Genomic DNA, 57,199 nt, shown 5'->3' on the forward strand with positions numbered 1-57,199 from the left:
ATTGTTTCCTTGAAACACAAAATTCACCAGGCGCAACAACAAGTTTCCTCCCATCTCCTCATACTCAGAATGAAAAACAAGGAGGTAAAAGTTAAAATTTTTGCAAAATATGTGCATCAAGACATCAATTTTGACGAGGCTGTATGCCTTACCAGCTAAAACTTAGAAGCCTAATTGCATATCATTGCCAAAGTAAAAGTTAAAAAAATATGAATTGCATTTTTAGCTGAAAAAAAATGATATGTTGGATACAGAATTGAATTTCGCACGTATCTGGAGTAGTACGACATAGCCTGCTCCAGTTTTTCCCCCAAATCCCTTGCTATTTGTTGCTTTTGGCTGGATTTGAGGGCAATCTGAGTACACATTTAAATAACCAAAATCCAGTTTCAAGTGAATTAAAATCCTTGCTGGAAGCGAGTTTTGACTGAGTACAAAGAAATCCTGAACCCCCATCTCTAAACACTAGAACCCCAACCAAAAAATACTAGAACCCCTACCCGAAAAAATTTTTTTTAATTCTTGTAACTCTCAAAGAATTAGGGTTTTTCCTATTTGAGTACAAGCTTAATAAATCCAATAAATTCTATCCTAGATAGACGCGTCGCCTGGGTCAAACAAGGCTGATATAAATCTTATATCGCCAATTACTTAACGCTCCTACACAAAAACGAAGCGAAGAGTAAGTGGAGGGATGACATAGCACCGTGCCCCAAGTGAATAGAAGTCGTGGCTCAACGCACAATTCTCCCAAGAACCGAACGTTGACACACACCAGCCCAAAATCAAAGCCCAAAATCAAATATCTACCGCCTGCCCTACTTGATAACAAGTCGCCCAAACCTGAGCGTTTGCAGGCAGCGTGGAAGCCACGACTTCAATTTCCGGGCATAGAGAGTAGCCACTGCATCTCCCACAGTGGCAGCCAAGTCCACCGATCCTTTTGCGAAATTCAATGACATTACCGTCTACACAACTCGTCACCTCCAACGCTACGGACTCGACAACCCAAGCAAAATCCGGTGGTTGCGGCTGCGATAGCAGTACCACCGTGGAAATGGACGAAAAACTCCAAGAGCGCATTGCCAAACATCCCTGCTACAGCGAAGACGCCCATCACCACTACGCGCGGATGCACGTTGCAGTTGCTCCCGCCTGTAACATTCAATGCAACTATTGTAACCGCAAATATGATTGCGCTAACGAAAGCCGTCCTGGAGTAGTTAGCGAGTTGCTGACACCAGAAGAAGCAGCACACAAAGCCTTGGTAATTGGAGGCAAGATTCCTCAAATGACAGTTGTGGGAATTGCCGGCCCTGGCGACCCATTAGCGAACCCAGACAAGACATTCCGCACATTTGAGTTGATTGCCGAGCAAGCACCAGATATTAAACTTTGTTTATCTACCAATGGTTTAATGCTGCCCGACTACATCGATCGCATTAAACAATTAAATATAGATCACGTCACGATCACCATTAATATGGTAGATCCAGAGATCGGTGCTAAGATTTATCCTTGGGTTCACTACAAGCGCAGGCGTTACAGAGGCATTGAAGGCGCAAGAATTCTCCACGAAAGACAGATGGAAGGATTGCAAGCCCTCAAAGAAGCTGACATCTTGTGCAAAGTTAACTCTGTGATGATTCCCGGAATCAATGACCATCACCTAGTTGAAGTGAATCGAGTCATTCGTGAAAAAGGTGCATTCTTGCACAACATCATGCCATTGATTTCTGCACCGGAACATGGCACACACTTTGGTTTAACCGGTCAACGCGGCCCGACACCCAAAGAACTTAAAGAACTCCAAGACAACTGCTCTGGTAACATGAAAATGATGCGTCACTGTCGCCAGTGTCGCGCCGATGCAGTCGGATTGCTAGGAGAAGACCGCAGCCAGGAATTTTCCAAAGATAAATTCTTGGAAATGACTCCAGAATATGACGTAGAACAACGCGCTAGCGTTCACGAAGGAATTGAGAAGTTTAAAGAAGAAATTAAAGTAGCCAAAGAGAAGGCGCTAGCTGGCAAGAAATTTGCCAACAAACCCAAAGTTTTAGTTGCAGTAGCAACCAAAGGCGGCGGTTTGGTTAACCAGCACTTCGGCCATGCTAAAGAATTCCAAATTTACGAAGTGGATAGTAATGAAGTTCGCTTTATCAGCCATCGCAAAATAGACCAATATTGCCAAGGTGGATACGGCGAAGAAGCTTCTTTCGAGTATATTATGAAGGCGATCGCAGATTGCAAAGCAGTTTTAGTTTCCAAAATTGGTAACTGTCCCAAAGAAAAATTGCAAGAAGCCGGTATACAGACTGTTGAAGCTTACGACGTAATTGAGAAGGTTGCTTTGGAATTTTACGAACAATACGTAAAGGAATTAGGGAATAGGGAATAGGGAATAGGGAGTAGGGGAAGATAACAGAGATGAGCGAGTCTGGGGAGATTATAAAAAAGCCTCCTACCCTTCCCACTTTTCCCACCCCTCCCCCACTCCCTACTCACCACTTCCCACTCCCCATCTTCAAAAAGGAGAATAATCATGGCTTACAAAATTACTAGCCAATGTATTTCCTGTGATTTGTGTCTGTCTATATGTCCTACCGGTGCAATCAAAATAGTTGATGGTAATCGCTGGATAGATCCCGAACTTTGCACAAACTGTACTGGTACCATTCATACAGTGCCTCAGTGTAAAGCTGGTTGTCCCACCTGTGACGGTTGCGTGAAACAGCCCGCTGATTATTGGGAAGGGTGGTTTGCCAATTACAATCGCGTACTTGCAAAATTAACTAATAAACAAGATTACTGGGAACGTTGGTTCAACTGCTATTCTCAGAAGTACTCTGAACAATTACAAAAACGTCAATCCCGAACAATGGGAGTAGAAGCCTAATAAGATAATTCGTAATTCGTAATGCAAAATTCAACTCATAAATTACGAATTGCTGAAGCTTAAAAGTAAAGGGTAACGGGCATAAGGTTAGAGGGTCAAAAGCATTGGTAATTATTCCCCATTCCCTATTCCCTATTCCCCACATTCCTAATTATTCTGATATCAAAATTACAAACAATGCAAAAGAACTGCATCTATCTCGATAATAATGCTACTACCAAAGTAGACCCGCAAGTTGTAGAGGCAATGCTGCCTTACCTGACGGACTTTTACGGCAATCCCTCTAGTATGCATACTTTTGGCGGACAACTTGCCAAAGGCGTGAAAACAGCCAGAGAACAACTTGCAGCTTTGTTAGGAGCTGATGAGTCAGAAATTGTCTACACCAGTTGCGGAACTGAGGGAGATAACGCCGCGATTCGCGCTGCATTGTTGGCGCAACCAGAAAAGCGACACATCATCACTACCCAAGTCGAACATCCGGCAGTACTGAATGTCTGCAAACAATTGGAAACCCAAGGTTACAACGTTACCTACCTTTCAGTGAACAATCAGGGGCAGTTGGATCTCAATGAGCTAGAAGCCTCCTTGACTGGTAACACTGCGTTGGTAACAATTATGTACGCCAACAACGAAACCGGTACGGTTTTCCCAATTGAGCAGATTGGGTTAAGAGTAAAAGAGCAAGGCGCTCTGTTCCACGTTGATGCGGTGCAAGCAGTGGGTAAAATTCCCATGAATATGAAGACTAGCACCATCGATATGTTAACCCTGTCTGGTCACAAGCTACACGCACCCAAAGGAATTGGTGCTTTGTATGTGCGACGTGGGGTGAGATTCCGTCCTTTACTGCTTGGCGGACACCAAGAACGCGGACGCAGGGCGGGAACGGAGAATGTTCCGGGAATTATTGGCTTGGGCAAAGCTGCGGAACTAGAACTGTTACACTTGGAAGAGGCGACAAAAAGAGAAAGAAGGCTGCGCGATCGCCTAGAACAAACTTTACTCGCCACCATTCCCGATTGTGTAGTTAATGGTGACCCTACGCAGAGATTACCCAACACCACCAATATCGGCTTCAAGTACATTGAAGGTGAAGCAATTCTACTGTTATTGAACAAATACGGTATCTGTGCCTCATCTGGTTCTGCCTGTACCTCAGGTTCGCTAGAACCTTCCCACGTCCTCCGGGCAATGGGCTTACCCTACACTACCTTGCATGGTTCCATTCGCTTCAGCCTTTCTCGCTACACCACAGAAGCTGAAATCGACCAAGTTATAGAGGTCATGCCCGGTATTGTAGAACGTCTACGCGCCCTCTCACCCTTCAAAAACGACGACGCAGGTTGGCTGCAAGGGCAAGAGCAAGCACTAGCCCATCGTTAGGGACGGGAAGATGGGGAGATGGGGAGGTGAATTAATAACCAATGCCCCATACCCTATGCCCCATGCCCAATCCTCAATCTAAAATCCAAAATCTAAAATCTAAAATCACTCATGTGGGACTACACAGATAAAGTATTAGAACTGTTTTACAATCCCCAAAACCAGGGAGAAATTGCAGAAGTTAACGAACCTGGTGTTAAGGTTGCAACGGGCGAAGTCGGTAGCATTGCTTGTGGTGATGCTCTGAGATTGCACCTGAAAGTTGAAGTAGAATCTGATAAGATTCTGGATGCGCGGTTTCAAACCTTTGGCTGCACAAGTGCGATCGCTTCTTCTAGTGCATTAACCGAAATGGTTAAAGGTTTGACTTTAGATGAAGCTTTGAAAGTGTCCAATAAAGACATTGCAGATTACTTGGGTGGTTTACCAGAAGCCAAAATGCACTGTTCTGTGATGGGACAAGAAGCACTAGAAGCGGCAATCTATAATTATCGTGGCATTCCTTTAGATAGCCACGATGACGATGATGAAGGCGCATTAGTTTGTAGCTGTTTTGGTATTAGCGAATCTAAGATTCGTCGCGTGATTTTAGAAAATAATCTCACTGATGCCGAACAAGTAACAAATTATGTAAAAGCTGGTGGCGGATGCGGTTCCTGTCTGGCGAATATTGATGATATTATTAAATCAGTAAGACAAGAAGCAATCGCACCGGATCTCAACAATTACGGCGTCAAAGTTGCCACAGAAATTGTTACTTCTAAAGAGCGATCGCTAACCAACGTCCAAAAGATTGCCCTCATTCAAAAAGTTCTCGACGAAGAAGTAAGACCCGTTTTAATTGCAGACGGAGGAGATGTAGAACTGTATGATGTAGAAGGCGATCGCGTGAAAGTAATTTTGCAAGGTGCTTGTGGTTCTTGCTCCAGTAGCACAGCAACTTTGAAAATTGCGATCGAAGCCAGATTACAAGATCGTGTCAGCAAAAACCTTGTAGTCGAAGCAGTTTAGCAATTCCTGTAGAGCTTACGTACTCTACAAATACGCCCGAATAAGCATCAGCTAAGAACAGAAAGTAGGATTTGAATTGAATAATTGTCTCCACTCAATGTTTCATACCAATTCGTCAACAGAAAGCTACAGATTGAAACCAAATCTTACTTTCTTAATTACGAATTACGAACTACGAACTTGTACTGAACGTAGCCGAAGTATTACGAATTACGAATTGGTATCAGTCCTACTAACAACACACAGCATATAGGCGAAAGTCTTAAACGCCTAATTGCAAATTCCGTCATTCAACTCGCTTCAAAGGAGACAAACATGAGTACATTGTACGAAAAAATTGGCGGAAAACCTACTATTGAGAAAGTAGTAGATGAGCTTCACAAACGCATTCTCGCAGATAACAGCCTCAAGGGTTTTTTCGCTAACACAGACATGGTTAAGCAACGTAATCATCAGATTAGTTTCTTTTCTCAAATATTTGAAGGGCCAAAGGAATACGGCGGCCGTGCAATGGACAAAACCCACGCAGGTATGGCACTACAACAGTCACACTTCGATGCGATCGCCAAACACCTGAGTGAATCAATGTCTGTAGCTGGAGTATCCGCAGATGATACAAAAGCCGCACTAGATCGCGTCTCGAATTTGAAACCCGCTATTTTGAACAAGTAATCGGACTTAGACATTGGTTGTTGACGATATTTAACTCAATTCCTACTAAATTTTGCAAGCTGAAACACATTACGACGTATTTGTAAATTGCGTAATCTCTTAGTCATTAGTCAAATGACTAATGACTAGGAAAAAAGACAAGTTACAAAATACAAAAAGAAAACAAATTTAACTGGGAAATATATGCACTTACTTATCTATGTTTTGACTGTGGAGCGATCGCCACCAGCGATGTTCTACAAATCCTCACAGCCATAGCTCCGACAGGCGTGAGATCCTCAAACAAAAAAGACCCACCAACCAACCAATTGCAGGAAAACAAGAACAATGACTGACGATAACATTAGACAAATAGCTTTCTACGGTAAAGGTGGTATCGGTAAATCTACCACCTCCCAAAACACCCTCGCAGCTATGGCAGAAATGGGTCAGCGCATCATGATTGTAGGTTGCGACCCCAAAGCTGACTCCACCCGTTTGATGCTCCACAGTAAAGCTCAAACCACAGTTCTTCACCTAGCTGCTGAACGTGGTGCAGTAGAAGATTTAGAACTCGAAGAAGTAATGCTCACCGGTTTCCGTGGTGTTAAGTGCGTGGAGTCTGGTGGTCCAGAACCCGGTGTAGGTTGCGCCGGTCGTGGTATCATCACCGCCATTAACTTCTTGGAAGAAGCTGGTGCTTACCAAGACCTAGACTTCGTATCTTACGACGTATTGGGTGACGTTGTGTGCGGTGGTTTTGCTATGCCTATCCGTGAAGGTAAAGCACAAGAAATCTACATCGTTACCTCTGGTGAAATGATGGCGATGTACGCTGCTAACAACATCGCTCGTGGTATTTTGAAATATGCTCACTCCGGCGGCGTGCGTTTGGGTGGTTTGATTTGTAACAGCCGTAAAGTTGACCGGGAAATCGAATTGATCGAAACTTTGGCTGAACGTTTGAACACTCAAATGATTCACTTCGTACCCCGCGACAACATTGTACAACACGCAGAATTACGCCGGATGACCGTTAACGAGTACGCACCTGACAGCACACAAGGTAACGAATACCGCGCCCTAGCTAAGAAGATCATCAACAACGACAAGCTCACAGTCCCCACACCAATCGAAATGGATGAGCTAGAAGCATTGTTGGTTGAATTCGGTATTCTTGATGACGATACTAAGCACGCAGACATCATCGGTAAAACTGCTGCTGAAGCACCTGTTAGCTAACTAAACTCTGATGTAGGAAAAGGGAAAGGAAACAATTGCATAATTTACCTTTTACCTTCTTTCTACCGATTACCTATATCCCCCAAGGGGACTGCAAGTCCCCAACCCCACAGGGGACGAAGTTCCCCTTCCTATCCCCGTTCCTTAGGAGCTAGAGAGGCAAAAATGACTCCTCCAGAAAATCAAAACATCATCGAAGAAAGAAAAGAACTAATTAAGGAAGTACTAAGCGCTTATCCCGAAAAAGCAGCTAAAAAACGGGAAAAGCACCTAAATGTATACGAAGAAGGTAAGAGCGATTGCGGCGTTAAATCTAACATCAAATCTCTTCCTGGTGTAATGACCGCTCGTGGTTGTGCTTACGCCGGTTCTAAAGGTGTGGTTTGGGGTCCTATTAAGGACATGATCCACATCAGCCACGGGCCTGTAGGTTGCGGTTACTGGTCTTGGTCTGGTCGTCGTAACTACTACATCGGTACCACAGGTGTTGATACCTTTGGTACTATGCACTTCACCTCTGACTTCCAAGAACGCGATATCGTTTTTGGTGGTGACAAGAAACTCACCAAGCTGATCCAAGAATTGGAAGTTCTTTTCCCTCTCAACCGTGGTGTTTCCATTCAATCTGAATGTCCCATTGGTCTAATTGGGGATGATATCGAAGCAGTAGCTCGGAACACATCCAAAGAAATTGGCAAGCCAGTTGTTCCCGTTCGTTGCGAAGGTTTCCGGGGTGTTTCTCAGTCCTTGGGTCACCACATCGCTAACGACATGGTGCGTGACTGGGTGTTCACCAGAGCCGACAAAGAGAAAAAAGAAGGCAAATTACAATTCGAGTCTACTCCTTACGACGTAGCAATCATCGGTGACTACAACATCGGTGGTGATGCTTGGGCGAGCCGGATTCTGTTAGAAGAACTGGGCTTGCGCGTAGTTGCTCAGTGGTCTGGTGATGGTACAATCAACGAAATGTTGATGACACCGAACGTAAAGATGAACTTGATTCACTGCTACCGTTCGATGAACTACATCAGCCGTCACATGGAAGAAGCTTATGGTATTCCCTGGTTGGAGTACAATTTCTTCGGCCCCACCAAGATTGCTGAATCCTTACGGGAAATCGCTTCTAAGTTTGACTCCAAGATCCAAGAAAACGCTGAGAAGATCATCGCTAAATATCAGCCCACAATGGATGCGATCGTTAACAAGTATCGCCCCCGTTTGGAAGGTAAGACCGTTGCGATGATGGTTGGTGGTTTGCGTCCTCGCCACGTTGTACCCGCTTTCCAAGATTTGGGTATGAAGATGATTGGTACAGGTTATGAGTTCGCTCACAACGACGACTACAAACGTACCACCCACTACATCGAAAACGGCACCATCGTTTACGATGACGTAACTGCTTACGAATTCGAGGAATTTGTAAAAGCACTCAAGCCAGATTTAATTGCTTCTGGTGTGAAAGAGAAGTACGTCTTCCAAAAGATGGGTCTACCCTTCCGTCAAATGCACTCCTGGGATTACTCCGAACCTGGCGATCGTACTTCAAAGTCAATTAAATCAATATTTTTTAGCTCTCGGATAAAAAAGAGCCTATTTCTAGCCTAAATGCAAGTTACAGGATTATTCACTAACAATCTGTTTTGCTCCTTTAGATAATATAACTCTTATGTAATCTGGTTTTTAGATTTGAAACGCATTTTGCTCAAAGAAAAACTGTTAAATAAAAGACTATTTTAAATGACGATTTTTTAGATTAAATGGGGCGAAGCAGCTAAATTGAGCAGCAGCAGATAAAATTTGTACCAACACAGGTTCTTTTGTCTGTTTGCTCCAGAAAGTGTTAGCCTGCTAGACTGAAGTGATTGGAGGCATATAAGACGTATGAATAACGTCTGGAGGTTCCCTTGAGCATTATACAAACTGCCGCTGAAAAAATGAGGTCACTTCCGCCAGAGAAGCAACAAGAGGTCTTAGATTTTATTGAGTTTCTGCAAAGTCAGCTAGTAAAAAAAAATACAAATATTGAACAAATTGAGCCTATTTCATTTTTGTCAGCAGCTCAACAATTTGCTGGTTGTGTGGATGGTGGCCCCGGTGATTTGGCGACGAACAAACAATATCTTGAAGGTTTGGGAAGTGAATGAAGAAGCGAGTCATCATCGATACAGGACCATTAGTAGCTTTTATTAATCGCAGAGAGCATCTTCATGCCTGGGTAATTAACACCTTAGCAACAATCGAGCAACCTTTACTCACTTGTGAGGCTGTGATTGTAGAGACTTGTTTTTTGTTGCGAAATATTTACGGTGGTCAAGAAACGGTGATGTCTTTACTAAATGAGGAAAAGATATTAATTTCGATGTGCTTGAGTGAAGAAGCGGCAGTGATTAAAGAACTGCTGCGGCAATATCAGTCAGTTCCAATTTCTTTGGCAGATGCATGTTTGGTGAGAATGGCACAACTGTATCCTGAAAGTGAGTTGCTAACATTTGATAGTGATTTTAGAATTTATCGCAAGAATCGTAATCAATTAATTTCTGTGATTATGCCAGAGGATTTTTAAGAACAGGGTTAAGAGCGATCGCTCTTACAACTCAATTAAATCAATGTTTTTTAGCTGCCGGATAAAAAAGAGCCTATTTCTAGCCTAAATGCAAGTTACAGGGTTATCAAATAACAATCTTTTTTGATGCTTCAGACAGTATAACTCTTATGGAATCTACTTTTTAGGCTTTGCTTGCATTTTGGTCTTAGAAAAACTGTTAAATAAAAGACTATTTTAAATGACGATTTTTTAGATTAAATGGGGCGATCGCTTTTGTGGGATAAAGAGGTAGGCGATGTCTGATGTGAGATGCGCTCATCAAAAGCACGAATAATCCACCTATAGTATGTCAAGCCTAAATTTACCTTTACCGTAGAGTTAAACGCTACAGATAACCTTGATACGGTCAGCTTCAATCAAGTGTTACCCAGATCGCAACTGCGATTGCTTTAACTAACTTTATTCGCTAATTATTCTAACGCTATTTCAATAGCCAACTGCAAATTATAAACTGTTAAATTGGCGCTCTAGAAAATCTATAAATAGTGTTGCTTGCTGATAAAGTTTATAAACTTCTTCTGCTGTCTTTTCAAGAGTACAATCTGCAAAGTTTTGATGTACTAACTTATTGCGCTCATACCCTAGCTGTAGAAATGCTATAATTGCAGAGTCTAAATCTGGATCTTCTTTTACCTCTTTCGCTCTTTCGTCTTTAAACGTCTTCCCAAATAAAGAAAAAAAGCTATTAGCATTTCTTCCTTTCCAATCGAAATATGTATGATATTGTCTTTCGATAGCTTTCTGTTTAACTATTGAAACAATGCATTCATCATTTTCAGTTTTATATTCAATAAATGTTTGAACTATCCTACATATTTCATGCTCAAAATAACTTGCTGCTGAAAGTAACAATGTTTTGGTGAAAACAGTATTAAATTGGCCCATAAAGGATAGCTCCTTTTTTTCTTCCAAAAATTTCAGGATATCTAGATTATCTTGATAAATTCGATCAACAATACTTTGTTTAATCATCAAAACTCACAATTTTTTATCTAGAATAATTGCTGCTTTTTGTAATCTTGTATTGACATTTTCCTTACTGGTGGTTTGAGATTGTATGGCTTTTACAAACTCTACATCACATTTTAGTTCTTCCACCTTTTTAGGATCTAGCTTTTCTTCAACAAGCTGACGATTTTCAAAAGGTTGTCCACATTTAGCAACAAATACAGCTTCAAAAATAGAAATATTAAACTTATTAGTTGTCTGTCGATAAAATGCTTTTTCTGGTAATTCCGAGCAAGCTTCTAAGAAAGAGTGGAATAGCTTTTCAAGGTAATCTATCTGGTCATGCCTCAATTGTTTACAGTTTTTAGAAAAGCTATTAAGAAACCTCACCATAGACGACTTATATTCTTTGCGTTCAACTAACATTGCAAATCCTCTCAAAAGAAATTCAATGTCTTTCATATTTAGATCCGGTTCATCAACACCTATTATTCGTCGCCAAGCAGGTAGAATATTGAGTCGATACAACATATTATAGAACTCCGAATAATATAAGCTCGTCCTAAATTCTTGAGCTTCTAAATTGACACCGCCAGAGTTTAAGCGATTAAAAATTTCATATATACAAGAATCATCTTCTGGAAAGTTCTGCTTGATTATGATATTTCTTATAGTTCGTAAATCGAATGCAGCCTTATACTCATCTAGCGTGGAGTAGTTGATTTTATTTAACTTATTGGGATGATTTGGTAAATTTGAAGGTAATTGCAAATTAAATTTAGTAAAATAGGCATCATCTCCTAAAATTTCATCTGGAATTTTGCCATTTTCTTCAAAAATACGTCTTAAAATCGTTCTTTTTTCGTCTTTTGGAAACCTTTGCTCAATGAAATAGTACAGAGACATTAAGCGTTGTTGTCCATCTATTACCAAAAATTTATTTCTTGATTCCTGATAAAGAAATATTTGTGGAATGGGCAAGCCGACTATGATTGATTCAATTAGTTTTGAAGCCCTTTTAATGTCCCAAACATAATTACGTTGAAAACCTGGAATATTTATAGCGCCAGACTTGATAAAGTCATACATCGTCTTAATATTAAAATCATTAGGCGATGTAGTAATTTCGTACTCATTGATTGAATATGGCTCATCAGGCTCAGATTCGCTATCATACCATTTGGCTGGTTTATTCTTTTCAAACTGCGATTCGGACACTTCGGTATCCTCGTTAGTTTGGGGATTGGATGAGTTAGTCATTCTAAATTACCCAAGTACAAAGCCCCAATTCCTTTAGTCCCAATATTAACAAATATACTAACCATCAACTTAGTAGTAACTAGATACTGAACAATAACACAGAACATTTAGGATTGCCCTCACCAGAAAAAAAATAAATTTGTTACTGATTATACGTAATATTTTCCCGTACAATTACCCTAACTTTAAGAAAATTGTAGTGGCATTAGGCAAGTGACAATGCACCACATCATTTCGTACATTTGCTTCAACCGCGTAGGTGTGAGCTGTCATAGACATCGCCTTTACTCTATAACCAGCTTGCGATCGCTATTCTATATTTAGTTTTTTCACAAATCAAATAGGACTACTGTATGATACTTGACACTTAGTTTTATTTATCCATGACAATTTTGACCGTAGAAACTCTATGCTCAGAAGCTGCTATATTTTCAGCGGCCGAGTCTTTACATCCAGAACCTTTGCTATATGGTGTGACTGATGGTAAAGCTGTTGGGACATACTTGGAACAAAAATTTAGACTTTATCTCAAATAGCTATATGAATTTGTAGAGGGTAATTCTGCAAGCGGTATTGACTTTCCAGGGTTACTTGTAGATGTTAAGGTAACAAGCATTCGACAACCACAATCATCATGTCCTTTCAAATCTGCACGTCAAAAGATATTTGGGCTTGGGTATTCGCTGCTGATTTTCGTCTACGATAAAACAGACAATAGCACTAACCGCACAGCAACCCTAAATATTTTGCATACTATTTATGTAAGCGCCGAAAGAACCGCAGATTTTCAGATGACTCGTGGAATTCGCAATATCATAGCAAACGAAGGTAATAAAGATGATTTAATTGCTTTCATGCTCGATCGCAATTTACCCGTTGATGAAATTGAGGCAAGCAACATTGCCGATGAAATTATGAGCAATCGACCTGTACAGGGTTTTCTGACTATTTCCAACGCTTTGCAATGGCGACTCCAGTATGGAAGAGTAATAGAACGTGCTGGTCAAGAAGATGGTATAATTCCTGTTTACAAAATCAATCCATGACTCATACTGCACATAAAACAAAGATAGAGTACGGAGATTTCCAGACACCATTAGAATTAGCTAATAAAGTATGTAAAAAGCTAGTTGAACTTGGCATAATACCAGATATTATAGTTGAGCCAACGTGTGGAGTTGGTAATTTTATTGAAGCAGCTTTAGATTCATTTGAATCAGCAAATAAAATTTTTGGAGTTGAAATCAATCTTGATTATTTAAATCAAGCTCGAACAAAAGCTAAATTTGTTAATCATAAAAAAATTGAAATTATATATGGGGATTTTTTTAAATTTGATTGGTTATCAATTATAGAAAAATCAAATGATGAAATATTAGTAATTGGTAATTTACCTTGGGTAACAAACTCGCAGCAAGGTAGCATTGATGGAAATAATTTACCAAATAAGAGTAATTTTCAAAACTATTCTGGTTTAGATGCAATTACAGGTAAGAGTAATTTTGATATATCTGAATGGATGTTAATTCAGGTTGTGCAATGGCTACAAAAGCGTGAAGGTTATCTAGCGATTTTATGTAAGAGTTCTGTTGCTAGGAAAATATTAACCTATATTAGTTCTCAAAAATTACATCTTGCTTACTGTGCAACTTACAAAATAGATACAAAAAAATATTTTGATGCTACTGTTGACGCGTGTTTACTTTTATGTAAATTTGACTCAAATTCACAAAATTATTTCTGTGATGTATTCAGCAGCCTTGAAACTTCTAATTATTATCGAATAGGTTATTGGAATAATGTACTTGTCAGAGATATTATCACATTTGAAAAGCTACAAAATCTATACGATAAAAAATCAAAAATAAAATGGCGCTCTGGCATTAAGCATGATTGCGCCAGTGTGATGGAGTTTCGCAAAATTAACAACACTCTGATTAATGGATTGGGAGAAGCTGTCGATATTGAAGAAACATATATTTTTCCTTTGCTTAAAGGTTCCTATGTTGCTCAAAATAAAACAAAGGTTACTGATAGATATGTTTTAGTAACTCAAAGATTTGTGGGTGAATCTATCGAACATATCAAAAATTCTGCTCCTAAAACTTGGAACTATCTAGAAGCATATTCACAATACCTAGACAAAAGAAAAAGTAAGATTTATCAAGATAATCCTCGATTTTCGATTTTTGGTGTAGGTTCGTATACTTTTGCACCTTGGAAAATTGCAATCTGTGGACTTTACAAGAAATTAGACTTTAGATTGATAGGTCAGATAGGAGAAAAATCTGCGGTTTTTGATGATACAGTTTACTTTATTAGCTTTGATGAGGAAAAATTAGCATATCAAACTTTTGAACTTTTGACTTCTTCAATAGCAAAAGACTTTTATTCGTCTTTAATTTTTTGGGACGAAAAGCGCCCAATTAAGTCTAGTATTTTAAATAAATTAAACTTGGCAGCTTTAGCAGAAGTATTAATTTGATTATCTGACAAAGTTAGATGAAATCATCGCGTAAGAGAGGGTGGCTTTGAGAAGTAAAGGCGATCGCAATTCAGAAATTGCCGCATTCTCACGGTGTACGATCGTCTTTAATCACTAAATCACTGCCCATTAATCCGAATCAAGTCTGTCAAAATATTATCCAAGCTGCCGTTAACTTGAATGCGATCGATCTTCTCTGCAATGCGTTCTAAAACTTCGAGTTCCTTGAGACGCAAAGCTACAGGGTTATCCTCCATTACTTTGGCAGTGTTTAACATACTGCGGGTAGCGGCGGTTTCTTCTCTGCGCCTGACTACGTTTGCTTGAGCAGCTTTTTCTGCTTCGACTACTTTGCTCAAGATAGTCTTAATCTCGCCAGGTAAAATAATATCTTTAACGCCTACAGAATCTACTTCGATTCCATAATCTGCGGTTTTCTGGCGAATGTATTCAGATATACTTCTGTCAATTGCACCTTTATCTTCTAATAAAGCGTCTAAGTTGCGTTCGCCGATCGCACCACGCAATGCAAATTGTAATTCTTTGTATAAGAAGCCAGCAATATCTGACAAGCCGCTTTTTGCTCTCAACGGATCGAGGATGCGAAAGCCAGCTGTCAAATTTAACCGCAGAGGTACTTTATCCTTAGACAGGATATCTTGGCCTGAGACTTCCATATTTTGCAGTCGCAAGTCGATGGTTTCGGTTTGAAAGGAGCGTCCAAATAACCACCAAGCGTGTATACCTGGCGATCGCTGTCCTTGAAACTCTTGATTAATGTATAGTAGTGCGGTGTGTTGTGCCGGTACTTGGCATATATGCAAACAGTTGCGGCTGAGCAATTTTACTTCTGCCGAACCCTCTACCAACTCAGCCACTAAGCGAGGCTCTAACTGAGCATGAGTGCTGATGTCGATAATTTCCACCTCAACACCTTGCCAAAACAGCTTGCGGCTTGTGGGTGGCAATATAGAAATCACCTTACCTCGATACCGCACAATCGCAACTTGCCAATTCAGTAATTGTACTGTTTGGCAGTAGGCGGCAACAAAGTCGGGATGTTTTTCAATTAGGACATCTTCTAGGGGAAAGTCTGGGTTAGGCACAATTCGGCTGAGAGTCCGTACAGATACATCCCGATCTACTGACCAAAAAGCATACTCTCCAGGTTCTAGAGGTCGGACAAAATCATTTTGCACGTATAGTAAACCAATCTCATACTCCGAAATTTGAAATTTTTTCACTCCATTCAAGCTGATTTTACGTAGTTGCTGCACAAAAGAACTAGGCAATTCTAAACTGTCTTCTAAGTTGAAGATATAAGATTCTACCTCAATAAAACCACGCCAAAAAGCTACCAATTGATTTGGTGCAACGCTTACCCAATTCTGACCGCAGCGTACTAAAGCGGCTTGGTTGTATGCGGTTCTGATAATCAATAAATGTTGTTGCAGTTCAGTCTGATGATTTCGCAACAACAGTTCTAGGTTTTCAATTTGAGCTTGTGGCTGGTTGAGGTCGTAGGTTTTTACTTGCCAATGACGACCAAAATAAGTGTGCGTACCAGGCTCTAAAATTTTCTTGAAGTCGCTACGGTGGTATAGGATACCGATTTCGTTAGGTTTAATATAAAATGTTTGCCACATAGTAATTTGCATAGATAATTTAGACGATGCCTTAGGTAATAGGATTTTGGATTTTAGATTGAGAATAACTTTGCTTGAAACTAAATACCACCTATAATTCTGGAGTTTACAAACCTATAGACAAAGGCTAAACGATTTGTTTTACTTTTGTAGTATTATACTACACTCACTCTGCCGGCGCAGGTGTTTATAGTTTGGGATGCGGGCAAAAGCTTCTCCAGAACTGGATTAAGATTGCTGTCACTTTCAATAGACGGCTCAATGGCAATCTAGAAAAAGAGAACCGCGCTCAAATATGCCGATCGCTTTGCCAATCTAGAATTCCGAAGTGAAACCAGATGTAGAAAAACGAAGGTACATACTCAAGTTAAAGAGAGATACAGTTGCGCTGGCTCCTTTACTGTTACGAACACCTGCATGACAGAGTACAAAAAACAAAAAGTTTTTTCATTGGGTTTTTTGAATGTCCCAATCATCTAGCTGTAACGTTGCCTTGTCCCTAACAAGGTGCCCGTACCCAGGGCAGGGGTTTTGTGGCTGAAAGTATAGGAATCGAACCTATAACCAATCGGCGATACACCGATCGCTCTACCAAATGAGCTAACTTTCATGGTGAAATAGTTGGAAGCACTAGCGGAATACGCTCTTACCAGAGGTTGGCGCACCAGTCGGGTATACAGAACCCGAACTACAGCTTTGTGGCTTTGTCACTATCTCGGTTCAAATTTAGCATAGGAAAAAAATATTACAAGAGAACGGCGAAATCGAGCAGATTATCAGCTATTCTTCGCATTCATATTTTTGTTTGATGCGTTCCACACGCGATCGCAGTTCTGCACCTTTGTCGGGGTTAATCATTGCTACATAATTTGCAAACCCAGTAATTGCAGCAATTATATTAGTTGAATTTCCCCAATGTTTGCCTGACAAGCCTTCTTGTTCGATTTGATATAGAGTTGCACGAAAAGCTTTTAATGTTTTTTTAGATATATTTAATTGTGTATTTACAACAACACCTGTTATCTGCTGTTGCACAGATTTAACTAAAATATTGGTTTTATGAGAATTAACAGTAAAACCTTCACTATTAATAATTAATTTAGCATTTTTAATTAAATTATATATTCTGCGTGATGCCTGACCAGAAGCAGAAAATGTTAAATCGTCAGCATACCGTGTATAGCAAAATCCCAGACTTTTAGCCATTGCCGCAATCCGATTATCGAGATGATAGCAAATTAGATTTGAAATGGCAGGACTGGCAGGTGAACCTTGAGGTAAGTGGCGGTTTACTGAAGTCGTATTATTAGCTTGTCCATCTATTGCGATTTCCGAAGTAGTACAAATCAAAGCGAAAATCTTTGCCGCAGTTTTTGAATAACCGAACCCGGAAAATAATTCTTTGACGCGTTTGTAGGAAATTGATTGAAAAAAGTTTTCTAAATCAATATTGACTATGACATCAGCACCAATATGAGGTTGAGCGTTGGTGACTATGGAACGATTTTTACAAAAACCATGTGCTGCATGATGAACTTCTAATTTTTCTAAAATATTTTCTAAAATCCATCTTTGAGCAGCCTTAAGATAGGGTTTAGGTGCAGAGATAAGCCTTTCTCCACCTGTCTTTTTTGAGATTTTGAAGTAGACGTAATGTTTAACTTGAGATCCAAGAAAGCTAGATGTTAAAAAACGTAGTTGTCCTGGGGTTATTCCCATTGCAAATGCTATTTCTGTGGCAGTATTATATTCAGCTAAACCATGCGATCGCAAAACTGCTGAGTCACTTTCCAAGCTTTCTAGATTACCCTCAATCTCTAATGGAGTAATGGTTAAATTTGTGCTGTACATAATACAAAAGATTTTTTTACTCTGCTAATGCAAGTGTTTACAGTTGAGGCGCGGGCAAAAGTTTCTCCAGAACTGGATTAAGATTGCTGTTACTTTCCCCAGCAATGTGGAGAAAAATAACTGCGCTCAAATACGCCGTTCTATTTGCCAATTCAAAATCTCCGTAGAGAAATCGATTGTGGAAAACGAAGGGACGTACTCAAGTTAAAGAGAAATACAGTTGCGCTAGCTCCTTGACTGTAGCCATCAAACACCACCTTGGGAGTGATGAGCGACAGCAAAACACTTGCACCGCAGAGTTGAGAAAATAGGGGTCTCGAACCTTTTGGGATTCGTACCATATTGGCTACCTTTACAGGGTAGTGTCTTTTAACCCGGACAGGGTTGGGTGAAAGTATAGGAATCGAACCTACAACAAATCGATTATGAGTCGATCGCTCTTCCAATTGAGCTAACTTCCTTTGGTGTTTGATACAGGAGTCGAACCTGTGACACATCGATTATGAGTCGATCGCTCTAACCAACTGAGCTAATCAAACGATGGTATAGTTTAAAGTACTCCACGATATACGCTCATACCAAAGGTTGGCGCACCAGTCAGGCAAATGGAACCTGAACCATAGCTTTGTAACTTTGTTACTATTCCGCTTCAAATTTAGCATAAAGGGATTGTTGAGTGTTGAGTTAGGAGTTTGGAGTTAAGAACTATTCTCCCTCGTCCCCTCATTTCCTCATCGTTATAACTAACCTGAGCAGCAATTTTATTGTATTCTTCTACTTTATTGGCAGATATTGAAATATGCTCGGCACTATCTCGATTTATAAATCGTTCTAAGCACTTATCTAATGCACATTGAACTTTAATGAATTTTATCTGATACTTATTGTTTAAAGACTGATATAACTTAGCAAAACCCTCTCCTGCACCCAGAGATTCTATCATTACTTTGTTATTGCTTTCAAACAAGCGATCGATTTTTTACTCAACAATATCCGATCCATTGCGATCGCTGGCTCTATTGTGCAAATGATTTACCCATATTGGCTCCACAGAAAGAAATTTGATTGCCGTATGAGCATTAACCAAGGTTCCAATATAAGTTTTACCTGCTCCTTTTGCCCCAATCAAGATAAATAAAGTTTTCATGGTAGGACTTATATTACAACCTTCAAGTAAGTTGTAAACAAAATTTACTGCCTATTGCCTATGATTTAGTCCGGAAAAGCTAAACCAGTCATAGGGTCGCGAATATATAGTCCTAGTGTGAGACTACGGATTGCTTCATCCCAAACGGGTATTAGTTGTTCTGCTTGATCTGCCCAAAAATCGAATGTAATCAAGCACTGAACATTCGACCCCAAACCAATGCAAATCCGCGAAAAAGCTTCGCGTGGTTCTTCTTGAGTATCAATAAACTTAATCTCTGTCCAGACAATTTTGGCGGTTTGGCGCTTGACGGTAATAATTTCTCCCTTTTCAATGGGGTTGCGGCTGTCGTCTTCTACAACTTTCCTCAAGGTAGATTTGAGTGGAAACTGACTCCAATCATTGGGAGGTAACTGATTAAAGGATACTTCTAGACAGCAATCATCGTTGGGGGGTTTTTTATCCATGAACTTGAAGGATTTTTCTTGTGGCTCAAAAACCCAATCCTGAGGGACATTGAAGCGAACAGCCCCGCGATTGGCGACAAATATTTTGTAGCCTGATGGAGATTCCCAGTGATGGTCAGGCTTTAGTTCTAGCGTTTCTTTAATCCACTGGAGATTGCTTTTTTTGCGCTTTGTCATAGTGTTTTGCGATCTTTGGTGAAAAGGGCACGACTAGACAGCCTGTCGTAGGGAAAACTTTTAGCAGCAATTGACGCCGTAGAGGCTTTGCGGTTACCCCAGGCATCTAAACTTTTAAAGACAGACATCGCCCTTTTTGTTAATGTTACCAAATTGCTATAGAAATCTGCTTTGATTTGGAAAATTTATTTGCGTGGTGTGCTTCGCGCAACACAAGCGCCATAGGGACGCAATAGGCGACTTGTACTGAGCGACTTGTACTGAGCGTAGTCGAAGTAAGTCGAAGTATAAGCAACAGCAAAGCAGGCTTTTTGAGTTTTAATTAGCTTCGCAAAAATCAAATATGAATTCCATAGGAATTGGAATAACTACTATATTAAAGAAAGAAATAAATAATCTTTTATTGATTTTCTATTAAGTAATCCAAGGAAATACTAAGCGTTGTGATTAAACTCTCAGCTTTCAGGATTAAAATCTTAGCAGCAGTATTCATGGTTATGGATCATGTGTGCTATTTGCTATTGCCACAGTTATTAATATTGCATGTAATTGGGCGATTGAGCTTTCCGCTTTTTGCATGGCTGCTGGCTCAAGGCGAAAAACACACCCAAAATATATACCGCTATGGAAGTAGACTATTAATTGCAGCAATTATATCTCAACCAATTTATACTGTTGTTTTCAAGAGTTTCACACTTAATATTCTTTTTACGCTTCTTCTTGGGCTTGGGATGTTGCGCTTAGTAAAGCGTTGCTCTCAATTTTGGCAGAAATTAACAATTTATGTATTGTTTGCAGTCGTCGCTGAAACTTTTAATTTTGAGTATGGAGGATATGGAATTGGAGTAATTATACTGATGTCTCTAATAGACAAACTGAAGCCGAAAGTATGGTTGCTCTACTGGTGCATCTTTCACTTAATTTTAGTAGTTATATCTAGGATTTCTTTAATTCAAAGTTTTGCAATTATTTCAGGATTGCTTGTTTTTCAATTCAATGGCAAACAAGGTTCGCGAGCTAGATGGTTTTATCTGTTTTATCCGGCTCATTTAATAATTTTAGGTATAATTAGTTATTTAATATCGTCCAGGTAGAATTGAGGATTTGATAAGCGATCGCCTAACTTCTCAAGCAACGCCGTAATCTGTGTATTGCCTTTTATACGGTGGCTTTTGCTGACACAGATAAAATTAGATATTTCTACACTCACAATCGTACTCTTTTTGCATAAAAATATTCTCGGCTGCATTTATTTCATTACTTTATGCTTCACCATCGCCTCCCTCATGAGAATCATAACTGTTCTTGAGAGCGCAAGAATATAGATAAGCTTTTAAGCACCTAATTTGCATATTTAGACAGATCTTGAGCAGAGGGGCAGAGGAACAGGGCAGAAGGATTGACGCTTTTTCTCCAGAATCAACAATATGCAAGTTAAATGCGTATTAGCTTAAAACCGAATTTAGTTAGGACTTACGCATTGACAAAAAATACCAAATATAAGTAATTAAAAAACCACATTTGTTGTAGGGGCACAGCAATGCTCATTGGTGTCAACTTAAGCCCAAAGCTTTGTTCCACAGCCGTTTACCCCACCCCTCAATCCCCTCCCCTTGCTAAGGGGAGGTTTTGCGTCAGCAAAGCCGGGGTGGGGTAACGCGGATCTTGATGGGAAGTGAGTAGAACTCGCTCATCACGTTTTCACCAGGGTTCACGTTAATTTGACACCAATGAGCAGTGCTGTGCCCTTACACCGAGGGTCTATTTACTATCAAAGAATGATTAATAAAAGCCTGAAACGACCTATGCATGTAAATTCACACCATGATTAATTTGTACAGTGCGTAAGTCCTATTAGTTAGCAAAATCAGCTTTTACTTACTCATTTTGGTGTTTTACACAAGCAAAACAAGCTTTTACTTCCTCAAAATGCCTTTTGACTTACTCATTTTGGTGTTTTCCGCAAGCAAAACAAGCTTTTACTTCCTCAAAATGCCTTTTGACTTACTCATTTTGGTGTTTTCCGCAAGCAAAACAAGCTTTTACTTCCTCAAAATGCCTTTTGACTTACTCATTTTGGTGTTTTCCGCAAGCAAAACAAGCTTTTACTTCCTCAAAATGCCTTTTGACTTTCTTATTTAAGTAGTTCGCGCATTCATGACAAACATCAGGCTGGTAGCAAAAGCTATTGCAGATTTGGTGAAATTCTCCCAGGTTAATTAATATGGAAGTTTTTTAAGGTAAAGAATATTAACCGTAGTGAATCACAAGGTGTATATTATGGCTCGTAAAAAAAGAACTTCTATAATCTTAGAAAAAGCAGCGCGTCGTGCTGCTGGCATAAACTCAATTGGTTCAAATTTAGATTTAGGCAATGGACTCACTTCACCTGCATTCTTAAGCTTAATTGAGAAGATGCGAACTAGAGAAAATGCCTACAACAGTGCGCTTTCCAACTTGGATAAATTGTACCGCGAAATGCTAGAAACAGAAAACGAGTTGGCAGACATGGCAGAACACATGCTGATGGCAGTTGGTACTCGATATGGCAAAAGTAGTGTAGAGTACGGGATGGCGGGAGGAGTTCCAAAAAACCAGCGTCGTAAGGGGCTGCGAGGCGAATCACCAACTTTCAAGGCTGACGAATCGTCATTTGTTGCTAGCGTACAGAGCAAGAATGGAAAAGAAACAGCAACAACAAGTTAGGATGTGGGGTATTAGTAGAGATGTTGCAATTGCAACGTCTCTACAAGGATTTTGATATTAGACCAAATCAACTGAACCTGTATATCCTTTGAGAATTCCCAAAGAACCACCACATGAATTAATTAGTGTGTCTTTTCCGATTTGGGTGAAGCTGGCGTCTAAGCCATTGACATTTAAGCGATCGCCACAACTAAAATTATAGATGGTAGCAAAACCACTGCTTCCCAAAATCACTGTATCTGTTCCTTCACCCAAATAGACCTTATCATTCCCCCCGCCTTTTATCTCTATAGATGAATCAAACAGGTTTGTATCCTGGCTTAAAGGTTCGGGTAAACAAACCGTCTCTCCGCGCAAATTGATTACATTATTGCCGCTTCCTAGTCGGATAGTATCATCACCCGAACCGGCAAAAATTAAATTATCGCCTGAACCAGACTGAATAATGCTGTTAGTATCGTTTGTAATAATTGTATCGTTGCCATCACCTGCATAAATTTTGGCAGAACTTAAACCAGGGATGCCAACAGCGAGAATAAAATCCTTACCTTTGCCTGTTCTAATTGTAGTTTCACCATAGGGAAGAACGGCAATTTGATTGTCACCATCTCCAGCTATGATGCTTTGGTTATAGGATGGCAAACCACTGTCAAAGATATAAGTCAATACTGAAACTTCACTGGTGATAACATCATTTCCTGAGCCTGTCCTAATATTGGCATTTCCGGCTCCTAAAAAAATTAAATTGTTGCCTTTTCCGGCATAAATAGTTCGGTTAGCAAATCCACTTAAATAGAAAATATCGTCCCCCGATCCTGCTGAAGCAACTAATTTGGGAATTGCGCCCAAGCCAATAATATTATCAGCATCGAACAGATAGTTTCCACCATAATCATCTAAAAAGTTGTTTCCACTGCCCAAACGAATTGTGCGATCGCCTCCTCCTGCACTAACGTAATCATCTCCATTGCCAGTATAAACGGTTGCCTCAAAATCATTATAATTGCAGGGCAATGGACTAGTTTGTAAAACCTCACCACTAAAAATACTACTCTCAAAATTAAGTGTGAAGTCTACTTTTCTTCCTAATAAAACAACATCATTGCCATCTAGTGTATTTATAATATTGTTGTTACCTTCTACAACAAACCAGTCGGAATCGTTAGTACCACTAACTCTTTGATTGCTTTCTTTAATGATTTCTTGAGTATAGGTAATCCCGCGAAAAATGGGGTTTGTCATACAAATTTCCTTGAAAGCTCAATCCAGTTTTATGAAGCGCAAAAGTAATGTAGATGAGCTATTATTCTCAAAAGCTGAAGAGAATCCGGTAAATTTTCGATAATTTTTCCTATAAAGGTGAGTATCTGGTCATCTTGGGAACTATATACAAGTAAATCCAAGTAATATTAACTTGCAGTTCCCAGCAATGAAGACTCGCCATTTTAACAGAAACAAGGCACTACCATTACAAATTGTTCTTGTTGTTCCCTTCGCGCTCCAAATTTTTGCAGCGGTCAGTTTAGTGGGTTATTTGTCTTTTAAAAATGGACAAAGAGCGGTTAATAACCTAGCAGAACAGTTGATAGATCGTACTAGTGACGTGGTGAATGAACACCTCAAGTCTTATCTTTCAATTCCGCAAACCTTGAATCAGATCAACGCAGATGCTATCCGCAGGGGAATATTAGATGTGAGCGATCGCCAAACCCTTGGCAAGTATTTCTGGGATCAAATCCAAGCCTATGACCTGACTTATATTGGTATTGGACTAACAACGGGTGAAGGAGTGGGTGCTGCTCGTTATGATGGCAAAACCATCACCATTGATGATTGGACTGCCAACCCTCCTAACAATGTCTCGACTTATGCCACTGACGAAGGGGGCAATCGAACTCACGTAAATACTCGCTGGGATTGGAAAAATTCTGAGCAATCTTGGTATACCCAACCAATAGCCGCCAATAAACCCATTTGGACAAAGATTCTGGTAGAAAACTTTCCCACTGGCCCCTACATTGCTGCCTCTGCCAGTCGTCCAATCTATGATTCGCAAAATCGCTTGTTAGGAATGATTGCCTGTGATATTCATCTGCTCAAACTGGGCGATTTTTTACGCAGTTTGGATATTAGTCAGTCTGGGCGGGTGTTTCTTTTAGAACGAGATGGCAGATTAATCGCTACTTCGGGCACAGAAAAGCCTTTTACCTCGATTAACCAAAAGGCTCAGAGATTGCGGGCGATGGACAGTACTGACCCAATAATACAGAACGTTGCTAAACACTTACAAAGCTTTAATGGGTTTAAGTCCATCACCAAAGACACAAATTTTAAGCTGGAGTTACAAGGAAAAAGGTATTTTGTAGATGTTGTACCTTGGCGTGACGACTATGGTTTGGATTGGTTGTTGGTGGTGAGTGTGCCAGAAAATGCGTTTATGGCACAAATCAACGCCAACACACAAACCACCATCGCCCTTTGTTTTGCCGCATTAATCGTTGCCTCGGTGATGGGCGTCTTTACCTCCCGTTGGATTGTACGCCCGATTCTGCGCCTCAATCGCGCAAGTAAGGCAATGGCATCTGGCAATTTAGATCAGACAGTAGAAACTAGCCCCATTCAAGAACTGAATACTCTGTCTAACTCTTTTAATTACATGGCAGAACAACTGCTTGAATCGTTTACAGCCTTAGAGAAAAGCAAGGAAGAACTAGAAGACAGGGTAGATGAACGTACTACTGAACTCAAAAATACATTAGAGGAATTACAACGCACTCAATCTCAAATTATTCAAACTGAAAAAATGTCTAGTCTGGGACAATTAGTTGCTGGAGTCGCACATGAAATTAATAATCCAGTTAATTTTATTCATGGCAACCTCAACCATTTACAAGAATATTCCCAGAATTTATTATCATTTGTGCAATTGTATCAGGAGTACAATGTTAACCCTGCTCCAGAAATTCAAATTGCTCTCGAAAAAATGGATTTGGAGTTTTTGCAGGAAGACTTACCAAAAATTTTGTCTTCTATGAAAGTGGGCACCGATCGCATTCGTGAAATTGTACTGTCTCTACGCAACTTCTCCCGCATGGACGAATCCGAATTTAAAAGCGTTGATATTCATGAAGGCATCGACAGTACTTTGATGATTCTGCAACATCGCCTCAAAGGTAAACCAGAACAACGTGAAATTCAGGTAATCAAAGACTACGGCAATTTACCTCCAGTAGAATGCTATGCCGGACAACTCAATCAGGTGTTTATGAATATTTTAGTGAATGCCATTGATGCCTTAGAAGAAAGTTATGCCAAGGGCAATGATCGCCAAAGCAAGGAAAATTCTAGTCAAATTACAATTCGCACATCCGTCGTTAATTCCACGTGGGTAAAAGTGGCGATCGCTGATAACGGAGTTGGTATTTCTCAAGAATTACAGCAACGAATATTCGATCCCTTTTTCACCACTAAACCCGTTGGCAAAGGAACCGGAATGGGTATGTCCATTAGCTACCAAATTATTACAGAAAAACATGGCGGCAAACTAGAGTGCTTCTCAACTTTAGGAAAAGAAACTGAGTTTATCATTCAGATTCCTGTGCGCCGAAAAGCTTAGCGAAAAGGCAATAGGCAACAGACTTATAAACCTTTTTATATCAGCGTTTTACAGCAGTTTGCAAATAAATGGCGTACACAACTGAAGAATTAAATATAGAAATTCTTCTTTTCCTTCCTACCTTCAAACCAGTAGACTTCTTGCATAAGTCGGGGAAAGGGGAAAAGGTTCTGTATTATACCCTTCCCCTTTAACCTTTACCCTTTTCCCCCAAGAGTGCAAAAACCAATGAAAGCAAGAGGTCTAGCGTGTAGCAAATTATATCGACCCAAAACTTTTGTACTTGCAAGCATCATGTTTTATATACAATCAAAATAAATTATCTCTGCTCAAGGGCTGAGTTTTGTGAATAATTTAGTAAAAGTATTATTAATAATTTATCTCTTAAGAAAGAATAAACAACAAAGGATCGTAGCCAGAATTAGGTAGTTTAATCAACGATTTGAAAATAGTTGGTACTTTATCTGCCTCCGTTTGTGATGTGCGGAGGTCTTTTGCTATGAACAAGCAGGCTGGGAAAATTTTCGATCGCCAGAAATCACAGGTATCGGCAGCAAGTTTTTTTGTTTTTACTGCTGTGTCTACTCCCTTGACAATCTCTTTGATTGCTAGTCCAGTGTTGGCTCAGTCATCGACTGTTAATACTTCTTTTCCTGTTCCGCAATCTGTTCCTAGTGGGACACAAGTGCGGATTAATGGTACAACCAGTATGGAAAAGATTAATCAGGCACTAGCGCAGCAGTTTCAAACGAAGTTTACTAATACAAGTGTGGCGACTGCATATGATGGAACAGATGCGTCTTTGAAAGCATTGTTAAATGAACAGATTGATTTGGCGGCAATTGGTCGTTCGTTAACAGAGTCGGAGAAAGCCCAAGGGCTTGCAAGTATTCCCATCACTCGGAATAAGATTGCGGTGATTGTCGGCAAAGACAATCCATATATCAACAATCTGACTTCTGAGCAATTTGCAAAAATCTTTCGGGGTGATGTTACTGACTGGTCACAGGTTGGGGGTTCTGCCCACAGAATTCGCTGGATCGATCGCCCAGAGAATAGTGACTTGCGGCAAGCACTTCAAAATTATCCCGTTTTTCAAAAAGCTCCTTTTAAAACAGGTACAAATGCAATCCAAGTTTCCACAGACAGCACAGAAGCGGTAGTCAAAGAATTGGGAACAGATGGTATTGGATATGCCATCGCCGATGGGGTAATCAATAATCCCAATGTGAAAATTGTTAGACTACACAATGTTCTGCCCACCGATCCCCGTTATCCCTTCTCTCAACCTTTGGGATATGCCTACGACAAATTTAATCCAAGTCCTGCTGCCGCAGCATTTTTAGGCTTTGCGACTGCCCCTGTTAATGGGCGAATTATTGAACAAGCCAGGGTGAAAAATGCGCCCGCAATTCCTGAAACAGCATCCACACCTACAGCCATAACCGCTCCCACTACTAGAGCTGTAACAGAACCCCAACGTGAATCTTCATGGTGGTGGTTACTGCTGATTCCCTTATTAGGTGGATTGTTATGGTGGTTGCTAAGTCGGCGCAGCGATACTTCAACCCCGACTAGAGTTGCTACACCTGCTCTAGGAAGTGCCCAAGCCTCGGAGAATCGGATCGTTCTTACGCCCCGAAATTGCAGAGATGTCTATGCTTACTGGGAAATTTCCAATGAGGTAAAACAAGACTTGCAACGGCAAGATGGACGTAGTTTGAAAGTGCGTCTTTATGATGTCACTGATATTGACATAGATCGGCAAACACCCCATAGCATGAAGGAATTTGATGTCGATCTACAAGCACAAGATATTCACCTGGCGATCGCACAAGATAACCGTGATTACCTTGTTGAGCTTGGTTGTTTGAGTAATAATAATCGCTGGTTAAATATCGCTCGTTCGGCTAAAGTGCGAGTTCCTGCTTGTGAATCCGTTGGCGCTATCCCTACAGCAGCTACTGGTGTTGCGGCTGCTTCTTCAGCCGACAATAACTTTGTAACCACAAAAGATGACGGTCGTGTAATTTTAGTACCTCGTAATTCCAGAGACATCTATGCCTATTGGGAAATTCCCGCAGCACGGAAGGCAGAACTGCAACGACAGGGGGGAAGAAAGTTGGCGCTTCGTGTTTATGACAGTACAGGCATTGATTTAGAACAACTGACTGCCCATAGTTTTCGGCAGTTTGAGTGTGATGAATCAACACAAGATTTACACATTCCTATTGTCCAAAGCGATCGCGACTATGTGGCACAATTAGGCTACATTAGTGCCAATGGGCATTGGCTGAAACTGGCTGAGTCAGCACCGATAAAAGTTTCATCGACTCTTAAGCACGATGGCAGAGTCAGATCGTCAGGTGTGGCTGCTAACTTGGTATTGGAACGAATTGATAATCCATCTAACGCAACAACCAACATTGCAAAAGATCTAGGAAATAGAGTTAGCGAAACAATTGCAGAAATCACACCTACTGTAGCAGGGCTGGGAACAACTGCTCAGTCATCCTTTGGCAGAAAACAAGACACAGCGAGTCTAAATAGCGATTGCCGCATTATCTTAGTACCTCGCAACACGAGGGATGCTTATGCTTATTGGGAAATTGCAGACGAGTACAAAACAGCTGCACGAAGGCAAGGAGGACGCAGATTTGTCCTGCGAGTTCACGATGTAACGAATCTAGACATTGACCATCAATCGCCGCATATTACTCAAGAATATCCATGCGATGAGTGCGAACAAGATAAACACGTTGCAATTCCAGCAAGCGATCGCGATTATCTTGCAGAAATAGGTTATTACACAGACGATGGCCGTTGGCTGAGTATTATCCGCTCCTTTTACGTTCACATACCATCGAATAAGGTGTTGAGTATTTAATATCATGTCCTCTGAAAAAGCGATCGTTTAGAGGGCAAGGGAGCTTTTGGAATTTTTGCATAGATGCAGTAATCATAAAGGTGCATCCATTGATTAATCAATTTTAAGTAACAGAGGAATTAATCATGGGACTTTTCTTTGAGGTTTTAAGTGCAATTAATAATCCCAATCAACGCGGAAATGTTGCTCAGCTAGAGTCGATTATTAACTCAGTTCAGCAAGTGGCGACTAGTCGAGGCATCCAACCATCTCAAATGCAAAATATTATGTCAGTTGTAGGCAATATGCTTCGTCCTGTACTGAGGCATCAGCAGTCATTACCGGATGGGAATCAGTTACAAAATCTGATTAGTCAACCTGCTAGTACTGATAGCAGTGGACTAGGAATGCAATCTTTACTGTCACCTCAGTTGCAGCAGCAAATTGTTCAAACAGTTTCCCAAACAACGGGAATCAGTCCTAATGTCATTGAGGCTATTTTGCCCACAGTAACTTCGGCTGTACAAAGCTTGCTAAGTATGGGTTCTACTAACGGTGATTCTCTAAATTCAAATTCTATTTTGAATACTTTTCTAGATAGCGATGGCGATGGCGGTACCGATCTAAGTGACGTTCTCAGATTTGGCGATCGTTTTGTTCATCCATAATACAGATATAGGGTTCCTGTGTGATTTTGTCAAAAGTTGCGTACATCTCAAGAGTAGCAACTTTGAAATTACACAGGAACTCATCCTGTTGACGGTTAACAGTCAACACGAAAAGATGTGCTGCGTTGCCCTTAAAAAATTTATCTATTTGTGAAGTTATCTTGCTGGTAATATAATAGACGAGGTTTGGACGCTAGACAGGTTATACAGTTGAACAAATAGTGCAAAACAGTAGTTCTATTTGTTAACAAACCTATGCAGATAAATCAGGCGATCGAAACCTACGATCGCGGTGCGGTGGATTATGACGCAATCATGAAGCGTTACTGGCACATTGAACGCGAACCGCTAATTGCTTCCTTGCAGCTTCAACCAGGACAAACTGTATTGGATGCTGCGGTAGGAACGGGTCTTAATCTTCCAGCCTATCCTCAAGGGGTGTATGTGGTTGGTATCGATCTTTCTCATAAAATGCTGGATGAAGCACGTAAAAAAACCGTATCCGCAGACATCACCTTCAAGGTATCCGATATCTGCAATCTTGATTTTTCCGATAATAGCTTTGATGCAGCAGCATCGGGATTTACCTTGTGTGTCGTTGACGATCCCGTTCGTGCTTTAGAAGAAATTTTAAGAGTTACCAAACCTGGCGCTTTAATTGCCATTCTTGATTATTGCAAATCGCGAGATCCAGAGATTGTAAAATGGCAAGAATTAATATTTGATGGGGCTTCACAGTTGGGCTTCCCGACTGACAAAATCAAGTGGAATTCATTGATGGATTATGACCAATTGATTTACAACAGTAAGCTGAATATTGAAGTGCTGGTAGACAATCGCATAGACAGTCCAAACCCGTTTTCATGTGGTTGTCAATTACTGCTGAAAAATTCTAAAGTTTAGAAACTTTTTATAAAGTAAATCTTAACTAGGGTGCGTTAGACGCTCAGCCGTAACGCACCGCCATACAAGATGGTGAGTTTGAAAAAGTGATGATGAGCCGCAGGGTATCGTATTTTTTTAATTAATATTTGCTTTATCCATAAACTGCTGGCAATAATACAAAAAGAATAAATACAATAAGCATGGCATCAAGCAAAACTAAGCCAATTATAAACCAGATGTTAATTGTAAAACCTATAGACTTAAAATATAATACAATAGATCTATTAATAATTACTACAATTATTGATGTATAAAATAAATAAACAGCAAAGAGGGCAAATGCATATGAAAAACCATTTCCTCGCCTATTAATTGGTGTTATTATATGGTTGTAATAAAGCAAAGCAGCTAAAGTTCAAAAAAAATAGTATAAGCTATTAGCCACTGTCTATCAGGCATAAGCTGAGCAATAATAAAGGGAATAGTTAGTACCAAAATAAAGAATAAAATCAGAGAATCAATCATTTAAAAATACCTTGTTTTGTGAAAATGTTTAGAAATATCTGTTTTCAGATAAACTTTAATAAAAGGGAACAGGGAGTGTATTTAATGCGGTGTAACGCCTCACTAATACACACCACTAAAAGCCCATTCCCTATTCCCTGGTTTACAAATGATTTTGAAACAGTTCTAGAACGTGTTGCCAAGCATCAGGAGCCGCTTCAGGATTGTAACTTGGGTGTTGTTCCATAAATGGGTACTTGTCTTTGAAAAATCCAGCAAAGAATCCGTGTCCAGCATCATATCGAAATACACGGTGATTGATTTGATTTCTCTTTAATTCTGCTTCAATTTGCTCGGTTTCCTCCTGAGAAACTAATGTATCTCTTGTGCCAAAAAAGGCATAAATAGTACCTTGAATTTGTGAAGTACGATTGATAGTTGGAGTCTCTTCACCATAACTAGAAGTGGTAATTCCAGCACCATAAAAAGCAGCCGTGGCTTTGATATCGGGGAAAGTTGCAGCGATGTAAGCAACATGACCGCCAAAACAAAAACCAATGACACCAATAGTATCTTTTTTGACATTGGGTAAAGTTTTTAAGTAGGCGATCGCCGCTTGAATATCACTCAAGATATCTTGATACTTTACTTGTTGATAGTATTCCAACCCCAGACGATAGGCTTCTGGACTAAACCCAATATCTTCGGCGCTAAAATCAGCCTCAAAACCTGGAGCAATACGTTGATACATTGCAGGGGCGATTGCTACATAGCCTTGTTTAGCGATTAGTTCGGTGATATCTCGAATGTTACTGTTAATTCCAAAAATTTCTGGAAAAACCATAACAGCACCAAAGGTTCCTTGATGTGCTGGTTGAGCTAAGTAAGCATCGATTTCTAAGCCATTGTTAGGTATTTTGACTTTTGCGGTGTTAATTTCGATGTTTGTGATTTCTACCATCTTGTTTCCGGCGAGTTGATACCAACTTGTCTATTTTGACTGTTTTTCGACACAGATGATAAGCTACCCTTGCATCTAACTTATACATCTTTTCGTGTTGGCTGTTAACAGTCAACACTATATTACTCAACACTGGATTTCTAACTTTTGGACAGACAGCATCTCGAACTTCTGGATGATACTAAGCGTTTTTCATTTGTGCGACCTTACAAAGGTAAACATAAAGACTCAATATTAAGAAGCACAAAAAAAACTATGCCAGATCAAACATTTAGAGCAAACATACCAGAAGTCGATCCAAGTGAGATTGAAGATACTCGAACTCAAAGAGCGATCGCACAGGAACATCGCTCGTTCTTAGAAAAAGTCTTGGTTCAAGGCGGATTTGCAGATTTATATGACGCCAGAGATTTTACTGAAGTTGTGTTTCGCGTTATGCGCGACTTAATGACCACTGATGCAATTAATCGTGTCGAAGCAGAACTGCATAGAGAAGCTGTGCCTACAGATGAAAAAGCACTCCAGTTTGAAGTTGCCGATTTGTGGAAAGATAGCAATCCCATTGTTGGATTTTTAAGTCGAATCCGTCAACCTTTAAGAGGCCCGGCTCCCATTGGCATCGATTCTAATTTATTTCTGACGCGAGTCGCTAATGAAGGAGCGCTCCCACCAAACGTTCCGGCAGAGCAAGCAGTTAAAGCCGTATTTTCTGCTACTAAAGACGAACTTTCCCAAGAGCGGATTCAGGAAGTCGCTGGCTGGCTTCCCGATCGTGTACGCGAACTTTGGGAGCAAGCTTAATTACAAGTGTGAAAAAGTTAAGTCTGTTTGTGCGATCGTACAAACAGACTTTTCATATAGCAATCCGATTTGCGTAGCGTAATGTATTTAAAGGGATGAATGCGATCGCTACATTCTCTCACACTACACCATAAGACTTACGCACACTTCAAGGAACTTACCCTTGGTACGCACACAAGGTTTTTTCTCAAAGAAATGTCAGTATCATTTTCACAACAATGACTGGGTTTCTCGCTGCTTTGTTCCAGTGTTTATGATGAATAAAAAAAATTAAATTATACAATTAACATCCGGAAAACAAAGGTGAAGTTACGAAAACTAGTGAAGATTTGATTGTAACTTTCTTTTCTTGAATTAATATAAAAGGCTTTCACAATGGTTAGTACCCCTGTATATTATTTGCAAATTCTAGGCAATCCGAATATTGAAATTTCTCAAGATGAGGTGCGATCGCTTTTAGGAGAAATAGAAGTACAACTGCATCGTAGCGGTGTTTATCGACGCGCTTTAGCGATGGTGCAGAAGTTAGTAGGCGAACAAACCCATCAGGCTCAAGACTTATTAAAAGCCGTAGGTAGAGAAGCGATCGGTTTAGCATTTCGACAATTTGCCCAACAATATCAAGAAGTCGAAACACTTACAGATACGACGCAAGCCACAGAAACAGTCGATTATTCACCAGAGATACAACAGGAGGATTGCACTCTCCAGGAGCAACCGTCTAAAAATGCAACAGAAAATTCCCTGTGGAAAAAACCACTACAATTACTGAATCATCAGAGAATTTCTCAAGCAGAACAAGCCGAGCAAGCAGCCCAACAACGCATAGATAGCCTACGTCAAATCGGCCAAGAACTCCAAAAAACCCGTCAGTCCAAAGAGCTTTCTGTGTACCACATCCATTTTTCCACTCATATCCGAATGGAGTTGATAGAGGCATTAGAAAACGGCAACTCGGAAGAATTACCAAATGACATTTATCTACGTGGATTTATTCGACGTTATGGAGATGCTTTAGGACTTGATGGTGTTGCTTTAGCTGCTTCTTTACCAGTACAAGCAGCTACACCGATAACTAAGTCCTTGTCTCAATCTAAAAAAGAAATGGGATTGGAAACTCATGCGCCACATTTATATGTAGGTTATACAGCTCTTCTTGCCGGTGCAATGGGAGGATTAGCTTTGATGTCCCAGCAACAAGCAAATACAAGTATCTCAATTGAGCAAGATAACTCTTCTTCTGTTGTACAATCGTTAAAACAAGAATCCCCTACTGTTAAACCAGGAATTAAATCTACTAACACTGGTGTGGTTGTCGGATCTGATATTTCCCCGCCAGAGGGATTATATTAACGAACTGCACCACAGCAGATTGCAAGTTGGTGAGGTACAGATCGCCGTAGGGTAGCACAGCTAGCTATGCTACCCGCAAACAAAAGTATAAAAGGAGTGCGATCGCGCTTATTTTCTCACCCTACGCCATATTGCGTATATTGGCGCAAGCGTGATGGCTGTAGTCCTAAAACAATATCCTGTCTCGGTACTCCCATCTCAGTCAACTCTTGGGCAATTTGGATATCAGTCATATTACGCTGAATCCATATTTTTTCATCTTTGATATCGAGATGTATCACACAATTATAAATGCGATCGTATCCATCCCAGCCAATCTCTAGAATCTGGTAATGGTTTCGCGCTGTATCAAATATGAGTTGAATTTCAACATCTTCCTCTGAAGGTTGGAAACTGCTATATTTAGTTAATAAGCTTTGAATATATTCACGATATTGGTCTAGTTTTGCCATTGCACAATCACCTCATCATTTGGATCGTAAACTATTAATTTAACTTGATACTCTTGTACTGAACTTTGGGCAAAGTCCCTGCTAAATAGCGATCTATAAGTTGACAGTGGAACAGCTAGAAACAAAACTCTCTCAGGTTCCCTGAGTCGCAGAGCTAATCTAGAAACTGCCCCAAAGCCGCATGGTAATCAAAAAGTTCTGAATCCCCTAAAAAACTTTTGATTTCAACAGCAATTTTCTCTGTTCCTCGCTCAGCTGCTAAGATTTTTTCCGCACCTAAATCTATTGACATTTTATCTTTGCCAAACTTAATCACTAGCGGATCGTGCGTGATGACCCACCCTTCTTTTTGCAGTCCCCGTTTGACGGCTTCGTGAAAAATGTCTTTTGCAGACACGGACAGAACCAGAACCCAATAAACCTATGATACCCAACTATAATTATGGGGCGTTGCACTTTGGGATAACTATGGGAGGAATGCGATCGCCTGCTGATACAATGAAAGTGCGTTGCCCTTTGCGACAACACACCCTACTAAACTTGCTAGAACGCCATGTTTAGACGAGTTTCTAAGTATCAATAGACCCCTCTTTAAATGGCACAATACGTGAATCTCCAGGACGAAACATCCACTGCGAGGTTTGTATAATTTTCTCGTAGATTTCTACAATTAACTTTTTGGGTGATTTTGTAATGTGAAGTTCTGCTAGCTCACATGGTTTACCATTATCGAGTTTAAAGGTTACCAACCAAGGCTCTACATTCATTAGGCGCAAATAACCTTCGGGACAATCATCTGTAGTCCAAGCAAAAACTTCGAGTAACAGTAGTTTACTTAGAGTAACAATGCATTGATGCAACCAAATACCAATTTGATGAGTTTGAGCTTTTGCAAAAACAGACTTAGCCTCATTTGGCATTAATTTGTCTATATGAGCCGATAATTGATCTCGAACACCTCGAATTGCACTCGTTTTGTCAAGCGGAACAACTGTTAAAAAGTCATTCAGCAGTTTAGCAATCTCTGCTCTCTCCTTCTTGTTGAATTTACTTTTCAGTTCAGCAGCAGAACTTAAGTAGTTGCAAATATCTTGTATGGCTGTACAGAGCGAGTAAAGAGGAGTAACAAGAATCTTAACGCGTCTACGTCGTTCTTCTTGAGCGATGAGAATGGTACTACCCTGTAGCAGGTTATCAATATCCTTGAGAGCCTCAAAGCATCGCCAAAGGTGTATTGTAGCTGTGTTTGATGGATGCCAATCAGTGACCTCTATTTCCTCTAATACTGAGTCAGCAAACTTACGCTTGGCTTCATCGAGGTATATTGGAATACCTTTTCTTTCGTTCACAGTATTGTTGAAGTATTGTGTAATTTTCTGCTTTATACTAGCTTAAACAACTTAGAATGGCAAAATATAGTTTTTACATAATTACATAACTTTAACTCATACACTAAAAAACATAAAAATTTTATTTTTATGAAAAAATTTAGCTCTGTTTATAAAGCATTTCAATCTTCAACTTCTCAATCTCCAATCTCAACTTTTCATTCTCGATTCTCAATTTAGCATTCTCTTCCCTAATCAACTCAACTTCATTCCTCTTACTCAAAGCCTGATTCATTGCTAACTTTCGCATATCTAGCGAGAACCAACGCTGATACGTTTGGGTGTGAACTTGTACGCTATGACCTAAATTATCTGCCGCAGCCTTAATTGGAATTCCTAAAATATGCGCTCGAATTGCCCAAGCGTGACGTAAATCATAAGGTTTAAAATCTAAGCCTATTTTACGAAACCACCAACTGACTCGCTGTGTTAAAGCCGTGATTTGTGCATAATTTATATTATCTTTTTTACTAATTGCCGTTGCCAACATTTCTAAATATTTGGGATTTCTTAAATCAAATTCTTCAATCCATTGTTTATATAACGGTAAAGCTTCCCTCTCGCCAGTCTTACAATCTTTATGAACTTTCCATGTGAAATCTATATTTTCCTGACTTAACCACCAATCGATGTCAGGATTGGTAAAAAGCTCTCGCGGTCGTAAACCAAAAACTGCTAACATTCCATAAGCCCAACGCCAAAGCTGCCAGCTATCTTGAACATTTTGGTTAACTTGATTGCCTCTGATATTTAAATATTCTTCAAACTTGGTAATTCCCTCAGCTATTTCTGAATCAGTAGGTATATTGCGGGAATTATTCTCTGGCATTTTGGAATATTTTGATAAATCGATTTCGATTTTGAAGGTCTGGCAAAATACAGCGATCGCTCTTGCTGCATTATACTTAGACCATTCCTTATCGATTTTTTCAATTGCACTTATCAAATTCTCAGAACTCGCTAAATCTGTAGAATTGGTAAATCTTTTGGTTCGTGAAAAATAATAAAAAAATGTATGTTCGCTTTTAGTCGTGCGTTTGTGAGTTTTAAAATATTCATCTTCAAACTTTTCGAGTAATTCCCCGATTGTTTTACAATCTTTTTTAATTGCCTCATTACCTAAATATTTATCATTCCATTCAAAAGTTTTTCGAGCAATTAACTTACCTAATTCATAAGCTTCTTCCTCAGCCGTCTTTAACCCATCTAAATTTGCAGGAATATTCAAGCTGAGATTGTATTGCTTTCTACCAGTGCCGCTTTTATCCTTGTCTCCCGGTTTAATCGGTAATGTAGCGCGTAATTGCAGACTTCCATTCGATTCTCTAATTGTTACCTTTGTCTTTGCAGACTTCAAACGCAGATTTACCGTCTCTAATTCCAATAGTACTTTTGATTTCATGTGTTCTCTTTACAGCTTTGCAGACTTGAAGCGAAATAATTCGTAATTCGTAATTTATGACTATCGATTGCGGACATTGCTGAATTTGAATATGAGATTTAAAGACTCTTCTCAACTCTTACTCTCTGCGACTCTGCGTGAATAAACTCATACTTTAAATCAGCAACACCTAATTACAAATTACAAATTCTTCTTTAGCCTATATTTAGTCTAAAAATAAATGCGTTCTCCACAAACAATGTTTAATTCTGACATTGCTCATTGCAAACATTAACCCCTCTAAAAAAATAAAACCACAAAAAGGATTACTCCGGCCCTTATCACGGTTATGACGGCTTTGCTATCTTCGCTCGTGATATGGATTTGGCACTCAACAGCCCAACCTGGGGATTAATTGGCGCTCCCTGGAGCAAAAAAGCTGAAGCTAAAACCGCAGCTAAAGCAACCGCCTAAAAAAATGAGAGAGACATAAGTACCTGGGGCTAATACCCCAGGAGGGAGTCGGGAATTCAAAATTCAAAATTAAAAATTCAAAATGATGTGTTTTGCATTTTGCATTTTGAGTTTTGAGTCACATTTCCACTCCCTCTCCCCTCACTGCCGATTCGTCGATTAGTAATTAACTCAGCAAGCTTGGAGATCGGAAATGCCTCAGAATCCAGATAAAATTCAAGACCACGTAGAGCTGTTTCACCAGCCGGAATACCAACAATTATTCCAAAACAAGAAAGAATTTGAAAACGGTCACGACCCCGAAGAAGTAAAGCGGGTTGCAGAATGGACTAAGAGTTGGGATTACCGCGAAAAGAATTTCGCTCGTGAAGCTCTAACCGTCAACCCTGCTAAAGGTTGCCAACCTTTAGGAGCAATCTTTGCTGCTGTTGGATTTGAAGGCACTCTGCCCTTTGTTCAAGGTTCCCAAGGTTGCGTTGCATACTTCCGCACCCACTTAACCCGTCACTACAAAGAACCATTCTCTGGTGTCTCTTCTTCTATGACTGAAGATGCAGCGGTGTTCGGTGGTCTGCAAAACATGATTGATGGCTTGGCGAACTCTTACCAACTCTACAAGCCCAAGATGATTGCTGTCTGCACCACCTGTATGGCAGAGGTAATTGGTGATGACTTACAAGCTTTCATCAACAACGCTAAGAAAGCTGGTTCAGTTCCTCAAGATTTCCCAGTTCCTTACGCTCACACCCCCAGCTTTGTTGGTTCCCACATCACTGGTTACGACAACATGATGAAGGGTATTCTTTCTAACTTGACCGCAGGTCAAAAGAAAGAAACCAGCAACGGCAAAATCAACTTCGTTCCAGGTTTTGACACCTACGTTGGCAACAACCGCGAAATCAAGCGCATTGCTTCTCTGTTTGGCTTTGACTACACAATTCTAGCTGACAACAGCGATTACCTGGATTCACCCAACACTGGTGAGTTCGATATGTATCCAGGTGGTACAAAGCTGGAAGATGCAGCAGATTCAATTAATGGTAAAGCTACAGTATTCCTGCAATCACACTCCACAGTCAAAACCCGCGAGTACATCGAAAAAGAATGGAAGCAACCAACCGTTGTTTCTCGTCCTTGGGGTATTAAAGCTACTGATGAGTTCTTGATGCAACTCAGCGAACTATCTGGTAAGCCCATTCCTGAAGAATTGGAAATCGAACGCGGTCGTGCAGTTGACGCAATGACTGACTCCCACGCATGGGTTCATGGCAAACGCTTCGCTATCTACGGCGAACCCGATTTAGTGTACAGCGTTGTGGGCTTCATGCTGGAATTGGGTGCTGAACCAGTACATATTTTGGTTCACAACAGCAACGAAGAATTTGAAAAAGAAATCAAAGAATTGCTTGCTTCTAGCCCCTTTGGTAAGAATGCAACTGTTTGGGGTGGTAAAGACCTGTGGCACATGCGTTCCTTGTTGTTCACCGAACCCGTAGACTTGTTGATTGGTAACTCCTACGGTAAGTACCTGTGGCGCGATACCAAGATTCCTTTAGTGAGAATCGGCTACCCCATTATGGATCGCCACCACTTGCACCGCTACAGCACCATCGGTTACCAAGGTGTTATCAACTTGCTCAACTGGATTGTAAATACAATCTTCGAGGAAATCGATCGCAACACCAATATTCCTTCTAAGACCGATATTTCCTACGACTTGATTCGTTAGAAATTGCACGCAAACGCAAGTTATTAGGAACTAGCGGGTAGGGACTGGGGATTAAAAATTGGGGACTGGGAATTAATTATTCCCAATCCCCAATGCCCAGTACCAATACCCATTCCCAAATTTAGCATTTACCTGAGGCATGAAATCAATGGAAACTATCAATAAAACTCACACCCACACTCATACTCATCCCCATCCTAATTACCATCCACCTAACTATCAAAAACGCGGGATATTTAACAAAATACTCAATCCTTTACGTAATGTGGTAGATGGAATTGAGGTTAAAAATAATCGCTTCGCTCATTTAATTTGCCAAACAATTCCTTGTTGTTGTCCTTTTGAACGCCAAATAAAATTATTTGGGCGGTCTTTTGATATTCCAGCATTGTGTAAACTCAATCCTTTATATGATGAGTTTGTAGGATTGCGTTTTCGTGCTTTATCTTATCTCGCCGATGTATGTGGGGAAGATGTCACGAAATATATTTGTTAGTTATTAGTCAATAGTCATTGGTCATTAGTCATTGGTTATTAGTTGTAGTACCAATTCTTACAAATAAGGCATTACTGCATCTAAATTTATTAATTACTAATTGCGAATTGGTATTAGTCATAGCTCTCCAGTTATTAGCTATTCAAAAAACTAATGATCAATGACTAATGACTAATGACCAATGACCAATGACTAATGACTAATGACCAATGACCAATGACTATTCACAAAGAGAAGAGAGATGAAAAGCACCCAAGGCAAAATTAACGAGCTGCTCAATGAGTCAGGATGCGAGCATAATCAGCATAAACAATCAGAAAAGAAAAATAAGTCTTGCACCCAACAAGCACAACCTGGTGCTGCTCAAGGGGGCTGTGCTTTTGATGGGGCGATGATTGCTTTGGTACCCATTGCGGATGCGGCTCATTTAGTCCACGGGCCGATCGCTTGTGCTGGTAATTCCTGGGGCAGTCGTGGTAGTCTCTCTTCAGGGCCGCAACTCTACAAGATGGGCTTTACGACTGACTTGACTGAAAATGATGTTATTTTTGGTGGCGAGAAAAAGCTTTACAAAGCGATTCTGGAACTTCACGAACGCTACCAACCAGCAGCAGTATTTGTTTACGCTACTTGCGTGACTGCTTTAATTGGCGATGATATCGATGCAGTCTGCAAAACCGCAGCTGAGAAGATTGGCACTCCTGTTATCCCGGTAATTGCTCCAGGATTCATTGGCAGTAAAAATCTGGGCAATCGTTTTGGCGGTGAAGCTTTATTAGATTATGTTGTCGGGACAGCAGAACCGGAATCCACAACGCCCTATGATATTAACTTAATAGGCGAGTACAACATCGCCGGGGAAATGTGGGGAGTCACGCCGCTGTTAGAAAAATTAGGCATCCGCATTTTGTCGAAAATTACGGGCGACGCTCGGTACAATGAAATTCGCTATGCCCATCGCGCCAAGCTGAATGTGATGATCTGTTCGCGGGCGCTGCTGAACATGGCGAGAAAGATGGAGGAGCGTTACGGCATTCCTTATATTGAAGAATCTTTCTACGGCATCGATGACATGAATCGCTGTCTGCGAAATATTGCCGCTAAATTAGGCGACCCCGATTTGCAAGCACGCACAGAAAAGCTGATTGCTGAAGAAACTGCGGCTTTAGATTTGGCACTGGCTCCCTATCGCGCTCGACTCAAAGGTAAGCGTGTTGTATTGTATACTGGCGGTGTTAAGAGTTGGTCGATTATCTCGGCTGCTAAAGACTTGGGCATTGATGTTGTTGCTACCAGTACTCGGAAAAGTACTGAGGAAGATAAAGCCAAAATCAAGAAGTTGCTGGGTAACGACGGCATCATGCTGGAGAAAGGCAACGCTCAGGAATTGTTAAAGCTGGTGAGAGATACTCAAGCAGATATGTTGATTGCTGGAGGTCGTAACCAATACACCGCCTTAAAAGCTCGGATTCCTTTCTTGGATATCAACCAAGAACGCCACCATCCTTATGCAGGTTATGTAGGGATGATTGAGATGGCGCGGGAATTGTATGAAGCTCTTTATAGCCCGATTTGGGAGCAAGTACGCAAGCCGGCTCCTTGGGAAGAGGCTGAGTTGCATTCAAATCTAGTCACTGAGGAGTGGAGGGGATGAGGGGATGGGGAGATGGGGGGATGAGGAAGAATAAAAATCGTTTGTTTGCTTCCTTTACTCCCTTACCTCCCCACCTCCCCATCTCCCCAAGTAGATGCTATTTCTGAACGCAACAAGGAGCTAGTTGAATGGCGATCGTTACTGTTTCTAACAAATCACTGACGGTTAATCCTCTCAAGCAAAGCCAAGCTTTAGGCGCGTCTTTAGCTTTTCTGGGATTAAAGGGGACGATGCCTTTATTCCACGGTTCTCAAGGTTGTACTGCTTTCGCTAAAGTTGTTCTGGTGCGGCATTTCCGGGAAGCAATTCCCTTGGCTACGACTGCGATGACGGAAGTCACTACGATTTTGGGTGGCGAAGAAAATGTGGAACAGGCAATTCTGACTTTGGTGGAAAAGGCGAAACCTGAAATTATCGGTTTATGTACCACTGGGTTGACGGAAACTAGAGGAGATGACATTGAGGGTTTTCTTAAGGAAATCCGCGATCGCCATCCAGAATTGCACGATTTGGCGATTATATTTGCCCCAACTCCCGATTTTAAAGGCGCGTTGCAAGATGGTTTCGCCGTCGCTGTGGAAAGCATAGTTAAGGAAATTCCCCGCGCAGGTGGAATCAAAACCGAACAAGTAACGATTCTGCCGAGTGCTGCTTTTACACCAGGGGATGTACAGGAAATCAAAGAGATGGTGACGGCTTTTGGCTTAGTGCCTATCTTTGTACCTGACATTGGCGCTTCCCTTGATGGACATTTGGAAGATAACTACAGCGCGGTTACAGTTAGCGGAACTACCTTAAAACAGTTACGAGAAGTTGGTTGTTCTGCTTTCACCTTGGCTTTGGGTGAGAGTATGCGCGGTGCTGCCAAGATTTTGGAAGAGAGATTTGGTACTCCTTACGAAGTTTTTGGGGAAGTGACTGGATTAGAACCGGTAGACGAGTTTTTGCAAGCATTGGCGGTTCTCAGCGGTAACAGCGTACCGGAAAAATACCGCCGCCAACGTCGTCAGTTGCAAGATGCGATGTTAGACACGCACTTTTACTTCGGTGCGAAGCGAGTTTCTTTAGCACTGGAACCCGATTTGTTGTGGTCAACAGTCCATTTTCTGCAATCAATGGGAGCGCAGATTCATGCTGCGGTAACGACAACGCGATCGCCTTTACTCGAAAAACTCCCAGTTAAAAGCATTACCATCGGCGATTTAGAAGACTTTGAGGGTTTAGCAGCAGGTTCGGATTTGCTAGTTGGTAACTCAAATGTTGCTGCGATCGCCAAACGCCTGAATGTTCCTCTTTATCGCCTGGGATTGCCCATTTACGACCGCTTAGGTAATGGTCAATTTACCAAAGTTGGTTACCGAGGCACAATGGAACTTCTGTATGGTATGGGCAACCTTTTATTAGAGGCAGAAGAAACAAGAGTTAAGAAGTTACAAGAATTAGGAATTGTGGGCGCGGATTTTTGAAGTTAGGAGTTAGGAGTTAGGAGTTAAGAGTTAGGAGTTAAGAGTTAGGAGTTAGGAGTTAAAAGTCAAAATTCGATCGCGCGAATTTAGGTGTAGTCTTCCTAAAGGATATGCCACTAAATGTGCATATTTAATGTGGAGTTTAGTGACTCAAATTATTCTGAATTCTGACTCCTGTTAGCGCAGCGGGGCGTACCCCATTCTGAATTCTTTCTTCAAAGCTTTAAAGAGGAGAAATACGATGAAAATTGCCTTCACTACGAGTGACCGAGTTCATATTAATGCTCATTTTGGATGGGCGAGGTTGATTGATGTTTATGAAATTTCCGATGAGGGATATCATTTTGTAGAAACCCTCAACTTTGAAGGTGACCTCAAAGAAGATGGAAATGAAGATAAAATCACACCAAAACTGGAAGCATTAGGCGATTGTACCATTGTTTATGTAACAGCAATTGGTGGCAGTGCTGCGGCTCGGTTAATCAAAAAAGGTGTTACCCCGGTGAAGGCGCGATCGGAAGAAGAAGAAATTAGCGAAGTGCTAAATAAATTAGTGCAAACCTTGAAAGGTAATCCTCCACCTTGGTTGCGTAAAGCTTTACAACAAAAGCCTGCAAACTTTACAGATGAAGTTGGAGACGAAGCAACAGTATGACTATAAATAATAGTGTTAACGGAACTGCTCCCGCCGAAGTCTTGAGTTCCCCCTTTCTTAAGGTATTAATCAAACAGATTCGGGGTCAAGACAGCTATGGAGTTTATCGTAGTTGGTCGGATGAGTTAATTCTCAAACCCTTTGTTGTTCCCAAACAAAAGAAACGGGAAATTTCTGTTGAGGGTGAAGTAGATCCAATAACTCAAGCTCGGATTATGGCGTTTTTCCGAGCTGTAGCTGCGGGGATTGAACAAGAAACAGGTTTGATTTCTCAAGTTGTAATTGATTTAAGTCATGAGGGATTTGGCTGGGCGTTGGTATTTTCTGGTCGCCTTTTGTTAGCTGTAAAAACTTTACGCGATGCTCAAAGATTTGGCTTTGATTCGCTGGAGAAATTAGCCGAAGAAGGAGAAAGCTACGTTCAAAAAGGTATTAATTTGGCGAAGCGGTTTCCGGAAGTAGGAAAGTTGTAAAAATTTTAGATTTTGGATGACGATTTGTAGAGACGCGATTCATCGCGTCTTGACTCAAGGATGTGTTGCTCACGCAGAGGCGCAGAGACGCAGAGAGATATTGAGCGATCGCAAATCATTACGCTCCAATCCAAAATCTAAAATCCAAAATTGATTGTGGGGTTGTTGATGGTGCAAGCGGAAGAAACAAAGATTGAAGAATTGAAGGGACAAATTAGACGGCTGAATAGTAAGGCAGGTCAGATGAAGATGGATCTGCATGATTTAGCGGAAGGTTTGCCAACAGATTACAAACAACTTATGGATGTTGCAGCTGCAACTTATGAAATCTTTCGTGAGTTAGATGAACTTAAGCAACAGCTGAAAGAATTGGAGAAGGCTAAATGACTGGAACTTTGGAAGAATTCAAGAAACTTGTAGATGCAGAAGAATTTTTGCAATTCTTTAATTTGCCTTATGACCAACAATTTGTAAATGTAAATCGTTTACATATTTTGAAAAAGTTTTCGCAATATATTCGGGAAGTTGATGATAATTCTCCCGATTTGAGTCCTGAAGAAAGGCTAAATCAATATTCTTTGGCTTTGCAAAAGGCTTATCAGGTATTTATCGAGTCAACACCGCACGAACAAAAGTTGTTCAAAGTGTTTAACGACAAGCCGAAAAATGTAGTCACACTGACAGAACTCACTTCTGATTAGGAGGTATAAATTGGTAAACCTAACGCCTACCGAATTAGAACGCTATCATCGCCAAATGATGCTGCCTAATTTTGGCGAAGCAGCGCAGAAGCGTCTAAAGTCAGCAACAGTTTTGGTTACGGGTGTGGGGGGATTAGGCGGTACGGCGGCGCTTTACTTAGCAGTAGCGGGCGTTGGGCGGCTAATCTTAGTCCGGGGTGGTGACTTGCGGCTGGATGATATGAATCGTCAGGTTTTGATGACGGACGATTGGGTAGGTAAGCCAAGGGTATTCAAAGCTAAGGAAACTCTGGATGCAATCAATCCTGATGTCCAGGTGGAAGCAGTTCATGATTATATCACCCCGGAAAATGTGGACGCGTTGGTGCAATCTGCTGATATGGCTCTTGATTGCGCCCATAATTTTACGGAGCGCAATTTGTTAAATGAAGCTTGCGTGCGCTGGCGTAAGCCAATGGTGGAAGCTGCAATGGACGGGATGGAAGCTTACCTGACAACGATTATTCCTGGTGTGACTCCTTGTTTGTCCTGTCTGTTTCCAGAAAAGCCTGATTGGGATCGGCGCGGCTTTTCAGTTCTCGGTGCTGTTTCTGGGACGCTGGCTTGTTTAACCGCACTGGAGGCGATTAAGTTGATTACTGGTTTTAGTCAGCCTTTATTGTCGCAATTGCTGACTATGGACTTGAATCGCCTGGAATTTGCCAAGCGCCGTTCTTACCGCGATCGCTCTTGTCCAGTATGCGGTAATAGTGCGCCCTGGAGATACGCTCAACCCAATTCAATGGAAGCCACCGGGATTGCACAGAATAGCTAATTAATCATTGGTCATTGGTCATTAGTAAAAAAGTAAAGGGCAAATGACAAAGGACTAATGATAATGGACAAACAAAAAATCAGGAGATCTAATGTCTGTAACTTTATCAGAAAAAGCAGAATTTCATCTGTGGGCATTTCTTAGAGGTTCCGCACCCGACGCTAATGGCGCAACTAAAGGTGTCCGTTTCTCTGTCAAAGATGGTGGTTGCAGTGGCTACGAATATGCAATGGATATCACTAGCAAACCCCAACCAGACGATTTGGTAATTCAGCAAGGCAAAGTGCTGGTTTACGTTGACGCCAAAAGTGCGCCGTTATTAGAAGGACTTATTGTTGACTTCGTTGAGGGTGTGATGGAAAGCGGCTTTAAGTTCATCAACCCCAATGCGACTGAGAACTGCGGTTGCGGAAAGTCTTTCAAAACAGGTGACTGTACGCCTAACGGTGTACCTTGCAGCTAACACCATTGTCAGTGTTGCTTGTGTTGGGCGATCGCATTGCACAGCGATAAGTTGACTCAAAATTTTCGGAAATAAAACCTAATTCTATAACGTTTGAGGAGAATCGGAAAATGGCTACCTACCAAGTTAGATTAATCAACAAAAAAGAAGATCTCGACACCACAATTGAAGTTGATGAAGAGACTACTATCTTAGAAGCAGCACACGAAAACGATATTGATTTACCAGCTTCTTGTCATGCCGGTTCTTGCTCTAGCTGTGTTGGTAAAGTTGTTGAAGGTGAAATTAATCAAGACGATCAAAACTTCCTAGATGACGACCAAGTTTCTAAAGGATACGCTTTACTTTGTGTAACCTACCCTCGTTCTAATTGCACAATTAAAACACATCAAGAAGCGTATTTGGTTTAAACTTCTACTTTGATTGCTATTCTTAGCAATTAAATAAAAATGAAGGATGAAGTATATTTTCATCCTTCATTTTTTATAATTCATAATTCATCATGCATTTATGTTTACACCTTTTAGTGTAACTGGCTGTTCGTTAGAATTGTTGAGAGTAGGGGAACAAGGAATTATTACTTTCTGTAAAAGTAAGAATAAAAAAATTCTCAATCAGTTACTATCAAAGGGCATAACACCAGGAAAATATATTACTGTACAACAAAGGTTTCCCTCGTTAATTATTAAAGTAGAAAATACGTCTCTATCAGTAGATACGGAAACTGCCCGTGCTATTTATGTTAGAATAATTCATGATTAAATTATTTGTAATAAAAATACAGCAAATTGTAGGGTGTGTTATGCCGTAGGCTAACGCACCATCACCACTTAAAATTCAAGGTGCGTTGCGCTCCGCGACAACACACCCTACATATAAAAATAACCTTTAATAAATTTTCGACCTCACTCCTTTGTTAACTAATTTTAGGAGTGAGGTCACTAATTTATAGATTATGAATTGAATTCGGTATTAGAAGCCAATTGGCTATTTATTAATCAACAGCAACTAATACATCTGATGATTTAATCACTGCATAAGCTGTTTTACCTTCTGCAAGTCCCAGCTTTTCTGCTGAGGATTTTGTGATGATTGACACTAGCTCTACTCCTGGTGCTAGCTCTAGGGTTACTTCAGTGTTAACTGAACCAGGCACAACCTTTTTAACAGTACCTTTGAGAGAATTACGAGCACTAATTTCCATTTTTCTTGTGTTTCTTTTATTATGGATACTCAAATAATGTAGCAAATGCTCTTTAAAAAATCAAATTCTTTGGGCTTTCTTAATAAGGTATAAGAAAAATACACAAAAGTCTCTTGGCATATCTCTGTGGTATATTGACTTTTATCTTTTTTTTATTGATATGAAGGTGGTTAATTGCTAGATGGTATTTTTTGACAATATATAGTTATATCAACATATATCTGCTAATAGTCTAATTTCTAAAATAAAACTATTAAAAATACTCAAACTTACTGTAGTATCACAATTTTTTAAGCTTTTCCCTTCAATATGTCTGGGGATCTTTATAAATGATTCATAATTCAAACTTATCATAGTGATAATATATAGATAAGCTAAATTGTTGCTAGTCAACCTAGACTTCAATAAAGGCGATTACAGGGTGATTTCAGACATCCCTGCCTTAATTCTGGTAAAGCCTAAGAATGGTAGGAAGTAAGATTTACTCAATACGAAAACAACGGAAGAAGCGTAAGTCAGTTCGCAGAAACTAGCCAGATTTATTAAGGTGTGAAATAGGTTCAATACATCTAAATAGGTATGTCTAATTTCCCTAACCGCTTTTGACGGCGGCAAATATAATTCCTCAGAATTCAACTTGAATTTGAGTTAAGCATCTTTGCGTTCCGCGCAGACTAAGCAATGCAGTTTGGGAAGAATTGCAGCAGTTTAGAACAAATTCGCTTACTTGCAACAACGAATTTAAGGAGCAGCAATTATGAGAGCCAAACAGATCATGACTCAAGATGTAGCTACTATTCGCGGTTCCGCTAGTGTAGCTGAAGCAGTTAGATTATTAAGGCTCAAGCAATTACGGGCGTTGGTTGTAGAACCCCGTCACAGTGGCGATGCTTACGGTATGGTTACTGAGATGGATATAGCCAGCAAGGTTGTTGCTTATGGAAAAGACCCCGAAAAGGTGCATGTCTACGAAATAATGAGTAAACCCTGCATTGTTGTAAATCCTGACCTCGATGTTGAATATGTTGCGCGGTTATTTGCTAATACTGGTGTGTGGCGTGCGCCTGTGATTCAAGGTGAATTACTCGGTATTATTTCTGTAACTGATATTATCACTAAAGGTGACTTTGTAGAGAAACCAAAACTAACATTCTTACGCAAAGAACTCCAAAAAGCTATTTCCAATGCTCGCTCAATTTCTGCTAATTATGGTTCATTTTCTAAACGAGCGATCGAAGCTTGGGATTTTGTAGATGAACTCGAAGCAGAAGCTGGTTTTTATGGCGCACCAAAACCAGAAAAATCAGCAAGAGAATTATTCTCTGATAAAGAAGAGTTAGTGGCTATTGCTTAGCAGAATTCAGGAGTCAGAATTCAGAATCCAGAAGTTGTTTAACTTTTGTAAAAATCTGCTGTCTAAAGCAATTAGCACAAATTCGAGCATTGATTTACTAATCAAAAAGCTCAAGTTTAGGCTATCAACATAGCTTGTGAAATGATGGTGGGCAATGCCCACCATTACGTTTTGCAAGCAAATTTTTGCTTGTTAATTAGTGAAAGTTGTGGGATTTGAAGGGTAATTATGAGTCAAGGTTTGAGTGAAGCAACAAGCCAATGGTTAATAGCAAAAGGCTATAATCCTCAGGAGTTGAATCAAGCAGGTGAAAATGGCGATACAGCTTTGATGAAAGCTACGAGAGAGGGTGTCTATGCTGTTGTTAAAGAACTGATTGATGCGGGTGCGGATATCAATGCTAGAAATAGCGATCGCAATAATGCTTTATGGTTTGCTTGTTTTGGCAACCACTACGATCTAATTCACTTACTGCTGGCTCACAACATTAACATTGATAACCAAAATGATAACGGTGCAACTGTTTTAATGTATGCAGCATCAGCCGGAAAAACAGAAGTCGTTAACTTACTCTTACAATACCATCCTAACTTAAATTTACAAAACTTAGACGACTATAAAGCAATTGATTTCGCCAGCAACGTAGAAGTTTTAAGGATACTCAAAAATGCCACAAAATAAAATATCGAGCAATGCCTTTCATGAGGCTACCAAGCATTCTTACTTATCGGTACAGATAGATCCAAATTATGTGGATGCTTCAACTCAACCATCTGCATTTAAATTCTATCCAAAATTTTATCCAAGAGTGAAATTAAATGTCAATAATCCCGTTCACTCTTTTATATCTTTAACTAGTGCGATAACACTAGAAAAAAAGTATAAAGATAATCTCGATAAATTGCGGGTGAATCCATCAGCAGGCGCTCTATATCCTACGGAAGTTTACGTACAGGTTCGCAAAATTCAGGGAATACTAGATGGAATTTATCACTTAGAAGTTGAGAATAATTGTCTAACACTTATCTATGAATTAATAGATGATGGGCTAGAGAGTTATATTATACCGAACAAAAGTATCAACGGATTCATATTTTTAATTAGTTGTGTTTATTATAGGTCTAGCTGGAAATATCAAAAGAGAAGCGCGAGATATTGCTTTTTAGATAGCGGACACCATTTAGGTGCGATCGCAGCTTCGGCTTATCTCCATGAAAAAGATATACAAGTAATTTTTGATTTTGATAAACTTGGTCTCAATTTAGCTTTGGGATTTGAGAATAAAGAGTTTATCACAGCTTGTGCGGTGTCGGGAGAATTACAAGAAAAGCAAGTCAGACCGTTAAGGATGAAAGTTCCTTTTGTTTGCGGTACTGATTACTTTGAAGCTAATCAATTCATTGAAGATACTTATCAAGCTACGGCTGTACAAAAGAGTAGTCAGCAAACACTCAAACAGCCTCACTTTAGCTTTGACAGGGATAAATTTCTTCAAACTGTATTGAATAGACGTTCTATTCGACGTTTCCGGAAAAAATCTATTTCTCAAGAAGATTATCTATATATAATGCAGCAACTTCAGCAGCCAATACCAACAGAAAATCATGAGGAAATAGATATTTACTCGGTGGTACATCGAGTAGAGGAAATGTCATGCGGATTATATAAAGGTACGCATTTGATTAAAACGGGTGATTTCAGCGAACAGACGGGTTACTTATGTATTAATCAAGCTATTGCCAAAGATAGCGCTGTAACTTTATTTTTTGTGTCTGATTATTTAAACTACCAAACCGCTATGCAAATAGCTGGTTTTCTAGGACAGAGGCTTTATTTAGCTAGTAATTATTTGGGAATTGGATGTAGTGGAATTGGTGCTTTCTACGATGATGAAACCCAAGAATTATTAGAGACAAATAAAGATGTACTTTACGCTATGGCGATTGGAATATAAGCAAGGAAGGAAAAAGAGATGGCTAGAAAGATGTATTTCTTAAATAGTGACGATTCGCATCCAGTACAACCAACATCGGCAGATATTATATTGCGGCAACAACTAGAGTATTCTATTAGTAGATATTTTTACGATGGTTGCGATCGCGCAATTCAAAATCTGTTATCTAATTGCCGGTGGTACGTAACAACCCATGCCAGCGCCATGACATTAGTAATTGAATGCCCTGACCAAGTTACCAACTGGCGCATCTTACAACAAATCGTACCAATGGGGACATTACTCAACCAAATCATCAGCAGCGCCAAAATCCGCGTCTGTCCCCCAGAAGGTCAAGGCGTACCTTTTGAAATGAGGGTAGATGAACTGTCTGTGTACCGTGATATGGCGGGATGAGGGGATGGGGAGACACGGAGACGCGGGGACGCGGAGAATAATTAAAATAACCAATGCCCGATGCCCTATGCCCCATGCCCCATACCCACATTTTTAATAAGTGCAACTACCTCTTCAAAAACCAAATCCGCAGAATGTTTAACAACAGGACTTAACTCTAGTCCCAAATCAAGATTTGCCGCTTCAATTAAATAAACTGTCACATCTTCAGGAAAATCATTTTGAAAGATTTTCCGCCCGGCGGCTAAAGCATTATCCCATCGAAAATCATGCAAATTATAACTAGGTTCTGGCAAAGCCTCTAGTTCTTTTCCTGGAACTTTAAACACAGCACCAGGCTCAGAATTAGTTGAACTGGCATCAATAATTATTAATTGTTTACTACCTCTAGCTTGAAACATTACTTCCATTCCTGCGGTGCCACAGTCATAAATTCGCACATCAGGATGAGGGTTTTGGGCTAGATATTTTTGTAGGCGTTGAGCGATGATTACGCCTACAGCATCGTCACTGCGATTGAGGTTTCCGCAACCAATAATAGTTAACATGAGATGAGGTTTTGCTGCCTTAGTTTAACCATATAACTATTACTTTTATTTCATAATTTATAACGAAAAATCTATTAATTATTTATAATAGTCATGGGTGTCGTTGATTTGATTGTATGAAAACGATCGCGCATCATAATCAAATCGTTGTAGAGACGTTGCATTGCAACGTCTCTACATTTGGATTAATACTAATTTCTTCAGTTTGCCAGAGCGATCGCATATTGTATACAAGCACGAATATCCTCTATTTGTAGCTCTGGATAGTAGTCTCGGATAATTTCTTCAAAAGAAAGCCCTTCATTGAGCAGTTCAAGAATGTTTTGTACAGTGATGCGTGTGCCTGCTATGCAAGGTTTACCGAAATGAATTTGTGAGTTAACTACAATTTTGTTCATTAACTATAAAGTAAATGTGTTTCCTCAATTTTAAGATAAAGCTAGCAAAGGAGGCAGTATGGCGACAATTACTATTCGCAATATATCTGATGAGTTAGTCGATCGCATTAAACGCTTGGCAGAACAAAAGGGGATTTCGATCGAGCAAGAAGTCCGCGATTTGTTGCAAAAACGCTATGGACAACGCGATGAAGTGCTTGCTCGTATTCGAGAACGGGCAAAGGCGTTACCGATGGAATCAGAAAGCCAAGTGCAGACTTGGAAATCAGAAGGACGACTCTGATGGTGATTGATACGATGGTATTTGCTTATATATATGACTCCAGATTCCATGCATAGAACAGTTGAAGAAATATCATTGAAAGCATGGCCAGCTTTTGAAACTATCAATCATCATGGTTGGGTGATGCGTTTTGCTGATGGCTACACCAAACGCGCAAATTCAGTGACAGTTTTGGATAAAATTGGTTTAGATATTGAAGAAAAAATTGCTTACTGCGAGTCTCAATATCGAGCGCGCAAACAAAACCCTATTTTTCGCTTGCTGTCATTTACTAAACCAGAGGTGTTAGATGAAAAGCTAGCCGCAAGGGGATATGAAATAATTGAGCCATCGCTAGTAATGGGTATGAGATTATCAGAGCGATCGCTAAATATTTTATCTGCTATTAATCAGGAAAATTTAGATGATTGGTTGGTTGCTTATCATAACTTAAAAGCTTCAGGAGAACAGCCATCAACTATTCATAAAATGATATTGGCAGCAATCAAGTCAGAAATTATATTTGCTTCATGCAAACAAAATGATGAAATTGTTGCTTGTGGGATAGGCGTTTTAGAAAGCGGTTATTTAGGTATTTTTGACATAGTTACGAGTTCGAGGCAAAGACGGCGCGGCTATGCAACAGCAATTATTCAAGGTTTGCTTCAATGGGGTATTAATAAAGGAGCTTGCTTTTCTTACATACAAGTAGTGCAGGCGAATATCCCAGCTCGTAACTTGTATGAAAAACTTGGCTATGAACCAATTTATGAATACTGGTATCGAGTAGGCTCCAATTAGAAATAGCTAAAACAGAGGCTCTGAGTAATAGTACAGACAAAGCCTCTAATAAATAATTCTTCAGCCGACAAAAATCATAGTTCTAGACCATGTTTTTTGGCAATTTCAGTAAGTTTTTCGTACTGATGTTGTGATGCTTTAGTTAATATTGCTTGTGCATCTTCTGGAGTTGTGCCTTCTTTAGGAATTAAATATTTTACATAAAGTGACACAAAATCAGCTACGACAGCCATACCAGATAAACCATGTTTGTCAGCTTCCTTACCAGCGATCGCTGCTACTAAACCTGCTTTAATTGGATCTGGTTTAACTTTCATGAACTGATCCACAAGCTTGGGAATATAATCTGCTGGTGGCAAATTAGCTAACTTACTTCTATCTGGAGTAAAGTTACATTCTGCGGCTTTTGCCTGTTCTAAAACACACCATTCTATGAATTCTTGCAATGCTGCATCGGGAACGCGAGGGAAATAGTTATGTAGTGCTAAATCAGACACAAGCTTACCATGTAAATTTATGTTTTATGCAAGTGCATTAAGGCAAGCCTAACGCACTGTTTCTATAAGTTTTAGTGTGTTACGCTACGAGTTTTGAATAATTAGTCATTAGTCATTGGTCATTAGTCATTAGTTATTCCCCGCTTGTTTGCATCTCCGTCATCTCCCCGCTTCATAATCTTCAGATGTTCTTGTCCCCAGTCGCAAAGAGCTTTTAAGACTGGTATAAGAGTTTTGCCATAATCTGTGAATGAATACCCTACTTTTAGAGGTACATCTGAGTAGACTTTTCGGTTAATAATTCCATCATTTTCTAGTTCGCGAAGTTGTTGAATGAGCATTTTCTCTGTAATTTCCGGAATCAATTTTTTCAATTGGCTGTATCGTTTTGCTTCATCTTTCAAGTGCCAGAGAATTAAAATCTTCCATTTCCCACCTAAAATTTTGAGCGTTGTTTGCACAAATAATGTGCCTTCAGTTTGCTGTTCGGGCATGTAATTTACTGAATTTAAACTTATATGTACTTACAAAAAAGTAAGTACTTTTCAAAAAGTAAGTATAAGTATACTTTTGGATTGGAGTAATTTCTGTCTCAATGCTGTAGAGGAAAATTATGGAAGTTTCAGGTGCAATTGCTTTGGTAACTGGCGCAAATGGAGGTTTAGGTAAGTACTTTGTAGAAGGGTTGAAAGCGCAAGGTGCAGCCAAAATTTATGCTGGCGCTCGCAAGGTAGAGGCGCTCAGCGAACTGGTTGCAACTGACCCGCAGCGAATTATCCCGATTCAGCTGGAAATTACTGATAAAGAATCTGTGCGCCAAGCTGCATTAAAATGTCAGGATGTCAACTTGTTGATTAATAATGCTGGTGTCGGCTTGAACAAAGGATTGATTGCTGCACCGGATTTATCCTCCGCTAGAGCAGAGATGGAAGTTAACTACTTTGGGACTTTGATTATGTGTCGTGCTTTTGCCCCAATTTTGAAACAAAATGGAGGTGGAGCGATCGCTAACATGGTGTCAATGGTGGCGCGGGTAAATCTTCCTTTTAATGGCAGCTATGGCGCTTCCAAAGCAGCAGTTTTGTCTATGACTCAGGCGATTCGCGCAGAATTGGCGGCTCAGAAAACGCTGGTAGTGGCAGTGTTACCAGGAGCGATTGATATTGGTATGGGCAAGTCTTTTCCCGATCCTAAAGTACCTCCAGAAGAAGTGGTTCGCGATACGCTGCAAGCTGTAATTGATGGTGTAGAAGAAGTTTATCCAGGCGAACAGGCTAAGCAACTCAATCAACAGCTAATGCAAGACCCCAAAGCAGTTGAAAAGATGATTGCGACATTTTTACCAGATTAGAAGACTTGGTGGGGCAGTTGGCGTAGCCCGCCCCAGGCATCGCCAAAATAGCAAATGTAGTCGTCGAAGTCGAAATTGTAGTGCCCAAAGTCGAAACTGTAGTACCGAAAGTCAAAATTGTAGTACCGAAAGTCGAAATTGTAGTACCCAAAGTCGAAACTGTAGTACCGAAAGTCGAAATTGTAGTGTCCAAAGTCAAAATTGTAGTACCGAAAGTCGAAATTGTAGTGCCCAAAGTCGAAACGGTAGTACCGAAAGTCAAAATTGTAGTACCCAAAATCGAAATTGTAGTACCCAAAATAGCAAATGCTTAGCTGTAAGCAGCTGTAGGCTTCACTGAAACAGCATAAGGCTTTTAGGCTAGTTTATTTTTCTTGATATAGTTTGGTTTTGTTCTGGTAACTTACTTAGAACAGATTGTAGTTCAGTAGACTATGAGTAATATTCCTGTTCTCAAAAATTCTGGAGCCGCAGTGAGGTCTAAACTAATGACTTTAATACTTGAAACTCAAAGGCTTTTGTTAAAACCAATTTTGCAGAATGGACTGAACACACTACACGCTATTTTCATCGACTCATACGTCAGAAGGTATCTGTGCGATGACAAAATTCTTCCATTGGAACAGGTTGAAGAAATGGTGAGAGAGAGCCAAAATAATTTTGAAGAAAAAAGATATGGTCTTTGGTTTATTGAGACTAAAAATGAGCAAGAAATTATTGGATTTGTTGGTTTGTGGACTTTTTTTGATGAACAACAGCCTCAATTAGTTTATGCTTTGCTGCCTAAAGCCACCAAACAAGGCTATGCTACCGAAGCGGCAACGAAGATATTAGAATATTCTTTTGATGAACTTAACTATAAATATCTTGTAGCAAGCTGCGATCGCCCAAACTTAGAGTCACAAAAATTAGTAGAAATAATTGGCACGATCGAGGTAGATGAAAAAATTATAAATGGCAATCCTTTAGTATTTTTCAAGATTGAAAAACCACTTATAAACTAAAAGGAGCATTAAAATTATCTGGCACTATAAAACGCCCTTTATCCTGTCCTAAACTGTTGAGCCGATTTGATGAGCAGCGAAATGAAACCAACTTAACAATGGGAACGCCTCGCTTGGAAATAATGATTTATTCTCCAAATTCTACGCGTGACAGAAGGTTTGAAAGGTTGTTTTTAGCTTGATGAATATTTACGGTTTTCATAAAATTAAACTAAGCTGGTAAACTAAGTTTAATATAATTGCTATTTGAAAATCTATCTATAAGTAAATGGTCTGGGAAAGGCATAGGCAGCACAAGCAGCAACCAGTAGAATATGCAATGATGAGGGTAAAAGTGAGTTAAGCTTATGCAAACTATTACTGACATTGGCACACTAATTGTTCGCACACCTGGAACTCTTGGTAGTCGTCCTCGAATTGCTGGAACTAGAGTATCTGTTCAACGAGTTGCAGCTTGGTATAAGACGGGAATGAATGCGGAAGAAATTGTTGAACGGATGGGTAATTTGACTCTTGCACAAGTTTATGCAGCTTTAACTTATTACCATGCAAATCAGGAAGAGATTGAAGATTATCTCATTGCTGAAAAGTCAAGCTACGAACAACTGGCTAATGAAATGGTTCAGTCAGTATGACTGTTTAAGAAACAAGGGCATGATTGAAGATTATGAAGTGAAAAATACGCGTGAGTGGCGTTTAGAGAAGCGATTTCAAGTTGAAAATGGATATCGCTTTGTCTCAGAGCTTGAACCACAGGAATTTCAAAAAGCTCGTGGAATTTTTACCTTATCACGGGTTGGATTTAGTGAATCATGCGATTATGGGCTTGTTCACATTGCTTACCCTGTGTGTGGGTACTATTTATTGTTTCACTTCAATGGAGCTATTTGGCAACGACAGGTGTATTTTATGTCTTATGTTGTGTGAATTGAGCAAGCAGACTCAAAATAGCTGCTTGGGAAACTCCAAACTACAAAAACTTCGGTGCGTTGCCCTACGACTAACGCACCTGATAATTAAATTAAGCAGTCCGAAAACGTGCCAACTCCTCACCCGTCTTCGCATCATGGGCGTGAACAGTACACACCAAACAAGAATCAAACGATCGCGCCACATGACCAACTTCCACCGGATCGCTAGAATCGT

General features: G+C 40.1%; 60 protein-coding genes, 3 tRNA genes and 5 pseudogenes (1 of these 68 running past the window's edge). 45 read left to right on the plus strand and 23 right to left on the minus strand.

Going from position 1 to position 57,199, the window contains the following annotated elements; translation table 11 throughout:
- Positions 1-955 precede the first annotated feature (955 nt).
- The 9 genes from nifB (at position 956) to NSTC745_RS12415 (ending at position 9,755) form a co-directional block, all read left to right on the plus strand.
- On the plus strand, positions 956-2,401 hold the full coding sequence (gene nifB / locus NSTC745_RS12375) for a nitrogenase cofactor biosynthesis protein NifB (protein ID WP_445637395.1): 1,446 nt from the start codon (positions 956-958) through the stop codon (positions 2,399-2,401).
- A 144-nt stretch (positions 2,402-2,545) separates the two neighbouring features.
- Complete coding sequence (locus NSTC745_RS12380; protein WP_445637396.1) at positions 2,546-2,899, plus strand: DUF362 domain-containing protein; 354 nt, start codon at positions 2,546-2,548, stop codon at positions 2,897-2,899.
- 177 nt (positions 2,900-3,076) lie between these two features.
- Positions 3,077-4,285, plus strand: a complete 1,209-nt coding sequence (gene nifS / locus NSTC745_RS12385) for a cysteine desulfurase NifS (RefSeq protein WP_445637397.1) — start codon at positions 3,077-3,079, stop codon at positions 4,283-4,285.
- 111 nt (positions 4,286-4,396) lie between these two features.
- Positions 4,397-5,296 (plus strand): Fe-S cluster assembly protein NifU, encoded by a 900-nt coding sequence (gene nifU, locus NSTC745_RS12390; RefSeq protein ID WP_445637398.1) that lies wholly within the window; start codon positions 4,397-4,399, stop codon positions 5,294-5,296.
- A gap of 315 nt (positions 5,297-5,611) precedes the next feature.
- Entirely contained in the window at positions 5,612-5,968 is a 357-nt protein-coding gene (locus NSTC745_RS12395) for a group I truncated hemoglobin (protein ID WP_445637399.1), read from the plus strand.
- A 327-nt stretch (positions 5,969-6,295) separates the two neighbouring features.
- Positions 6,296-7,189 carry a nitrogenase iron protein gene (gene nifH, locus NSTC745_RS12400; protein ID WP_445637400.1) on the plus strand — a complete coding sequence of 298 codons (894 nt, stop codon included), beginning with the start codon at positions 6,296-6,298 and terminating at the stop codon, positions 7,187-7,189.
- 165 nt (positions 7,190-7,354) lie between these two features.
- On the plus strand, positions 7,355-8,797 hold the full coding sequence (gene nifD / locus NSTC745_RS12405) for a nitrogenase molybdenum-iron protein alpha chain (RefSeq protein ID WP_445637401.1): 1,443 nt from the start codon (positions 7,355-7,357) through the stop codon (positions 8,795-8,797).
- Between the two features lie 299 nt (positions 8,798-9,096).
- Positions 9,097-9,336, plus strand: coding sequence for a DUF2281 domain-containing protein (locus NSTC745_RS12410; RefSeq protein WP_445637402.1), 240 nt, complete (start codon positions 9,097-9,099; stop codon positions 9,334-9,336).
- Entirely contained in the window at positions 9,333-9,755 is a 423-nt protein-coding gene (locus NSTC745_RS12415) for a type II toxin-antitoxin system VapC family toxin (protein ID WP_445637403.1), read from the plus strand. Before NSTC745_RS12410 ends, NSTC745_RS12415 begins: the two co-directional genes overlap by 4 nt.
- A gap of 486 nt (positions 9,756-10,241) precedes the next feature.
- Here the strand turns inward: NSTC745_RS12415 and NSTC745_RS12420 are convergent, their stop codons facing one another.
- Positions 10,242-10,769, minus strand: coding sequence for a HEPN domain-containing protein (locus NSTC745_RS12420; RefSeq protein ID WP_445637404.1), 528 nt, complete (start codon positions 10,767-10,769; stop codon positions 10,242-10,244).
- A 6-nt stretch (positions 10,770-10,775) separates the two neighbouring features.
- Positions 10,776-12,005 (minus strand): DUF262 domain-containing protein, encoded by a 1,230-nt coding sequence (locus NSTC745_RS12425; RefSeq protein ID WP_445637405.1) that lies wholly within the window; start codon positions 12,003-12,005, stop codon positions 10,776-10,778.
- A 383-nt stretch (positions 12,006-12,388) separates the two neighbouring features.
- Here NSTC745_RS12425 and NSTC745_RS12430 point away from each other — a divergent pair.
- Both NSTC745_RS12430 and NSTC745_RS12435 read left to right on the plus strand, forming a co-directional pair.
- Positions 12,389-13,051, plus strand: a pseudogene (locus NSTC745_RS12430) (restriction endonuclease).
- Positions 13,048-14,490: an SAM-dependent methyltransferase gene (locus NSTC745_RS12435; protein ID WP_445637406.1), complete on the plus strand. Its 1,443-nt coding sequence runs from the start codon at positions 13,048-13,050 to the stop codon at positions 14,488-14,490. Before NSTC745_RS12430 ends, NSTC745_RS12435 begins: the two are co-directional and overlap by 4 nt.
- Positions 14,491-14,609: 119 nt before the next feature.
- On the opposite strand, the gene NSTC745_RS12440 is transcribed toward NSTC745_RS12435, so the two are convergent.
- The 8 genes from NSTC745_RS12440 to NSTC745_RS12475 form a co-directional block, all read right to left on the minus strand.
- Positions 14,610-16,136 (minus strand): slipin family protein, encoded by a 1,527-nt coding sequence (locus tag NSTC745_RS12440; protein ID WP_445637407.1) that lies wholly within the window; start codon positions 16,134-16,136, stop codon positions 14,610-14,612.
- A 534-nt stretch (positions 16,137-16,670) separates the two neighbouring features.
- A tRNA-Ile gene (locus NSTC745_RS12445) sits at positions 16,671-16,746 on the minus strand.
- Between the two features lie 170 nt (positions 16,747-16,916).
- Positions 16,917-17,987 carry a reverse transcriptase family protein gene (locus NSTC745_RS12450; protein ID WP_445637408.1) on the minus strand — a complete coding sequence of 357 codons (1,071 nt, stop codon included), beginning with the start codon at positions 17,985-17,987 and terminating at the stop codon, positions 16,917-16,919.
- Between the two features lie 385 nt (positions 17,988-18,372).
- Positions 18,373-18,448: transfer RNA gene (locus tag NSTC745_RS12455), tRNA-Met, on the minus strand.
- A gap of 1 nt (position 18,449) precedes the next feature.
- A tRNA-Met gene (locus NSTC745_RS12460) sits at positions 18,450-18,526 on the minus strand.
- A 440-nt stretch (positions 18,527-18,966) separates the two neighbouring features.
- Positions 18,967-19,134, minus strand: coding sequence for a hypothetical protein (locus NSTC745_RS12465; protein WP_445637409.1), 168 nt, complete (start codon positions 19,132-19,134; stop codon positions 18,967-18,969).
- Between the two features lie 65 nt (positions 19,135-19,199).
- Positions 19,200-19,778, minus strand: a complete 579-nt coding sequence (locus tag NSTC745_RS12470) for a hypothetical protein (RefSeq protein WP_445637410.1) — start codon at positions 19,776-19,778, stop codon at positions 19,200-19,202.
- Positions 19,775-19,906 (minus strand): hypothetical protein, encoded by a 132-nt coding sequence (locus NSTC745_RS12475; protein WP_445637411.1) that lies wholly within the window; start codon positions 19,904-19,906, stop codon positions 19,775-19,777. The genes NSTC745_RS12470 and NSTC745_RS12475 overlap by 4 nt, the downstream gene beginning before the upstream one ends.
- A 315-nt stretch (positions 19,907-20,221) precedes the next feature.
- On the opposite strand from NSTC745_RS12475, the gene NSTC745_RS12480 reads away from it, so the two are divergent.
- A complete protein-coding gene (locus NSTC745_RS12480; RefSeq protein ID WP_445637412.1) occupies positions 20,222-20,872 on the plus strand; it encodes a TraX family protein in 651 nt (216 codons plus the stop codon).
- A gap of 1,186 nt (positions 20,873-22,058) precedes the next feature.
- Positions 22,059-22,484 (plus strand): hypothetical protein, encoded by a 426-nt coding sequence (locus NSTC745_RS12485; protein WP_445637413.1) that lies wholly within the window; start codon positions 22,059-22,061, stop codon positions 22,482-22,484.
- A 57-nt stretch (positions 22,485-22,541) separates the two neighbouring features.
- On the opposite strand, the gene NSTC745_RS12490 is transcribed toward NSTC745_RS12485, so the two are convergent.
- On the minus strand, positions 22,542-23,726 hold the full coding sequence (locus NSTC745_RS12490; RefSeq protein ID WP_445637414.1) for a hypothetical protein: 1,185 nt from the start codon (positions 23,724-23,726) through the stop codon (positions 22,542-22,544).
- A 187-nt stretch (positions 23,727-23,913) separates the two neighbouring features.
- Between NSTC745_RS12490 and NSTC745_RS12495 the strand changes: the two genes are divergently transcribed.
- The 4 genes from NSTC745_RS12495 (at position 23,914) to NSTC745_RS12510 (ending at position 30,537) form a co-directional block, all read left to right on the plus strand.
- Positions 23,914-26,100: a sensor histidine kinase gene (locus NSTC745_RS12495; protein ID WP_445637415.1), complete on the plus strand. Its 2,187-nt coding sequence runs from the start codon at positions 23,914-23,916 to the stop codon at positions 26,098-26,100.
- Between the two features lie 499 nt (positions 26,101-26,599).
- Positions 26,600-28,987, plus strand: coding sequence for a DUF4912 domain-containing protein (locus NSTC745_RS12500; RefSeq protein WP_445637416.1), 2,388 nt, complete (start codon positions 26,600-26,602; stop codon positions 28,985-28,987).
- Positions 28,988-29,112: 125 nt separating this feature from the next.
- Positions 29,113-29,634, plus strand: a complete 522-nt coding sequence (locus NSTC745_RS12505) for a DUF937 domain-containing protein (protein WP_445637417.1) — start codon at positions 29,113-29,115, stop codon at positions 29,632-29,634.
- 255 nt (positions 29,635-29,889) lie between these two features.
- The gene (locus NSTC745_RS12510) at positions 29,890-30,537 is read left to right on the plus strand and encodes a class I SAM-dependent methyltransferase (protein WP_445637418.1); all 648 of its coding nucleotides are present in this window, start codon (positions 29,890-29,892) and stop codon (positions 30,535-30,537) included.
- A 649-nt stretch (positions 30,538-31,186) separates the two neighbouring features.
- On the opposite strand, the gene NSTC745_RS12515 is transcribed toward NSTC745_RS12510, so the two are convergent.
- A complete protein-coding gene (locus NSTC745_RS12515; protein WP_445637419.1) occupies positions 31,187-31,984 on the minus strand; it encodes a dienelactone hydrolase family protein in 798 nt (265 codons plus the stop codon).
- A gap of 255 nt (positions 31,985-32,239) precedes the next feature.
- Between NSTC745_RS12515 and NSTC745_RS12520 the strand changes: the two genes are divergently transcribed.
- Both NSTC745_RS12520 and NSTC745_RS12525 read left to right on the plus strand, forming a co-directional pair.
- Entirely contained in the window at positions 32,240-32,785 is a 546-nt protein-coding gene (locus NSTC745_RS12520) for a DUF2267 domain-containing protein (protein ID WP_445637420.1), read from the plus strand.
- A gap of 375 nt (positions 32,786-33,160) precedes the next feature.
- A complete protein-coding gene (locus tag NSTC745_RS12525; RefSeq protein ID WP_445637421.1) occupies positions 33,161-34,138 on the plus strand; it encodes a helix-turn-helix domain-containing protein in 978 nt (325 codons plus the stop codon).
- Positions 34,139-34,254: 116 nt separating this feature from the next.
- On the opposite strand, the gene NSTC745_RS12530 is transcribed toward NSTC745_RS12525, so the two are convergent.
- Positions 34,255-34,590 carry a XisI protein gene (locus tag NSTC745_RS12530; RefSeq protein WP_445637422.1) on the minus strand — a complete coding sequence of 112 codons (336 nt, stop codon included), beginning with the start codon at positions 34,588-34,590 and terminating at the stop codon, positions 34,255-34,257.
- Positions 34,578-34,987 (minus strand): annotated as a pseudogene (locus tag NSTC745_RS12535) (XisH family protein). The gene NSTC745_RS12530 and the pseudogene NSTC745_RS12535 overlap by 13 nt, the downstream one beginning before the upstream one ends.
- Here NSTC745_RS12535 and NSTC745_RS12540 point away from each other — a divergent pair.
- A complete protein-coding gene (locus tag NSTC745_RS12540) occupies positions 34,978-35,151 on the plus strand; it encodes a hypothetical protein (protein ID WP_445637423.1) in 174 nt (57 codons plus the stop codon). The pseudogene NSTC745_RS12535 and the gene NSTC745_RS12540 overlap by 10 nt on opposite strands.
- An 8-nt stretch (positions 35,152-35,159) precedes the next feature.
- On the opposite strand, the gene NSTC745_RS12545 is transcribed toward NSTC745_RS12540, so the two are convergent.
- Both NSTC745_RS12545 and NSTC745_RS12550 read right to left on the minus strand, forming a co-directional pair.
- Positions 35,160-35,939 carry a hypothetical protein gene (locus NSTC745_RS12545; RefSeq protein WP_445637424.1) on the minus strand — a complete coding sequence of 260 codons (780 nt, stop codon included), beginning with the start codon at positions 35,937-35,939 and terminating at the stop codon, positions 35,160-35,162.
- Positions 35,940-36,078: 139 nt separating this feature from the next.
- Positions 36,079-37,389: pseudogene (locus NSTC745_RS12550) on the minus strand (site-specific integrase); the annotation flags it as partial.
- A 285-nt stretch (positions 37,390-37,674) separates the two neighbouring features.
- Between NSTC745_RS12550 and NSTC745_RS12555 the strand changes: the two are divergent.
- The 14 genes and pseudogenes from NSTC745_RS12555 to NSTC745_RS12620 all read left to right on the plus strand — a co-directional run.
- Positions 37,675-37,833 (plus strand): annotated as a pseudogene (locus NSTC745_RS12555) (nitrogenase molybdenum-iron protein alpha chain); the annotation flags it as partial.
- Positions 37,834-38,026: 193 nt separating this feature from the next.
- Entirely contained in the window at positions 38,027-39,562 is a 1,536-nt protein-coding gene (nifK, locus tag NSTC745_RS12560; protein ID WP_445637425.1) for a nitrogenase molybdenum-iron protein subunit beta, read from the plus strand.
- 148 nt (positions 39,563-39,710) lie between these two features.
- Entirely contained in the window at positions 39,711-40,058 is a 348-nt protein-coding gene (locus NSTC745_RS12565) for a Mo-dependent nitrogenase C-terminal domain-containing protein (protein ID WP_445637426.1), read from the plus strand.
- A gap of 241 nt (positions 40,059-40,299) precedes the next feature.
- Complete coding sequence (gene nifE / locus NSTC745_RS12570; protein ID WP_445637427.1) at positions 40,300-41,712, plus strand: nitrogenase iron-molybdenum cofactor biosynthesis protein NifE; 1,413 nt, start codon at positions 40,300-40,302, stop codon at positions 41,710-41,712.
- Positions 41,713-41,840: 128 nt separating this feature from the next.
- Positions 41,841-43,178 (plus strand): nitrogenase iron-molybdenum cofactor biosynthesis protein NifN, encoded by a 1,338-nt coding sequence (gene nifN, locus NSTC745_RS12575; RefSeq protein WP_445637428.1) that lies wholly within the window; start codon positions 41,841-41,843, stop codon positions 43,176-43,178.
- 241 nt (positions 43,179-43,419) lie between these two features.
- Positions 43,420-43,833 (plus strand): nitrogen fixation protein NifX, encoded by a 414-nt coding sequence (nifX, locus tag NSTC745_RS12580; protein ID WP_445637429.1) that lies wholly within the window; start codon positions 43,420-43,422, stop codon positions 43,831-43,833.
- A complete protein-coding gene (locus NSTC745_RS12585; protein ID WP_445637430.1) occupies positions 43,830-44,306 on the plus strand; it encodes a NifX-associated nitrogen fixation protein in 477 nt (158 codons plus the stop codon). Before nifX ends, NSTC745_RS12585 begins: the two co-directional genes overlap by 4 nt.
- 16 nt (positions 44,307-44,322) lie before the next feature.
- On the plus strand, positions 44,323-44,460 hold the full coding sequence (locus NSTC745_RS12590; RefSeq protein ID WP_445637431.1) for a hypothetical protein: 138 nt from the start codon (positions 44,323-44,325) through the stop codon (positions 44,458-44,460).
- Positions 44,461-44,474: 14 nt separating this feature from the next.
- Entirely contained in the window at positions 44,475-44,693 is a 219-nt protein-coding gene (locus NSTC745_RS12595; RefSeq protein WP_445637432.1) for a CCE_0567 family metalloprotein, read from the plus strand.
- Complete coding sequence (gene nifW / locus NSTC745_RS12600; protein WP_445637433.1) at positions 44,690-45,007, plus strand: nitrogenase-stabilizing/protective protein NifW; 318 nt, start codon at positions 44,690-44,692, stop codon at positions 45,005-45,007. The genes NSTC745_RS12595 and nifW overlap by 4 nt, the downstream gene beginning before the upstream one ends.
- A 10-nt stretch (positions 45,008-45,017) precedes the next feature.
- Entirely contained in the window at positions 45,018-45,821 is an 804-nt protein-coding gene (locus NSTC745_RS12605) for a HesA/MoeB/ThiF family protein (protein WP_445637434.1), read from the plus strand.
- A gap of 91 nt (positions 45,822-45,912) precedes the next feature.
- Positions 45,913-46,284: a HesB/IscA family protein gene (locus NSTC745_RS12610; protein ID WP_445637435.1), complete on the plus strand. Its 372-nt coding sequence runs from the start codon at positions 45,913-45,915 to the stop codon at positions 46,282-46,284.
- Positions 46,285-46,394: 110 nt separating this feature from the next.
- Positions 46,395-46,694, plus strand: a complete 300-nt coding sequence (locus NSTC745_RS12615) for a 2Fe-2S iron-sulfur cluster-binding protein (RefSeq protein WP_445637436.1) — start codon at positions 46,395-46,397, stop codon at positions 46,692-46,694.
- Between the two features lie 100 nt (positions 46,695-46,794).
- Positions 46,795-47,046, plus strand: a complete 252-nt coding sequence (locus NSTC745_RS12620) for a FeoA family protein (RefSeq protein WP_445637437.1) — start codon at positions 46,795-46,797, stop codon at positions 47,044-47,046.
- A 232-nt stretch (positions 47,047-47,278) separates the two neighbouring features.
- On the opposite strand, the gene NSTC745_RS12625 is transcribed toward NSTC745_RS12620, so the two are convergent.
- Complete coding sequence (locus NSTC745_RS12625) at positions 47,279-47,488, minus strand: TOBE domain-containing protein (RefSeq protein WP_445637438.1); 210 nt, start codon at positions 47,486-47,488, stop codon at positions 47,279-47,281.
- Positions 47,489-48,245: 757 nt separating this feature from the next.
- Between NSTC745_RS12625 and NSTC745_RS12630 the strand changes: the two genes are divergently transcribed.
- From NSTC745_RS12630 to NSTC745_RS12645, 4 genes are all read left to right on the plus strand, one after another.
- Entirely contained in the window at positions 48,246-48,842 is a 597-nt protein-coding gene (locus NSTC745_RS12630; protein WP_445637439.1) for a CBS domain-containing protein, read from the plus strand.
- Between the two features lie 228 nt (positions 48,843-49,070).
- Positions 49,071-49,523, plus strand: a complete 453-nt coding sequence (locus tag NSTC745_RS12635) for an ankyrin repeat domain-containing protein (RefSeq protein WP_445637440.1) — start codon at positions 49,071-49,073, stop codon at positions 49,521-49,523.
- On the plus strand, positions 49,510-50,796 hold the full coding sequence (locus NSTC745_RS12640; protein WP_445637441.1) for a SagB/ThcOx family dehydrogenase: 1,287 nt from the start codon (positions 49,510-49,512) through the stop codon (positions 50,794-50,796). The genes NSTC745_RS12635 and NSTC745_RS12640 overlap by 14 nt, the downstream gene beginning before the upstream one ends.
- An 18-nt stretch (positions 50,797-50,814) precedes the next feature.
- Positions 50,815-51,192 carry a hypothetical protein gene (locus NSTC745_RS12645; protein ID WP_445637442.1) on the plus strand — a complete coding sequence of 126 codons (378 nt, stop codon included), beginning with the start codon at positions 50,815-50,817 and terminating at the stop codon, positions 51,190-51,192.
- A 65-nt stretch (positions 51,193-51,257) separates the two neighbouring features.
- Here NSTC745_RS12645 and NSTC745_RS12650 read toward each other — a convergent pair whose 3' ends face one another.
- Both NSTC745_RS12650 and NSTC745_RS12655 read right to left on the minus strand, forming a co-directional pair.
- Positions 51,258-51,740 carry a hydrogenase maturation protease gene (locus NSTC745_RS12650; protein WP_445637443.1) on the minus strand — a complete coding sequence of 161 codons (483 nt, stop codon included), beginning with the start codon at positions 51,738-51,740 and terminating at the stop codon, positions 51,258-51,260.
- Between the two features lie 200 nt (positions 51,741-51,940).
- Positions 51,941-52,138 (minus strand): DUF433 domain-containing protein, encoded by a 198-nt coding sequence (locus NSTC745_RS12655; RefSeq protein WP_445637444.1) that lies wholly within the window; start codon positions 52,136-52,138, stop codon positions 51,941-51,943.
- A gap of 58 nt (positions 52,139-52,196) precedes the next feature.
- Here NSTC745_RS12655 and NSTC745_RS12660 point away from each other — a divergent pair, with 58 nt between their 5' ends.
- Complete coding sequence (locus NSTC745_RS12660) at positions 52,197-52,421, plus strand: FitA-like ribbon-helix-helix domain-containing protein (RefSeq protein WP_445637445.1); 225 nt, start codon at positions 52,197-52,199, stop codon at positions 52,419-52,421.
- A 48-nt stretch (positions 52,422-52,469) separates the two neighbouring features.
- Positions 52,470-53,201: a GNAT family N-acetyltransferase gene (locus NSTC745_RS12665; protein ID WP_445637446.1), complete on the plus strand. Its 732-nt coding sequence runs from the start codon at positions 52,470-52,472 to the stop codon at positions 53,199-53,201.
- A 74-nt stretch (positions 53,202-53,275) separates the two neighbouring features.
- Here NSTC745_RS12665 and NSTC745_RS12670 read toward each other — a convergent pair whose 3' ends face one another.
- A complete protein-coding gene (locus tag NSTC745_RS12670; protein WP_445637447.1) occupies positions 53,276-53,698 on the minus strand; it encodes a hypothetical protein in 423 nt (140 codons plus the stop codon).
- A 122-nt stretch (positions 53,699-53,820) separates the two neighbouring features.
- Complete coding sequence (locus NSTC745_RS12675; RefSeq protein WP_445637448.1) at positions 53,821-54,192, minus strand: winged helix-turn-helix transcriptional regulator; 372 nt, start codon at positions 54,190-54,192, stop codon at positions 53,821-53,823.
- A gap of 119 nt (positions 54,193-54,311) precedes the next feature.
- On the opposite strand from NSTC745_RS12675, the gene NSTC745_RS12680 reads away from it, so the two are divergent.
- The 3 genes from NSTC745_RS12680 to NSTC745_RS12690 all read left to right on the plus strand — a co-directional run bounded on the left by NSTC745_RS12680 (position 54,312) and on the right by NSTC745_RS12690 (position 56,053).
- Positions 54,312-55,049 carry an SDR family oxidoreductase gene (locus tag NSTC745_RS12680; protein WP_445637449.1) on the plus strand — a complete coding sequence of 246 codons (738 nt, stop codon included), beginning with the start codon at positions 54,312-54,314 and terminating at the stop codon, positions 55,047-55,049.
- 80 nt (positions 55,050-55,129) lie between these two features.
- Positions 55,130-55,363 (plus strand): hypothetical protein, encoded by a 234-nt coding sequence (locus tag NSTC745_RS12685; protein ID WP_445637450.1) that lies wholly within the window; start codon positions 55,130-55,132, stop codon positions 55,361-55,363.
- Between the two features lie 120 nt (positions 55,364-55,483).
- Positions 55,484-56,053 (plus strand): GNAT family N-acetyltransferase, encoded by a 570-nt coding sequence (locus tag NSTC745_RS12690; RefSeq protein ID WP_445637451.1) that lies wholly within the window; start codon positions 55,484-55,486, stop codon positions 56,051-56,053.
- Here the strand turns inward: NSTC745_RS12690 and NSTC745_RS12695 are convergent.
- Positions 56,043-56,255, minus strand: a pseudogene (locus NSTC745_RS12695) (type II toxin-antitoxin system Phd/YefM family antitoxin). The gene NSTC745_RS12690 and the pseudogene NSTC745_RS12695 sit on opposite strands and share 11 nt — an antisense overlap.
- Positions 56,256-56,400: 145 nt before the next feature.
- Between NSTC745_RS12695 and NSTC745_RS12700 the strand changes: the two are divergent.
- Positions 56,401-56,688, plus strand: coding sequence for a DUF433 domain-containing protein (locus NSTC745_RS12700; protein WP_445637452.1), 288 nt, complete (start codon positions 56,401-56,403; stop codon positions 56,686-56,688).
- A gap of 19 nt (positions 56,689-56,707) precedes the next feature.
- On the plus strand, positions 56,708-56,980 hold the full coding sequence (locus NSTC745_RS12705) for a hypothetical protein (RefSeq protein ID WP_445637453.1): 273 nt from the start codon (positions 56,708-56,710) through the stop codon (positions 56,978-56,980).
- Positions 56,981-57,074: 94 nt separating this feature from the next.
- Here NSTC745_RS12705 and NSTC745_RS12710 read toward each other — a convergent pair whose 3' ends face one another.
- A protein-coding gene (locus NSTC745_RS12710) for a nickel-dependent hydrogenase large subunit (protein ID WP_445637454.1) crosses the window boundary here: on the minus strand, positions 57,075-57,199 show its 3' portion. Its footprint extends 1,471 nt past the window's final position; only the last 125 of its 1,596 coding nucleotides appear in the window; its start codon lies beyond the right edge, outside the window; it ends in the stop codon at positions 57,075-57,077.

Source organism: Nostoc sp. DSM 114161, from assembly GCF_052692665.1.

Coding starts and splice junctions, on each gene's coding strand:
- nifB (WP_445637395.1), top strand. CDS start 956: ATGACATTACCGTCTACACAACTCGTCACCTCCAACGCTACGGACTCG.
- NSTC745_RS12380 (WP_445637396.1), top strand. CDS start 2,546: ATGGCTTACAAAATTACTAGCCAATGTATTTCCTGTGATTTGTGTCTG.
- nifS (WP_445637397.1), top strand. CDS start 3,077: ATGCAAAAGAACTGCATCTATCTCGATAATAATGCTACTACCAAAGTA.
- nifU (WP_445637398.1), top strand. CDS start 4,397: ATGTGGGACTACACAGATAAAGTATTAGAACTGTTTTACAATCCCCAA.
- NSTC745_RS12395 (WP_445637399.1), top strand. CDS start 5,612: ATGAGTACATTGTACGAAAAAATTGGCGGAAAACCTACTATTGAGAAA.
- nifH (WP_445637400.1), top strand. CDS start 6,296: ATGACTGACGATAACATTAGACAAATAGCTTTCTACGGTAAAGGTGGT.
- nifD (WP_445637401.1), top strand. CDS start 7,355: ATGACTCCTCCAGAAAATCAAAACATCATCGAAGAAAGAAAAGAACTA.
- NSTC745_RS12415 (WP_445637403.1), top strand. CDS start 9,333: ATGAAGAAGCGAGTCATCATCGATACAGGACCATTAGTAGCTTTTATT.
- NSTC745_RS12420 (WP_445637404.1), bottom strand. CDS start 10,769: ATGATTAAACAAAGTATTGTTGATCGAATTTATCAAGATAATCTAGAT.
- NSTC745_RS12425 (WP_445637405.1), bottom strand. CDS start 12,005: ATGACTAACTCATCCAATCCCCAAACTAACGAGGATACCGAAGTGTCC.
- NSTC745_RS12435 (WP_445637406.1), top strand. CDS start 13,048: ATGACTCATACTGCACATAAAACAAAGATAGAGTACGGAGATTTCCAG.
- NSTC745_RS12440 (WP_445637407.1), bottom strand. CDS start 16,136: ATGTGGCAAACATTTTATATTAAACCTAACGAAATCGGTATCCTATAC.
- NSTC745_RS12450 (WP_445637408.1), bottom strand. CDS start 17,987: ATGTACAGCACAAATTTAACCATTACTCCATTAGAGATTGAGGGTAAT.
- NSTC745_RS12465 (WP_445637409.1), bottom strand. CDS start 19,134: ATGAAAACTTTATTTATCTTGATTGGGGCAAAAGGAGCAGGTAAAACT.
- NSTC745_RS12470 (WP_445637410.1), bottom strand. CDS start 19,778: ATGACAAAGCGCAAAAAAAGCAATCTCCAGTGGATTAAAGAAACGCTA.
- NSTC745_RS12475 (WP_445637411.1), bottom strand. CDS start 19,906: ATGTCTGTCTTTAAAAGTTTAGATGCCTGGGGTAACCGCAAAGCCTCT.
- NSTC745_RS12485 (WP_445637413.1), top strand. CDS start 22,059: ATGGCTCGTAAAAAAAGAACTTCTATAATCTTAGAAAAAGCAGCGCGT.
- NSTC745_RS12490 (WP_445637414.1), bottom strand. CDS start 23,726: ATGACAAACCCCATTTTTCGCGGGATTACCTATACTCAAGAAATCATT.
- NSTC745_RS12495 (WP_445637415.1), top strand. CDS start 23,914: ATGAAGACTCGCCATTTTAACAGAAACAAGGCACTACCATTACAAATT.
- NSTC745_RS12500 (WP_445637416.1), top strand. CDS start 26,600: ATGAACAAGCAGGCTGGGAAAATTTTCGATCGCCAGAAATCACAGGTA.
- NSTC745_RS12505 (WP_445637417.1), top strand. CDS start 29,113: ATGGGACTTTTCTTTGAGGTTTTAAGTGCAATTAATAATCCCAATCAA.
- NSTC745_RS12510 (WP_445637418.1), top strand. CDS start 29,890: ATGCAGATAAATCAGGCGATCGAAACCTACGATCGCGGTGCGGTGGAT.
- NSTC745_RS12515 (WP_445637419.1), bottom strand. CDS start 31,984: ATGGTAGAAATCACAAACATCGAAATTAACACCGCAAAAGTCAAAATA.
- NSTC745_RS12520 (WP_445637420.1), top strand. CDS start 32,240: ATGCCAGATCAAACATTTAGAGCAAACATACCAGAAGTCGATCCAAGT.
- NSTC745_RS12525 (WP_445637421.1), top strand. CDS start 33,161: ATGGTTAGTACCCCTGTATATTATTTGCAAATTCTAGGCAATCCGAAT.
- NSTC745_RS12530 (WP_445637422.1), bottom strand. CDS start 34,590: ATGGCAAAACTAGACCAATATCGTGAATATATTCAAAGCTTATTAACT.
- nifK (WP_445637425.1), top strand. CDS start 38,027: ATGCCTCAGAATCCAGATAAAATTCAAGACCACGTAGAGCTGTTTCAC.
- NSTC745_RS12565 (WP_445637426.1), top strand. CDS start 39,711: ATGGAAACTATCAATAAAACTCACACCCACACTCATACTCATCCCCAT.
- nifE (WP_445637427.1), top strand. CDS start 40,300: ATGAAAAGCACCCAAGGCAAAATTAACGAGCTGCTCAATGAGTCAGGA.
- nifN (WP_445637428.1), top strand. CDS start 41,841: ATGGCGATCGTTACTGTTTCTAACAAATCACTGACGGTTAATCCTCTC.
- nifX (WP_445637429.1), top strand. CDS start 43,420: ATGAAAATTGCCTTCACTACGAGTGACCGAGTTCATATTAATGCTCAT.
- NSTC745_RS12585 (WP_445637430.1), top strand. CDS start 43,830: ATGACTATAAATAATAGTGTTAACGGAACTGCTCCCGCCGAAGTCTTG.
- NSTC745_RS12590 (WP_445637431.1), top strand. CDS start 44,323: ATGACGATTTGTAGAGACGCGATTCATCGCGTCTTGACTCAAGGATGT.
- NSTC745_RS12595 (WP_445637432.1), top strand. CDS start 44,475: ATGGTGCAAGCGGAAGAAACAAAGATTGAAGAATTGAAGGGACAAATT.
- nifW (WP_445637433.1), top strand. CDS start 44,690: ATGACTGGAACTTTGGAAGAATTCAAGAAACTTGTAGATGCAGAAGAA.
- NSTC745_RS12610 (WP_445637435.1), top strand. CDS start 45,913: ATGTCTGTAACTTTATCAGAAAAAGCAGAATTTCATCTGTGGGCATTT.
- NSTC745_RS12615 (WP_445637436.1), top strand. CDS start 46,395: ATGGCTACCTACCAAGTTAGATTAATCAACAAAAAAGAAGATCTCGAC.
- NSTC745_RS12620 (WP_445637437.1), top strand. CDS start 46,795: ATGTTTACACCTTTTAGTGTAACTGGCTGTTCGTTAGAATTGTTGAGA.
- NSTC745_RS12625 (WP_445637438.1), bottom strand. CDS start 47,488: ATGGAAATTAGTGCTCGTAATTCTCTCAAAGGTACTGTTAAAAAGGTT.
- NSTC745_RS12630 (WP_445637439.1), top strand. CDS start 48,246: ATGAGAGCCAAACAGATCATGACTCAAGATGTAGCTACTATTCGCGGT.
- NSTC745_RS12635 (WP_445637440.1), top strand. CDS start 49,071: ATGAGTCAAGGTTTGAGTGAAGCAACAAGCCAATGGTTAATAGCAAAA.
- NSTC745_RS12640 (WP_445637441.1), top strand. CDS start 49,510: ATGCCACAAAATAAAATATCGAGCAATGCCTTTCATGAGGCTACCAAG.
- NSTC745_RS12645 (WP_445637442.1), top strand. CDS start 50,815: ATGGCTAGAAAGATGTATTTCTTAAATAGTGACGATTCGCATCCAGTA.
- NSTC745_RS12650 (WP_445637443.1), bottom strand. CDS start 51,740: ATGTTAACTATTATTGGTTGCGGAAACCTCAATCGCAGTGACGATGCT.
- NSTC745_RS12655 (WP_445637444.1), bottom strand. CDS start 52,138: ATGAACAAAATTGTAGTTAACTCACAAATTCATTTCGGTAAACCTTGC.
- NSTC745_RS12660 (WP_445637445.1), top strand. CDS start 52,197: ATGGCGACAATTACTATTCGCAATATATCTGATGAGTTAGTCGATCGC.
- NSTC745_RS12665 (WP_445637446.1), top strand. CDS start 52,470: ATGCATAGAACAGTTGAAGAAATATCATTGAAAGCATGGCCAGCTTTT.
- NSTC745_RS12675 (WP_445637448.1), bottom strand. CDS start 54,192: ATGCCCGAACAGCAAACTGAAGGCACATTATTTGTGCAAACAACGCTC.
- NSTC745_RS12680 (WP_445637449.1), top strand. CDS start 54,312: ATGGAAGTTTCAGGTGCAATTGCTTTGGTAACTGGCGCAAATGGAGGT.
- NSTC745_RS12690 (WP_445637451.1), top strand. CDS start 55,484: ATGAGTAATATTCCTGTTCTCAAAAATTCTGGAGCCGCAGTGAGGTCT.
- NSTC745_RS12700 (WP_445637452.1), top strand. CDS start 56,401: ATGCAAACTATTACTGACATTGGCACACTAATTGTTCGCACACCTGGA.
- NSTC745_RS12705 (WP_445637453.1), top strand. CDS start 56,708: ATGATTGAAGATTATGAAGTGAAAAATACGCGTGAGTGGCGTTTAGAG.